This is a genomic window from Duganella levis, assembly GCF_009857605.1.
Taxonomy (GTDB): domain Bacteria; phylum Pseudomonadota; class Gammaproteobacteria; order Burkholderiales; family Burkholderiaceae_D; genus Rugamonas; species Rugamonas levis.
The window spans coordinates 112,920-162,980 of record NZ_WWCT01000018.1; the positions used below are offsets into that span (position 1 = coordinate 112,920).

Consider the following 50,061-nt stretch of genomic DNA (forward strand, 5'->3'; position numbering starts at 1 on the left):
AGAATGCGATGAAACGCAGATATGGAGACGCAGAATGCAAAATTCACAAGTACGGGAATTGCTGTGCTTTGGCATCGCACCCGACGGCGGCAACGCGGCGCTGGTGGTTCAGCACGACCACTCCAGCGCCGACCAGCGCCAGCAGTTCGCAAAGGAACGCAACAAGCCGGCTTGCGTGTTTATCGATACGGCGACCGATGGCAGCATCGTGCTGGACTTTTTCTATCCGCACATGCGCAGCCCGCTCTGTTCGCACGCCACGCTGGCGGCGGCCCGCGTGCTGCTGTCTGCCGAGTGGCCACGATTGGAGGTGCGCACCGCCATGCATGACCAACCGCTGACGCTGATCCTGCATGACGGCGAAGTGTTCCTGCAACTGTCGCCTCAATCAGCACCGCAAGTGGACCTGCCCGACGGGCTGGCGGAACAACTGCTGGCCGCGCCCGGCATCTGTCTGGCCTCGCCGCCGGCAATCGCTTCGGTTGGCAGCCCCAAATTGCTGCTGGAAGTGGCGGACAGTGTCACGCTGCAAGCGCTGACGCCCGATCTGCAAGGCATCGCCGACTGGGGCAAGCAGCAAGGCGTCAGCGGCGCCTACGTCTGGTGCCGCCGCCCGGACGGCGCGCTGGAAGGCCGCAGCTTCAACCATCTGAACCCGGCGGCGGAAGACTGTGCCACCGGCGTGGCGGCGGGCGCTCTCTGTGTGTTGCTCAAAAGCAGTGTCACACTCTACCAGGGCGCCAATCTCGGCACGCCCTGCCAACTGCGCGCAGAGTTCCTCGATGAAAGTATTTTAATTGGTGGAAAAACCGAATTTGCGTAGTGCTACGTAGAGCGCACACCCTAGTGGCGCGTGCATACAACACAAAATAATGTTTGCGCGTCAAAGTGATACAAAATCGTCTATCTATATGAAATATTTGCATAGAATCAAATTTTTCATGGGAGATGACAACGTGTTCAAAACAAAAACCCTACGCAAAGCCGTCTTGGTCGCACTGTACGGCGCCAGCGCGGTCGCAGTCACCCCGCTTACTTTTGCGCAAACTGATACCTCGATGCAGTCGGTCAGCGTGATCGGTTCGCGCCGCGCCACCAGCTCGGCCACCGATACCGTCGTGCCGGTCGATGTCATTCCGCTGAGCAAGATCAGCGAATCGGGCGGCCAATTCGACCTGGCGCAGACGCTGACCTATATTTCCCCGTCATTCAACTCGACCCGCCAAACCGGCTCCGACGGCGCCGACCTGGTCGACTCCGCCGCGCTGCGCGGCCTGGGCTCGGACCAGACCCTGGTGCTGGTCAACGGCAAGCGCCGCCACACCACGGCGCTGGTCAACCTGTTCGGCGCGCGCAACCGCGGCAACACCGGCACCGATATGAACGCCATCCCGATGCTGGCCATCAAGGACGTGCAAGTGCTGCGTGACGGCGCCGCCGCCCAGTACGGTTCGGACGCGATCGCCGGCGTGCTGGACATCGGCCTGAAGAAATCCAAGGGCTGCGAAGCGGTCGCCGGCTTCAGCGAATACTCGCGCCGCGACGGCAAGAATTACCTGGCCTCGGCCTACTGCGGCGTCGACATCGGCAACGGCGGCGTGCTCGGCATCACCGGCGAATACCTCGACCGTGGCCGCTCCAACCGCGCGGAAGACGGCAACCCGCGCACCATCGGCGACAGCAAGACCAAGAACCAGACCCTGTACCTGAACGGCGAACTGCCGACCGTCGGCACCGGCCGCCTGTACCTGACCGCCGGCGCGCAAACCCGCGACGCTTCGTCCGGCGCCTGGGCGCGCGGCGGCATCGACAGCGACGACATCCCGTCGCGCAACTCGGCCGCCATGTACCCGAACGGTTTCGTGCCATTCATCAACGCCACCATCGACGACCGCTACGCCACCATCGGCCACCGCAACCAGGTGGGCGAATGGAATATGGACCTGTCGCAGACCTACGGCTACAACAAGATGATCTACGACATCAGCAACACGCTGAATGCGTCGATCGCCAACAAGGATCTGCTGGCCGGCGGCAAGGGCATCAGCCCGACCAGCTTCAACGCCGGCGGTTTCTCGTTCGAACAGCTGACCACCAACCTCGATTTCAACCGCTACTTTGACGGCGTGATGGGCCGCGGCCTGAACGTCGCCTTCGGCGCCGAGTACCGTCACGAGAACTACAAGATCTACGCCGGCGAACCGGGCTCGTACATCGACGCCGACGGCGTGGGCATCGGCGGCGCGGCCGGCAGCCAGGGTTTCCCCGGCTTCCAGCCAGCCGACCAGGTCGACGCCAACCGTCACAACGTCGCCGCCTACCTCGATCTGGAAGCGGACCTGACCGACACCGTCAAGGCGCAAGGCGCAGTGCGCTATGAAAAGTACAGCGACTTCGGCTCGACCACCACCGGCAAGCTGGCCGGTAGCTGGCGCGTGGCGCCGACCGTGCTGTTGCGCGGTTCGGCCTCGACCGGCTTCCGCGCACCGTCGCTGCAGCAGATGTATTTCTCGTCGACCTTCACCGACTTCATCGGCGGCGTGCCGACCGACGTGGTGCTGGCGCCGAACAACAGCGCCGTCACCAACCTGGCCGGCATTCCCAAGCTGAAGGAAGAGAAGTCCACCAGCTTCACGCTGGGCTCGACCTGGACGCCGACGCAAGCCGTGTCCGTCACCGCCGACCTGTACCAGATCAAGATCAAGGATCGCATCGTGCTGTCGGGCCGCTTTGACGACAGCAACTACCCGGACCTGGCGACCAAGCTGGCGACGCTGGGCGTGGGCCAGGCGCAGTTCTTCGTCAACTCGGTCGATACCAAGACCAAGGGCCTGGACCTGACCGCGTCGCACAAGACCACCTTTGGCGCCGACAAGCTGACCACCTTCCTGGCGCTCAACGTCAGCAAGACTGAAGTGACCGGCATCCACGCGCCGGCCTCGCTGAAGGGTTATGAGGATGTGCTGCTGTCGGAGAAGGAACGCCTGTACATCGAGCAAGGCGCGCCGCGTTCCAAGGCCACGCTGGGCTTCGACTACGTCCACAGCGCCTGGGAAACCGATCTCAAGCTGATCTACTTCGGCCCGCAGACGCTGGGCACCTACAGCGGCACCGCCGCCGGCGTGGCCAACCAGCACTACGACGCCAAGGCTTCGGCCGACCTGAGCTTCACGTACACCATCAACAAGAACATGAAGTTCACGTTTGGCGGCAACAACATCTTCAACGTGCATCCGACCACGCAGAATCCGGATGAGACCGACAATGGCTTCAAGTACGAGTCGGTACAATTCGGTCTGAACGGCGCCTCCTACTTCGGCAGGCTCTACGTGAAGTTCTGAGCTAGCTCAATGTTGCGCGTTTGACGGTGGCAGTGACGGGGAATACGATCCTGGTATGGAAACCAGGATCGCAAAACTCGAAGAATTAATGGCCGACGCCCGCGCACGGCTGGATCAGTGCGCGACCAAAGCCGACCTTGAGGCGTTACGGGCCGAGATGCACAAGGGCTTTGCCGACATCATCAAGTGGATCGTCGGCACGGCGATTGTCATGAGTGGCACTGGCATCGTCGTCATGACCTTCGTGCTCAACAACGCGGTGCCCAAAACGCCGCCGCCGGCGCCTCTGCCGCCGGTGGTGATCTACACTCAGCCGGCGCCGGTTGCTCCTGCGGCTGCCGCGCCGCGCATGTAACGTTTTATTACATATCGCTAACCTAACTGAACGCGCGACCATTCTAGACTACCATTGTCTTTATTTTCGGCAATGGAGCGACGATGCGCCGCGCACTCACCCTGATGTTATTCCTGTCCATGCTACAAGGCGCACTCGCCTGGGCAGCACTGGGCAGCTCCCCGTCCGACTTCGGCACCACCACCACCACGCAAACCCGCATGGCGGCGCGCAGCCTGGCGGCCAGCAGCACCAGCAACGCCACCACTACGGCGGTCTACACCATCAGCCAAAGCACGCTCGACAGCGGCACCATCGTGCGCGAATACACCGATGCCAGCGGCGTGGTGTTCGCCGTCAGCTGGACCGGCCCGACCCTGCCGGACCTGCGCATGCTGCTCGGCGATAAATTCACCGTCATGACCAGCAACGCCGCCAAGCGTCCCAAGGCCGGTCATTCGCAACTGGCGGTCGACCAGTCCGACGTGGTCATCGTCTCCAGCGGCCACATGCGCGCGTATGCCGGCCAGGCCTGGATTCCCAGCGCCCTGCCGGCCGGGTTCGACACCACCACCATAGAATAAGGGAGTCTGCATGAAATTTTCTCATCTGGCAGGCGCCTTGCTGTGCCTGGCGCTAGCCGCCTGTGGCGGTGGCGGCAGTTCGTCGTCCACCGCGACCACCACCAGCACCCCCGAATCGATGGCCGTGGCCACGCCGGTCGTCAGCATCAGCGCCTCGCCGACCGCCACCACCACCGGCCAGGTCGTCACGCTGACCTGGAGCGTCGCCAACCCGACCGGCAGCAGCTGTACCGCCTCCGGCGCCTGGAGCGGCACGCTGGCCACCAGCGGCAGCCAGACCGTCACCGCCGGCGCGGCCGGCACCGCCAATTACACGCTGACCTGCGGCAGCGTCAGCAACACCGCCGTGGTTACCGTGGCCACGCCGCCGCCCTCGCCCACCGTCAGCCTGACGCTGGCGCCGGCCAACATCACCACTGCGCAAACCACCACGCTCAGCTGGTCGTCGGCCAACGCCACCAGTTGCATCGCCAGCGGCGCCTGGAGCGGCAGCAAAGCCACCTCCGGTTCGATCAGCATCACCCCTAGCGCGGTCGGCAACTTCACCTACAGTATGAGCTGCAGCGGCGACGGCGGCAGTGCCGACGCCAGCACCGCGCTCAGCGTCACGGCAGCGCTCAGCAACAGCACCGCCATCCTGGTCGATAGCGGCCCGAGCGGCGTCAGCGGCGTGATCAATGTGCCGTATGTCAGCGTCACCGTCTGCCGTCCCGGCACCAGCACCTGCCAGACCATCGACCACATACTGCTGGACACCGGCTCCTACGGCCTGCGCCTGCTGGCCGGCCAGCTCAGTTCGACGCTGGCGCTGCCGACCGTGACCACCGCCAGCGGCGCCGATGCCGGTGAATGCGGCAAGTTCATCAGCGGCTACACCTGGGGAGCGGTGCGCCAGGCCGACGTCAAGATGGCCGATGAAGTGGCATCCGCCATCTCCATCCAGGTGATCGGCGACACCGGCAGCAGCTACACCAGCACGCCATCGAGTTGCAGCAGCGCCGGCAGCAATATGGGCACGCTGGCGGCGCTCGGCGCCAACGGCATCCTCGGTGTCGGCATGTTCAAGCAGGATTGCGGCAGTTCGTGCGCCAACGCCGCCATCAGCGGCGCCTATTACGCCTGCGCCAACGGCAGTTGCACGGCCAGCGCCATGCCGCTGGTCAGGCAGGTCAGCAATCCGGTGTCCTCATTCGCCATCAACAACAACGGCTTGCTGATCACCATGCCAGCCGTCGGCACCGCCGGCCTGACCTCGGTCAGCGGCACGCTGGCATTCGGCGTCAACACCCAGAGCAACAACACCATCGCCAGCGAAACCATTTTCAAGGCCAACAGCAGCGGCGACTTCACCACCACCTACAACGGCAAGGCCTACAGCGCCAGCTTCATCGACAGCGGCTCGAACGGCTACTTCTTCCCTGACAGCAGCATCCGCCAATGCTCGGGCGGCGACTTCTACTGTCCGGCTGCGGCGTTGTCACTGAGCGCCACCAACACCGCCTCCGACGGCAGCGCCACCGGCGCCGTCAACTTCAACGTGGTCAACCTGGTCAACCTGGCCTCGACCATCACCGCGGCGCAGGTCGGCGGTACGGTCGGCAGCAGCAGCGCGTCCAGCAACTATTTCGACTGGGGCATGCCGTTCTTCTACGGTCGCCGCGTGTTCGTGGTCATGGAGAACAACACCGTGGCCGGCAAGACCGGACCGTACTGGGCGTATTGATTTGCGCAATGTCATATTGTTGTCACGATAAATAGCTAAAGTCGCAACCTTGAATTTTTCCTTTCGAGGTAGTGATGAAATTAAATCTGGTGATGCTGGCTGCCATGACGGCGGCCGGCCTGGTAGCATGCGGCGGCGATAACAATCCTGTTGCAGTGACCCCACCCGCCGCTCCGGCGATCCCGGAAGGCACCACCGTCACCGTGGCACTGTTGGAAACCACCGACATCCACGCCAACGTGATGAGCTATAACTACTACTCGCTGGCCGAGGACACCAGCCTGGGCCTGGAACGCACGTCGTCGCTGGTCAAGGCCGCGCGCACCGAGAACCCGAACAACGTCTTGCTGGACGACGGCGACACCATCCAGGGCACGCTGCTGGGCGACCTGCAAGCCGTCACCAAGCCGATCGCCTGCACCGACACGCTGGCCGTGCACAAAGTCATGAACGCCATGAAATTCGACGGCGGCGGCTTCGGCAACCACGAATTCAACTACGGCCTGCCATTCCTGAGCCAGGTCACCAATACCGACTTCGGCATTCCGGGCGTGACCAAGCCGACCGGCACCTGCGGCGCGCCGACCTTCCCGTTGGTGCTGACCAACGTCACCGGCGTCGCCAGCGGCAAGCCGATCGTGCAGCCGTACACCCTGCTGCCGCGCACCTTCTCGGCCACCAAGCCGGACGGCAGCAAGCTGGATGTAAAAATGAACATCGGCATCATGAGCTTCGTGCCGCCGCAGATCCTCGAATGGGACCAGAAAAACCTGGCCGGCAAAGTCGCCATCACCGGCGTGCAGGAAGCCGCCAAGCAGTACGTGCCGGAAATGCGCAGCAAAGGCGCCGACCTGGTGGTGGCGCTGTCGCACGGCGGCCTCGACCCAAGCACCTACAGCCCGAAAATGGAAAACGGTTCCTACCACCTGACCAGCACCGGCATCGACGCGCTGCTGATCGGCCACTCGCACCTGATCTTCCCGAAAGGTAAAGAGACTGGCGCAGCGGCACTGGATCCAGCATTCGCCTCGTTCCCGGCCAGCGCCAACATCGACGCCGTCAACGGCTTCGTCAACGGCGTGCCGACCGTCATGGCGCAAAGCTGGGGCCGCCGTCTGGGCATCATCAAGCTGACCCTGGCCTACACCGCTGGCAAATGGGTCGTGCAGCCAACCAAGACCTCGGTGGAATCGCGCGGCTTCAAGTACACGGACGGCACCACCAACATCGCCGCCGACAGCAGCGTCGCGCCGCTGGTGGCCACCGAACACGCCGCCACCATCGCCTACGCCAAGCAGCCGCTGGGCGTGACCACCGACTTCGAGATGTCCTCGTACTTCTCGCTGGCCGGCGATGTCAGCGCGATCCAGCTGGTCAACCAGGCACAGCTGGCGTATGTGAAAAACTTCATCGCCACCAGCACCGACGCCACCCTGGCCAGCTACAAAAACATTCCGGTGATTTCGTGCAGCGCGCCGTTCAAGGCCGGCCGCAACGGTGCTTCGGACTTTACCGATGTGGCGCCAGGGGCCTCGCCGACTGCGCCGATCGGCCTGCAAGTGCGTAATCCGGGCGACCTGTACCTGTACTCGAACAACAACCTGCAAGCGGTCAAGATCAAGGGCTCCGACCTGAAGGCCTGGCTGGAAACCGCCGCCAAGCAGTTCGGCCAGATCGATCCGACCAAGGCTACCGAGCAGGATCTGGTGCCGAGCTACAGCACCATCTACAACTACGACGTGTTCTACGCCGAGAACAACGCGCTGACCTACCAGATTGATGTGACCAAGCCAGCCGGCAGCCGCATCGTCAACCTGACCTACCTGGGCAAGGCCGTGGCGGATGGCGATGACTTCATCGTCGCCACCAACGACTACCGTGCAGGCGGCGGTGGCGCGGTGCCTGGCATCGACGGCAGCAAGACCATTATCAAGTCGCCGGACGCCAACCAGACCGTGGTCAGCAACTACCTGACGGCGCAAGGCGCAGCGACCGGCAAGGTCACGCTGGCCGGCAACGGCAGCGCGCGCAGCTGGAGCTTCGTCAAGGTGGCGACCGCCGGTCCGGTGATCCTGCGCTCGGCGCCGGGCCACCTGGCGGTAGCCAAGGGCAGCGGCCTGACGGCGGTGACGGCTGAAGGCGCCCTGGACGCCAGCGGCTTCGCCAAGTACACCATCGACTTGAGCAAGTAAGCTGAGGAGATGCGATGCGTACCCTGACCGCAGCGTTGCTGAGTTCGGTTTTGCTGTTCGGCTGCCAGATGCAGCAAGAAAAACCGACCTCGGCGCAAATCGAAGTCATCGGCATGAAGGCCAAGCAGGAAGCGGATGCGCACGCCGAGCGTAAGCTGATCGCCTGGTCGGAGCAGAATATGCCGGTGGCGCAGCGTGAGCTGGCAATACTCTACCAGTCGCGCCCCGAGCAACGCGCCGACGCGCTCAAGCTATTTGAGCAGGCGGCGCGCGGTGGCGATGTCGAAGCCGCCTTCCAGCTGGGCGAAATGCTGCGGATCGGCGTGCTGGGCGTGCCGGCCGCACCGACGGCGGCAGCGCCGTGGTACGCACTGGCGGCCCAGCACCAGCACGCCAAGGCGGCGCTGGCGCTGGGGCTGATGGTCAAGAACGGCAACGGCGTGCCGTGCGATGCGGCACGGGCGGCCAGCCTGATGTCGCAGGCGGCCGGGCTGGGCAATGCGCATGCGATGTTCCTGCTCTCCAACATCTACCGTGCAGGTGAAGGCGTGGCGCAAGATACGGCCAAGGCCCGCACCTGGCTGGAAGAGGCGGCCGAGCACGAATATCCGCCGGCGCTGCAGGAACTGGCGATGACCGTCCAGCTGGGTGACGCCCTGTCGGCCAGGGACGAACGCCGCGCCGGCGAGCTGATGAAGGAAGCCAGCGAACACCGCCGCAACAATTGGAACCGGTTCTGAGCAATAACGGCCTCAGAGCCGTTATTCTCAGGAGGTTCCATGAAAGCACTATTCATCGCCCCGGCCCACGAATCGCCGCCACTGGACGAATTGCGCGTGGTGGTCGGCAACCCGGTCGCCATGGCCGCCATCGAGAAAAACCAACTCCCCTTCTCTGACGGCACCATCCTGGTCAAGCTGGCGTGGAAACACGTGCAATCGGCCGCCTGCTGGGGCTGCTGCCAGGCGCTGGTCAAGAACCACGACTTCGTCTTCACCCGCCTGGCGCCGTAAGCACATATAGGTTAGCGCAAAGAGGCTTCTCTTCACAGTGCTAGAATCGGTTCTTCATTGCGGGAGAACGCCATGCCTCAGATCACAATCACCCTCTCAGATCAGCTTTACCAACAAGTCGCCGCAGCGGTCGAAGGCCAAACACTGAGTGCCGAAGATTTTGTTCTGTTGGCGATAGCTCAAAGGATTAGCTCATGCCCCCAAACTGATCCCCGTGACGATGCCAGTTATTCCCAATACTTGCGCACCGGTTTAGCTGTGCCGGCGACTGAGATTCTGGATTACTATAAAAATCGCCTCGAAGGGAAAGTCCCGCCAAAGCCGTCATTCAGGAAAATGGAAGGCTAATCATGCCAGCCGTTGGGCTGTCAGAGAGCGCAGAGAATGATCTTGAGAAAATCTTTGATCATTTAGCTTTGTTCGACGCCAAGAATGCAAGCAGCAGAGTTGGCGAAATCGAGCAGGCATTGTCGATGCTTGCGGCTAACCCGATGATAGGCCGGCCCGTCTCACCGAGCCGCCGGGAGCTACTAATCGGCAAACGCAAAAACGGCTACATTGCCACGTACCAATATGTCACGGGAGACAAGTTGGTTCTCGTCACCGCCATCCGCAGCCAGCACCAAGCTGCTTAGCGTGGTGCGGCGCACAGACCGGTGCGGGGGCGGCTTCTAGACTGGCTTGGCAGTCCCCTCACATTCATTCGCCACGCAAGGAGCCGACATGAGAACTACTTCCCACTCGACGGGCAAGATCCCCAAGCCTATTCCCACTTCCACCGAACCGCAAGACGCGATCACGCTGCTCACCGAAGACCATGAGCACGTCAAATCAATGTTCGAACAGTATGAAGAGCTGGGCGACCGTGCGCACGTCAGCAAGCACAAGCTGGCGTTGCAAATCTGCGAAGAGCTGACCAAGCACGCGACGGCGGAAGAAGAGATTTTCTACCCGGCCGTGCGCAAGGCTACCAAGGACGAGGACATGGTGGATGAAGCCGTGGTCGAACACGCCTCAGCCAAAGACTTGATCGCGCAGATCATCAGCATGGAGCCGACCGACGACCTGTACGACGCCAAGGTCAAGGTGCTGGGCGAGCTGATCGACCACCACGTCAAGGAAGAAGAAGAGGAAATGTTCCCCAAGGCGCGCAAGGCCAAGCTGGACCTGATGGCGCTGGGCGAAGCCATCGCCATCCGCAAGGAACAGATCGAACTGCCGTAAATTCGGGGTTACAGCCGCGCCATCTCGCGCTGCATATTGTCGATGGCGCGCTCGTTGTATTGTTCGGCGAAGTAATCGTTGCCGAACAGCTGGCCGGCTTGCGCCTTGCGGCACAGGTGCGCCAGCGCCGCGCCGCGCTGTTCGCAATAGACGTCGTCCGCCATGTGGCTGTACTCCTGGCGGATGGCGCGCGCGTAATTCTGGTAGACCTCGTCATCCTGGCCGAGAATCGCCAGATCCACGCTCAACAGCACGTCTTTCAGCCGGTGCGTGATCGCCGCTTCCTGGAAATGATCGGTGGCGCGTATCAGTTCAGCCGCATCGTCCATTTCCTGGCCCAGGTGGCTACCCAGCCACATCTGCGCGCTGGCTTCCTCATTGGTGGCCGCCGCCGGATCACCATTGTGGCCGTACTCGGCGTCGTGGAACCAGAACGCCTGCTTGATGATGTCGACATCGGCCGGCTCCGGCCGCATATTGCCGGCCCACACGCGGATCTCGCACAGGCCGTGCACCAGGTGGTCGAGGTTGTGATAGTGGCGCGCCGTGCCGCCGTAGCAATCAGGACCGGTCAGCCGCGCGAACCAGTCGTCCGCATGGGCGATGGCGGTGGCGTCGCGGTGCTCGTAGTCCCAGAGCGTTTCCCATTCCTTGCGCAGCCAGCTCAGCACCCAGGCGTGATACGCCGGACCCGGCACGAATTTCTTCATGATCCAGTTCCAGCCGATCGGCCCTTCCAGCGCCTTGACGAACGACGAACTGACCGACCCCAGGTCGCGCGGCGGCATCACGAACACCGTCTTCGCGCCTTGCAGCACGTCCACATTGGTTTGCTGGATCAGGTTCTCGTAATCGAAGTCGGCGGTGGTGCGGATGCCGCGGATCAGGCACTCGACGCCCTGCTTCTTGGCTGCGCGCGCCGTGTAGTCGCCGCGCACGATCACCACCGAGACGTTGTTCCAGCCCTGTTGCTGGCAGCTGAGCGAAATGATGCTCTTGCGCTCCTCGGCCGAAAACTTGGGCTTCTTGGCCGGATTTTCAGACAGGAAGACCACTACCTCGTCCGCCAGCGAGCGGGCTTCGTTGATCACCCACATATGGCCGTTGGTGATCGGGTCCAGGGTTCCCGAAAATCCGATTTTCTTCATGCACCACTCCAACACCGTGTCAAAACGGCATTTTAGACCGGAGTGGGCTTGCTAGTCTCAGGAAAATCGACATTCACCTTCAGACCGCCCAAACGTTCGGACTGGGCGAGCGACAAGACCGCGCCATGGCGCTCGGCAATCGAGTGCACAATCGCCATGCCCAGGCCACTGCCGCCGGCCGGACTGCCGGGCACGCGGTAGAAGCGGCTGAACACCCGTTCGCGCTCCTCGGCCGGGATGCCGGGGCCGGAATCCTCGACACTGAGCACGATGCGCGGCTTGGCATTTTTTGTGGCGGCCACGCTACGCTGCAGGTCGATATCGACGGTGCCGCCGGCCGGCGTGTACTTGATGGCGTTGTCGACCAGGTTGCGCAGCAGGATCAGCAGCGCATCCGGGTGGCCGGCCACCACCACATCCTCGTTATGGTGCAGGCCGAGGTCGATCTGGCGCGCCTGCGCCAGCCCGTTCATATCACCCAGCACACGCTTGACCACGTCGCCCAGGTTGACCGGCTCCGACTTGATCTCCTCGCTGCCGCCCTCCTGCCGCGCCAGCACCAGCAATTGCTCCACCAGCCGCGTGGCGCGCTCGATGCCGGCCGTGACGCGCGACACCGCCAGCTTGCGGGCCGCCTCGTCCTGCGCCCGTTCCAGGCTCAGCACCTGCAACTTGAGCGCCGCCAGCGGCGTGCGCAGCTCGTGCGCGGCGTCGGCCACGAAGTGCTGCTGGGCGTCGAACGCCGTGCGTACCCGCACAAACAGCAGATTCAGCTCCTGCACCAGCGGCAGCACTTCATCGGGCAAATCGTTTTCCGACACCGGCGACAAATCCTCGGCCTGGCGCGCGGCCACCTGCCGCTTGACGCGCGACACCGGCGCCAGCGAACCGGACACCACCCACCACACCACCAGCATCAGCACCGGCGCCATGACGGCGATCGGTCCCACCGTGCGCAAGGCCAGCGTGCCGGCCATGCGCTGGCGCACCGCCATGTCCTGGGCGATCTGCACCGTCTGGTTGGAAGTCTGCACCGAGAACACCCGATAGGTGGTTTTATTCACGCGGACGTTGGAGAAGCCCAGCACCGCCCGCTGCGGCAGCGCCGCGCGCGACAGCGAGCGGAACACCTGCGCACCGTCCGGGGTCCACACCTGCACCACCAGATCGTCGTTTTCCGGATCGGCCGCCGTATCGGCAGCCTTGTTGGTCAGCGTGGCGCTGGAGCGCAGCGACATCGCCATCTGCTGCATGTGATAGTCGAAGATCTGGTCGGCGTCGCTCAGCGCGCTGCGGTAGGCGATCATCGCTTGCGCAAAGGCCGCCATGGTGATGGCGGCCAGCAGGAACCACAGCAAACGGCCGCGCAGCGAGTGGGTGACCACCGGCACGCGCGGCAGCGGCGGCATCCTTACCTTCATAGTTTCGGCACCATGTATCCCAGGCCACGCACGTTCTGGATCAGTTCCGCGCCGAGTTTCTTGCGCAGGCCGTGGATGTAGACTTCCACCGCGTTGCTGTTGACTTCATCCTTCCAGCTGTACAGCTTTTCTTCCAGCTGATGGCGCGACAGCACGATGCCGGGCCGCGCGATCAGCGCTTCCAGCACCGCCCATTCGCGCGCCGACAGGCTGACCGGCTTGCCGTCGGCGATCACTTCGCGGGTTTGCGGATTGACGGTGACGTTGCCGTGCTCGAACACCGGCTCGGCGCGGCCGGCCGAACGGCGCAGCAGCGCGCGGATGCGGGCCAGCAGCTCGTCCAGGTCGTATGGCTTGAGCACGTAATCGTCGGCGCCGGCGTCCAGGCCGGCGATACGCTGTTCCTTGGCGTCGCGCGCGGTGGCGATCAGCACCGGGGTCAGTTCCTTGCGCAGACGCATCGAACGCAGCACCTCAAGACCGTCCTTGCGCGGCAGGCCCAGATCCAGCAGCACCAGATCGTAGGTCTGGGTTTGCAGCGCGGTGTCGGCCATGGCGCCGTCCTTGACCCAGTCGACCGCGTAGTGCTCGGCCCGTAACAGGTCCAGCACTACCTCGCCGATCATCGTGTCGTCTTCTACCAGCAGAAGTCGCATGTTATTTCCTTTCTATTTTTGTTAAGCGTTCTGCCGATGAGAAGCATCTTATCCCAGGCGCACCGGAATAAAGATTTTATCGTCACCGCGCTGGATCAGCAATGCCACCGACTTGGACGATTTGCCCACCACCTCGCGCACCTGGTCGATACTGTTGACCGGACGGCCATTGACCGACAGCAGCACATCGCCCGGCTGGACGCCGGCATCGGCCGCCGCACCGCCCGCATCCTGGATCAGCAGGCCGCCGGCGATGCCGGAATCACGCCGCTCGGCCGGTTCCAGCGGACGCAGCGACAGGCCCAGGCGGGTCTTGGCGCTGGCCGGGTCGCCGGACGGCGCGTCGGCCTTGGCCGTCTTGTCGGCGGCATTGCCCAGCGTCGCCGTCACTTGCAGCGGCTTGCCCTGGCGCCAGATGTCCAGCGCAATCTTCTCGCCCGGCGTCGACAGGCCCACCACCGATGGCAAGTCGGCCGAACTGACGATCTTCTGGCCATTCAGCGCGCGGATCACGTCGCCCGCCTTCAGGCCGGCCTTGTCAGCCGGACTGCCGCCCTCGACATTCGAGATCAGCGCGCCTTCCGGCGTGGCCAGGTTGAAGGAATCGGCAAAGCCCTGATTCACTTCCTGCACCGTCACGCCCAGCTTGGCGTGCACCACCTTGCCGGTGGAAACGATCTGGTTCTTGATCTTGTTGGCCACATCAATCGGGATGGCGAACGACAAGCCCTGATAACCGCCGGTCTGGCTGTAGATCTGCGAGTTGATGCCGACCACTTCGCCACGCGTGTTGAACAGCGGGCCGCCGGAGTTACCCGGATTGACCGCGACGTCGGTCTGGATGAACGGCACGTTACCGTCCGGCAGCGAGCGGCCCTTGGCGCTGACCACGCCGGCGGTCACGGTGTTATCCAGGCCATATGGCGAACCGATGGCCAGCACCCATTCACCCACTTTCAGGTCGTTGCCCTTGGCCAAGGGCACGACCGGCAGGTTCTTGGCGTCGATTTTCAGCACGGCGACATCGCTTTGCGGATCGGAACCCAGCACCTTGGCGCGGAATTCGCGGCGGTCGGTCAGCTTGACCACCACCTCGCTGGCGTCACGCACCACGTGGGCGTTGGTCAGAATAATGCCGTCCGGGCTGATGATGAAGCCGGAACCGAGGCCGTGGGTCGGCGCCTGGCGCTGCTGGCCGCGCTGCTGGCCCTGGAAGCGGCGGAAGAATTCGTAGAACGGATCGTCCGCATATGGATCGTTACGGCCCTGCTGGGCGTCCGGATCGAAGGCGGTCTTGGTGCTGCCGGTAACGTTGATGTTGACCACCGCCGGGCCGTTCTGGGCGACGATGCTGCTGAAATCAGGCAGGGAGATGGCTGGCGCGCCGACCGGCGCCGGGGCGGCGGCCGAGGCGACGGCAGCGACAGGCACGGTAGCGGCGGCAACGGCGGCGCTCTGTTTGACAGCGACCGCACCGCCGACGCCGATCACGCCCAGCACGGCGACAGCCACGGCAGCGCGTTTGAGAGTAGTAGTGGACATAACGGTTCTCCTAATGAGTGAAGACTTTAGATGTATCCAATATGACGCTAAAAACTTAGGCCCTACTTAACCAAAATGGGGCTTAAAACGCAAAACTGGCCGGATATACCGGCCAGTTGCAACTACTATATTAAAGCGGAATTAAGCTGCTTGGCGCTGCTCCAGCGAGGTGACGTTTTCGCCGCCATCGATGATGATTTTACGTGGTTTCAGCGCTTCCGGAATCTCACGCACCAGTTCAATAGTGAGCATGCCGTTGTCGAAGCTGGCGCCGGTCACTTTGACGTGGTTGGCCAGCTGGAAGCGCTGCTCGAAGTCACGGGCGGCGATGCCGCGATGCAGATAAGTGCGCTCGGTGGCGTCCTTCTGTTTGCGGCCGACCACGGTCAGCGCATCGCGTTCGAAGGTGATGTCGATTTCCGAGCGGTCGAAGCCGGCCAGGGCCATGACGATGCGGTACTGGTCATCCGATACCAGCTCGATGTTGTATGGGGGATAGCTAGGAGTCTCGCTGCGTTGGGCGTCGTTCAGCAGTTGTGCCAGACGATCGAAGCCAATGGCGGAACGGTACAGCGGGGCGAGGTCAAAAGTACGCATGGTAGATATCCTTGTCAAAATAAGCGATATGGTTAAACGGGGAGCATCCCCTTCTCACGGTCCCCATCTGGGCAACCGCTAATTCCCATATGCGTCGTGCTCCAAGGCTTTCAAGGCGGTAGCGCAAAATTTTTTCGCTGCGCTGCCGCATCGGTTTTGCGAGATTTGCAAGTTACCTGCGTGCTACACTCGTTCCCTTGTTCAACCGTTTCGCGTGACAACTATGACCTTGACCCGTGCCGTACTTGCCGCCGTGCTGGCTACCGCCTTCAGCGCCCAGGCCGCCTCCGACCAGCCTTATCCAGGCACCATCGTCCTCAAAGTGGACGCCACCAACACCGCCCAGCAGATCTTCCGCGTGCGCGAAAGCATCCCGGCCAAGGCCGGCAAGCTGACGCTGCTGTATCCGCAATGGATTCCTGGCAATCACGGCCCGAGCGGCGCGCTGAACCAGTTCGCCGGCCTCAAGGTCAGCGCCAACGGCCAGCCGGTGGAATGGACGCGCGACCCGGTCAACGTCTACGCCTTCCACGTCACCGTGCCGAAAGGCGCCAATAGCGTCGATGTCGAATTCGAATACCTGTCGCCGGTGGAAGCCAACCAGGGCCGCACCACCATGACCAACGACATCCTTGGCGTGCAATGGCAATCGGTGGCGCTGTATCCGGCCGGCTACGCCAGCAACAAGATCACCGTGCAGCCCAACCTGACCGTGCCGGCCGGCTGGCAATTCGGCAGCGCGCTGGAGCAGCAAACGCGCACTGGCGACGAGGTCGCCTTCAAGCCGACCGACCTGGAAACCCTGGTCGATTCGCCGCTGTTCGCCGGCCGCTACTTCCGCCGCATCGACCTCGATCCAGGCGCGAAAATTCCGGTGCACCTGAACGTCGTGGCCGACTCGGCCGAGCAACTGGACGCCACGCCGGAACAGATCGCACCGCACCGCGAACTGATCCAGCAAGCCTACAAGCTGTTCAACTCGCAGCACTACAAGCACTACGATTTCCTGTTCGCCATCAGCGACGAATTCGGCGGCATCGGCCGTGAGCACCACCAGTCGAGCGAGAACGGCGTCAAGCTGGGCTACTTCGCCGAATGGAAGAAATACGAAGCGCGCCGCGAACTGCTGCCGCATGAATTCACGCACTCGTGGAACGGCAAATTCCGCCGGCCGGCCGGCCAGGCCGTGGCCGACTTCAACACCCCGCTGCAGAATGAACTGCTGTGGGTGTACGAAGGCCAGACCCAGTACTGGGGCGCCGTATTGGCCGCGCGCTCGGGCCTGATCAAGCCGGAACACACGCGCGACCTGATCGCCGCTACCGCCGCCCGCTACGACAACGTCAAAGGCCGCGACTGGCGCGCGGTGCAGGATACCGTCAACGACCCGATCATCAACGCCCGCCGTCCGCAAGGCTGGAACAACTGGCAGCGCGCCGAGGATTACTACTCGGAAGGCGAACTGATCTGGCTGGATGCCGACACCAAGATCCGCGAACTGTCGGGCGACAAGAAATCGCTGAACGATTTCGCGAAGACCTTCTTCGGCGTGGATGACGGCGTCAACGTCGCCAAGCCGTACACCTTCGAGGACGTGGTCAAAGCGCTCAACGCGGTGCAGCCATACGAGTGGGCCAAATTCCTGCGGACCCGCCTGGACGGCCACGGCCCAGGCGCGCCGCTGGACGGCCTGACCCGCGCCGGCTGGAAACTGGCCTACAGCGACAAGCCGACCGAGTTCCTCAAGGCGCAGGAAGACCTGAGCAAATCGGCCAACTTCCAATACTCGCTGGGCTTCTCGGTGGGTGCGGACGGTAAGCTGGAAGCGTTCCAGTGGGACGGCGTCGGCTTCAAGGCCGGCCTGTCGGGTGGCACCACGCTGCTGGCCGTCAACGGCCGCGCCTACAAGGCGGAACTGCTGCGCGCGGCAGTGACGGCGGCCAAGGACGGCAAAGAGCCGATCAGCCTGCTGTTCAAAAAAGGCAATCTGTACCAGACCGTCGCGCTCGACTACCACGGCGGCCTGAAGTACCCGCGCCTGGAGCGCATCGAAGGCACGCCAGACCGCCTGGAAGCCATCCTGCAACCGTTGAAGTAACTGCCAACCCGGGGTCAGGTCCGGCACCTGGACACGAGCTCATGTCCAAGTGCCGGACCTGACCCCGGATCTATGACCCCGGATCTACGGCTGTACGGGGCGCGGCGTTATGGCGGGATGGATTATCGTTACGGAAAATCCATCCCGAGGACCACCATGCTGACCCTGCACACCTGGACCACGCCCAACGGCCGCAAAGTTCCCATCATGCTGGAAGAACTGGGCCTGCAATACACCATCAAGACCGTCAACATCGGCAAGGGCGAACAGTTCACGCCTGAGTTCCTGGCCATCTCCCCCAATAATAAAATCCCCGCCATCGTCGATACCGATGTGGATGGCGGCACCGTCAGCATCTTTGAAAGCGGCGCCATCCTCACCTACCTGGCCGAGAAGACCGGCAAGCTGCTGCCCGCCGCCAGTCCGGAGCGCTACAAGGTGCTGGAATGGCTGCACTGGCAGATCGGCGGCCTGGGCCCGATGCTGGGCCAGGTCGGCTTTTTTGCCATCCGTTCGGAGGAAAAGTCAGAACTGGCGATCAAGCATTTCGTCGAGGAAGCGGAACGGCTGCTGGGCGTGATGGACAAGCAACTGGCCAACAACGTCTACATTGCCGGTACGCATTACAGCATTGCCGACATCGCCTGCTATCCGTGGACCGTCGGCGTGCTGGACAAGCTGAAACCGGTGCTGGGCGACAAACTGGACAACAAGCCCGACCTGCGGCGCTGGCTCGATATGATCGGCGCCCGGCCGGCCGTGCAGCGCGGCATGGCGCTCCCTAAAGTGGACTAAGCCGATTCCGGCGTGTATGCTCCTCATATGACCCAAGATACCGACATCCAACTCAGCGGCCCATTCAAGGCCTCCGACGGCTCCGGCCGTGCCCACGACGCAAGCGCGATTCGTATTTTTGATGAGGGCTATGGCGCCATCGACGTCTACGTCGACTTCAAAGCGCCGATCAGCGGCCTGCACAAGGACAAGGCGCTGATTGGCGCCGTGGTGGCGCAGCTGCGCACGGTCGGCTACAAAGGCCCGGACCTGACCGCCGGCGATCCCGTGCTGCAGGAAGGCCGTTTGCTGGTACTGGAAGCACCGGACGAGTTCACCGCCTTTGCCGTCAGCAAAGGCTGGAAAGACCTGTCGGAAGACTTCTAAAACAGATAGCGGTCGGCCCAGACCGCGATCACATTGGCCACATACACGGCGTCCTCACGCCGTGTCAGCAGATGGTCGGCGCTGTCCAGCGAGATAAAACTTTTCGGATGCTTGGCGGCGGTAAAAATATCCATCGCATTGCTGAGGCCGACCGTGTCGTCGCCCGGCGCATGCATCACCAGCAAGGCCCGCCTCAGGGCTGCAATCTTCAATTTCAAATTGTGCCCACCCGCATCTTCCACGAACTGCTGCTTGATGCGGAACGGCCGTCCGGCTAGCTGCACCAGCGCCTCGCCGTCGCGCGCGATCTCGTCCAGATGCTGGCTGAACATGCCGGTGACGGACACCGGATCGCTCGGCGCGGCAATCGTCACCACCGCTTTCACCTCCGGCATTTGATCCGCTGACGCCAGCACCGCCGCGCCGCCCAGGCTGTGGCCGATCAACAGCTGCGGCGCCTGGTAGGTTTCACGCATGAAATCGGCCGCCGCCACCAGATCGGCCAGGTTGGACGAGAAGTTGGTGTTGGCGAACTCCCCTTCGCTGGCGCCCAGGCCGGTAAAGTCGAAGCGCAGCACCGCGATGCCGTGTTCCGTCAGCGCCTGCGCCACGCGGCTGGCGGCAAACACATCTTTCCCGCAGGTAAAGCAGTGCGCAAACAGCGCGTAGGCTTTGACCTCTCCGTCCGGCCCATCCAGCCGCGCCGCCAGCTTGTGGCCGTGCGCGCCGATAAATTCCTGTCGCTGTGATTGCATCGCGTGTCCTGAAAAGAATGTCTGCGACTATTTAACCAAACTTCCGCCGCCTTGGGTGCCAGTCTCGTCCAAACGATGGAGCAGCGCAGCTTCCGACAACGGTCCCATGTGCTGATACACCAGCTTGCCGGAGGCATCGAAGAACAAGGTGGTCGGATAGCCCATCACCGAAAACCCGCGCGCGGTCGCTTGCGCCGGGTCCAGCAGCACATTGTTCAACGCCAGCCGTCCAGCCGCCAGAAATTGCTGGATCACTTGTGGCGATTCGCCTTGGTTGACGAACACAAAGTTTACATCCGGCCGCTGTGCCTGGACTTGCGCCATGGCTGGCATTTCCTTTTGACACGGCGGACACCAGGTCGCCCAGAAGTTGATGACGGTGGGTTTGCCGTGAAAATCCGACAGCGCGACCTGCTGGCCGCTCAGGTTGCGCAAGGCGTTGACCGGCATGCTGCCCTGCGCCGATGTGTTGGCGATCAGCAGCACCGTGCCTGCCAGCCACAGCACGCTGGCCGCGCCAACCGTCACCGTCACGGCCTTGCGGATGGTGCGATCGCGCTGCCATATCACCAATGCGACCACCCATGCGGCGATGACGCCGCTTTGCGCATCCCAGCCGCCATCGCGGATGTCGAGCATGGTCAACGGGTGGCTCAGGTACAAGGACTGGTAGCGCAGGACAAATGCCAGCCGCGCCACCAGCACCGCCACAATAAACATGATGGTGATCGACGTCTCGATCTTGCGCTCGTTGCGGCGGTCGAAATAGCGGGCGATTGCAAAGCTGACCGTTACCACGATCAACAGCAACAGCGCGGTGTACGGCAATAACAGCGGGCCTATCTTCATGGCGTCGATTACGTGAAAGCAAAAAGCGCATGATACGTGTTATCCAAACAATCCATGCAGATACCAGCGCGTTTCGGGCTCCTTCGCGCCACTGTCGCGCTCCTTGAACAGCCAGTAGTGTGCGTTGTCCTCCCCCTGCGCCATGAAGTAATCGCGCGTCTGCATCGCGCCCCACCAGCCCGACTCGATGCGCTCGCCGGTGGAGCGGATGCGCAGCGGCGAGCCGTAGTACGGACGGTGATCGCGCATCATCAGCGCAATCGGCTTGGGCAGCAGCCAGGTCGGACGCGGCAGGCTACCGATGTCCGGCGGTAGTTGCGCGCGTGCTTCAGCCGGGCGGATTTTGGTCTGGATGCTGACCCAGCTGTTGGCATGCTCCGGCCGGTAGTCGGCGTTGGGTGCGGCCTGTAGCACGTTATCCGCGCCCAGCCGCGCGGCCAGCAGTTCCAGCAGGCGCTGCCAGTCTTCCTTGCTGCCGCCCGGTTCGGGGAATAGCGACTCGCTGGGTGGCGCCATCGGCTGCACCTGCGGCGCTTCCAGGCACAGACCGATGACCGGCGCCGGCAATTCCAGCTTGGCCAGCCGCTCCTTCAGCAGACGCACCAGATGCGTGTCTTTCCAGGTCGGCTCGGCCAACATGATTTCCACCACCGTCGGCGGGCCGGCGATACGACCGCGCTCGTGCTCCAGCAGCAGTTGGATGCGCGCCACCGCCAGCTGATGCGCGCTCAGCCAGCCGGTCAGTTGCAGCACCAGCCGGTGCGCGCCGAACAGCAGCGCTTCGGCATTTTCCACGCGGTCGAACAGTTCCAGCTTGGCGTGAAAACTGGCGGGCGCCGCCAGCCATTGGTGCATCTCAGGACGGGCGCCATGGGCGTCGTCCAGCATGTCCAGCAAGGCGCGGCCGCAACGGCGCTGCAAGCCGGGACGCGGCAGGCGGCGCAGCTGGCCGATGGTCAGGCAGCCGATGCCTTCCAGCCAGTCCAGATAGGCGCGCGCCGGCGGCAGCAGACCGGGCGGCAAGCCTTCCAGTCGGCGTTCCAGCGACGCCATCGTCAAGGCTCGGCCGGCGTTGCTACGCGCCAGCATCCAGGCGCCGCGCGCGGTCGGCGCGCAGCTGAGCGTACCGGTAAAACCCAGCGCCCGCACGCTCTGCGCCACCCGATGGCACAGCGCGCGAATGCCGCCAAACAGCCGCAGGCTGGCGCCGACGTCCAATAGCAGCGTGGCCTCTTCCGCCTCGGCCAGTTGCGGCGTAAATTGCAGCAGCGCCAGCGCGGTGGCCTGCAATGCTTCCGCCTCCAGCGGCAACGAGCGCTGCTGGAACTGTGTTTGCGGCGCCAGCATGATGGCGCCGCCGCGCCGCAAGCCCCGGCGCACGCCGGCTTCATACGCCGCCGCCGACAGGGCGATTACTCGCTCCTGCTCCAGCACCACCGTGCCCTGGTCAGTTGACCAGCGCGGGCAGAATACTTCGAGCGGGAGCTGTGGCAGGTGTATCGCGATCCAGAGGCGCATGGCGTTGAAGCAAAGCAGGTGTTAAGGGTAAAAACAAGGGTGTATCGCGTTGCGGTCCGCGCCGTTTGACAAAGCCGATGTCGACCCCGCCCGCTGCCGGTTTCAACGACAGCCGCAACGGCGCCGGCGACGCGTCCTGAGCCGCCGCCAGCGGCCGCAGCATGCAGAACAGCGTCTCGCCACTTTGCGCCGCCAGGTGCAGCCGTCGCAGCGTTTCACCACGCGCCTGCTTTTGCCAGAACAGTAGCGCGCCGCAACAACCGCTGCGCAGGATTTGTTCGGCCGCCCACAGCGCATCGCTAGCCTTGGCGCCGCTGCGCACCCATAGTAGTTGCGACGGCTCCAGGCCCAGCGCGGCTAGCGCCAGCGCTTGCGGCAAGTGCGGCGGTTGCAGCAGCACGATGGGACGCTTGTCCAGCGCGGCCAAGGCCGGCTGCAACAAACGCAGTTCGCCAATGCCATGCTGCTGCACCAGCAGATCGATCAGCGTGCCCAGCGGCCAGCCGCCTCCCGGCAACTGCGCGGACAAGGCGGCAAAGCCTGTGTCCGCGCAGCGCGTGGCGCTATGCGCCAATTGGTCCGCGCGCCAGAGCGACGGATGCAGGGTTTCCGGGTGTGTCATGGCATTGTACCGCAAAATACTGTATAAATACACAGTACTCTTCGCACCGTAGTTTGACAAGGATTTTTTGCCTTTGCTGTACCATGCCCTCAGGAGAAATGATCAAAGGAAGCACTTTGCAAACGATACAACTGGTAGGCGCAATCCTGTTCGGCCTGGCGCTGATTCACACCTTCGCCGCCAAGTCTTTCGAGAAGCTGGCACATCGCCATCCCCGTCATGCCGGCCTGTTCCATCTGCTGGGCGAAGTCGAGGTGGTGTTCGGCTTCTGGGCGTTTATTTTAATGATTGCGCTGGCCTTGCTGAATGGCGGCCAGGCGGCCATCGCTTACGCCGAATCGCGCCAGTACACCGAGCCGCTCTTTGTGTTTGTGGTGATGGTGGTGGCGGCCTCGCGTCCGGTGATGGAGTTCGTCCAGCGGGTCTTGTCCGCGCTGGCGCAGCGCATGCCGGTGCAAGCCGAACTGGCGCTGGTGTGGTTCGGCCTGGCGCTGGTGCCACTGACCGGTTCGCTGATCACCGAGCCGGCCGCGATGACGCTGGCGGCGCTGATGCTGGCGCCGCTGATCTTCCGCAACGGCATGCCGGAATGGCTGAAGTATGCGGCGCTGGGCGTGTTGTTCGTAAATATTTCTATCGGCGGCCTGCTGACCTCCTACGCCGCCCCGCCGGTATTGATGGTGGCCGCCACCTGGAATTGGGACACGGCCTACATGGCGGCGCAATTCGGCTGGAAAGCCGTCATCGCGGTGCTGATCAACGCCACCGCGATCAGCTTCATGCTACGCAAGCATCTGCGAGCACCGGCGCCAGCCGCCATGGCGGATAACCCGCCGGCAGTGCCGTGGGCGGTGACGCTGATCCATCTCGGCTTCCTGGCAGCAGTAGTGGTGCTGGGCCATCATCCCGAGCTGTTCCTCGGCATATTCATGCTCTTCCTCGGCTTTACCACCGCCTACCAGCGCTACCAGAGTCCGCTGATCATCAAGGAAGGCTTGCTGGTCGGCTTCTTCCTGGCCGGGCTGGTGGTGCTGGGCGGAATGCAGCAATGGTGGCTGCAACCGATCGTCGAAAGCCTGTCGCCGCTGGCGCTGTTCTTCGGCGCGATGAGCCTGACGGCCATCACCGACAACGCCGCCCTCACCTATCTCGGCTCGCTGATCGACGGCATCTCGCCGCACGCGCAATACATGCTGATGGCCGGCGCCGTCACCGGCGGCGGCCTGACGGTGATCGCCAACGCGCCGAATCCAGCCGGCGTTTCGCTACTGCGACGCGGCTTCCGCGACGAATCCATCGGCGCCCTCGGCCTGCTGGCCGGCGCACTCGCGCCTACTGCAGTTTCGGCGCTGGCCTTCCTGCTGCTGTAAGTCACCTTTAGCGCTGATGGCGCGAGAAGAATTCCAGCAGCATTTTGCTGGCGTCGGGGCCGGCTTTGGCGTTGAAGGCGAGTGCGGGATCGCCACCGCTCCAGGCGTGTTCCAGTTGTTCGATGTGGGCAATGCGCAGCATCAGTTTGCGGCCGACGTACAAGTCGTGCAGTTGGTGCGCGTTGTGACGCCCCTTCGGTTTGAGCGTGACCTTGGCCGGGCCGGTGAGGCGGTTCAGCAGCATGCTTTGACGCGCCAGCTGGATCTGGTTGATGGGGCGAACCACATTGTCGCCAGCGCCTTGCAGCAGGATGGCGGGCATGCCGGGAAATTGCGGCTGGCGTTGCAGCAGATCGTGGACGGCGGTGTCGGTCCGCAGTCCGGCGCCGTGTTTCATCACGCCCAGCGCGCCGAGCGTGTTGTGCCCCGCGCCAAACACGGGACCGGAGTGCAGGCCGACAGCGGCGAATAATCGCGGGTGGTTCAGCGCCAGGATGTTGGCCATGCCGGCGCCGGCCGATATGCCAGCCACGTAGATGCGCGAGCGGTCGATGGCGTACTGCGTCAGCACCTGGTGGATCATGGTGAGGATGGTCGGGACATCGCCGCCACCTTCCTGCGTGGCGCGGTCGTACCATTTCCAGCAGCGTTGCGGCTGGATGGTGGCGAGTTGCTGCGGATAGAGGACGGCATAGCCCTTCTTCTCCGCCCACAGGTTCATGCGCGTGCCTTGCGCGAACTGGGTGGCGGTCTGGTGACAGCCGTGCAGCATGACGACCAGCGGCATGCCTTTGCTTTCGGCGCGTTCTGGAAGATGGTTGGGCAGGTAAAGCCAGTAGCTCATACGCTGTCCGGCAGCGGTCAGCACGTGCGCGGAGAGCCATTTGCCCGGAGCGACGGCGGACGGGCGCGACGCCGGCGTCGCGGTAGTGCGCGGTGTGCGGGCTTTGGCGGCGAGACGTGGTGCGGACGCCTTGGTGAGGGATGCGGCGGGTGATTTGGCGGCGAGCGGTTTCACGCGCGGTTGCCGGGGCTTGGGCTTCGGTTTGGCCGGCGGCGTCGCCATAGCGGCGAACAGCTTGGCCGTGCGCGTGCCGGCGCGGATCAGACTACGCAGCAGCTTTCCGGATTTGGCCATCGCAACGTCTCCCTGTTGCCACAGTCTACCTGAAAGCCGCCGCGTCAAGCGTGCGGCAAGCCGCTTAGCGTTGCATGGACTCCCACACTTTAAGCAAGCGCTTGGCCGATACCGGCATCGGCGTGCGCAGCTCCTGCGCAAACAGCGATACGCGCAATTCCTCCAGCATCCAGCGGAATTCCACCATCTTCGGATCGGTGTTCTTGCCGGCCGATTTGTCGCGGCTTGCGCGCAGGTAGGCCGCTGCGGCTTGCTGCCACTCCGCCATCAGCTTCGTATCGCGCGCAGGATCACCGCGCAGCTTTTCGATCCGCACATTCATCGCCTTCAGATAGCGCGGGAAGTGAGCCAGCTGGCTGTAGTCGTTTTCCTGCAAAAAGCGCTTGTGCACCAGGCCTTGCAGCTGCTGCTGCATATCCTGCGCCGCCTGCTGCGACAAGCCTTGCAGGCGCTTCGGCAAGCCGTGGAATTCGGTCAGCACTTGCGACAGCAGGCGCGCGATCTCGTTCACCAGCAGCACCAGGCGCGATTTGCCTTCGTCCTTGCGCTTGGCGAAACTGGCGGCGTCGATCGGCAGCGGGTCTTGCAAGCACGCGATGTCCAGCGCCTTGTTGATGATCTGCTCGCGCAGCTCTTCCTGCGTGCCCATGCTCATGAACTGCATGCCCATTTGCTGCAAATTGGGGATGCTCTTTTCGATGAACTTGATCTGGTCCTTCATCTGCAAGGCAAACAGACGGCGCAGGCCAATGCGGTGCGTGCGCGCCGCCACCGTCGGGTCGTCGAAGACTTCCAGGTCGCAGTGCGTGATCTTGTCGACCAGCGCCGGGAAGCCGATCAGCGTCAGCTTGCCCTGGGCGATTTCCAGCAGCTCCGGCAGTTCGCCGAAGGTCCACGAGGTCAGGTTGGTCAGCGTGATGTTGCTGGCTGTCGTACCGGCGGGGGCAGGAACGGCGGCGGGAGCGCGACCGCTGTTCGGTGCGGTGACAGGCGTTCCGCCCTTTGCCGGCACCACCGCGCGCGCGGCGACAGTCGACTGCGGACCCGAAGCCTCGGCCATCTTCTGGAAGCTCTCGCGCGCCTGCGTGCCGTATTCCGCCTGCAAAGTGGCGAGGTTGCGGCCCATGTCCAGCTGGCGGCCATGCTCGTCGATCACCTTGAAGTTCATGAAGTGGTGCGCTGGCAGCGTCTCCGGCTTGAAGTCGGTGGTCAGCGGCGTTACCGTGATCTCCTTGCGGATATCAGCGATGATCGCGTCAATCAACTCGCCACGGCCGAAGGCGTGCTTCTCCTCCACGCGCTCACAGAACTTGGCCGCGTAGTCCGGCAGCGGCACGCAATGACGGCGCAGTTTCTGCGGCAGGGATTTCAGCAACAGGTGCACCTTCTCCTTCAACATGCCCGGTACCAGCCATTCGCAGCGCTCGCGCGACAACTGGTTCAATGCGTACAGCGGCACCGCCAGCGTCACGCCATCGCGCACGCTGCCAGGTTCGAAGTGATAGGTCAGCACCAGCTCCAGACCGGAGACGCTCATCTTCTTCGGGAACAGGTCGGTGGTGACGCCGGCCGCTTCGTGGCGCATCAGCTCATCGCGGTTCAGGAACAGCAGCTTGGGCTCCTGCGCCGTCACGTCCTTGTGCCACTTCTCGAAGCCAGCGCCGTTGACCACATCGGCCGGCAGCAGCTTGTCGTAGAAGGCGGCGATCAGTTCATCATCCACCAGCACGTCCTGACGGCGCGACTTGTGTTCGAGGTTCTCGATCTCTTTAATCAGCTTGTGGTTATGCGCGAAGAACGGCGCGCGCGTCTCGTAATCGCCGCCGACCAGCGCATCGCGAATGAATATCTCGCGCGCTTCGGCAGGATTGAACAAGCCGTAGTTGATGCGGCGCTGGCTGTACACCACCAGGCCGTACAAGGTGGCGCGCTCGGAGGCGGTGACCTGCGCCGACCGTTTTTCCCAGCGCGGCTCGCCCCATGACTTCTTCAGCAGGTGGCCGCCGATCTTTTCCAGCCACTCCGGCTGGATCTGCGCGATGCAGCGCGCATACAGGCGCGTGGTGTCCACCAGCTCGGCCGCCATGATCCACTTGCCAGGCTTTTTGCTCAGCGAGGAACCTGGCCAGATATTGAACTTGATGCCGCGCGCGCCGAGGAAGCCCGGATCGTCTTCCATCTTGAAGCCGACGTTGCCCAGCAAGCCAGTCAGCAGCGCCATGTGCAGGTTCTCGTAGGTGGCCGGCGCTTCGTTCAGGCGCCAGCCCTGCTCCTTGACGATGGTGAGCAGTTGCGAGTGGACGTCGCGCCATTCGCGCAGGCGAAGTTGCGACAGGAAGTTGGTGCGGCAGTTGTCCTGCAACTGGCGGTTGGTCTTCTTGTGTTCAATCGCGTTTTCAAACCAGCGCCAGATCTTGATATAGCTGAGGAATTCGGACTTCTCGTCGGCGAACTTCTTGTGCGCTTCGTCGGCGGCCTGCTGGTGTTCCATCGGCCGGTCGCGCGGATCCTGCACCGACAGCGCCGACGCGATGATCAGCACTTCGGTCAGGCAGACGTTGTCCAGCGCCGCCAGAATCATGCGGCCGACGCGCGGGTCCAGCGGCAGCTTGGCCAGCTTGGTGCCGAGTGGCGTGATCTGGTTGTATTCATCGACCGCGCCCAGCTCCTGCAGCAGCTGGTAGCCGTCGGCGATGGCGCGCGCCAGCGGCGGTTCGATGAACGGGAAGGTCTCCACATCGGCCAGATGCAAAGTCTTCATGCGCAGGATGACGGAAGCCAGCGACGAGCGCAGGATCTCCGGCTCGGTAAATTTCGGCCGTTGCAGGAAGTCCTGCTCGTCGTACAAGCGGATGCAGACGCCATCGGCCACGCGGCCGCATCGGCCGGCGCGCTGGTTGGCGGCCGATTGCGCGATCGGCTCGATCTGCAATTGCTCGACCTTGTTGCGGTAACTGTAGCGCTTCACGCGCGCCAGGCCGGCGTCCACCACGTAGCGGATGCCGGGCACGGTCAGCGAGGTCTCGGCCACGTTGGTGGACAGGACGATGCGGCGCGCGTTGGTCAGCTTGAACACGCGCTCCTGCTCTTCGGCCGACAGGCGGGCGAACAGCGGCAGGATTTCCACATGCGGCGGATGGTGCTTGCGCAGCGCTTCGGCGGCGTCGCGGATTTCGCGTTCGCCGGGCAGGAACACCAGAATGTCGCCGGAGCCGATGCGCGCCACTTCGTCGACGCCGTCGATCACGGCGTCCATCAGATCGCGCTTTTCGCGGGCGGCGGCGGTGCGCGCGCCCTTGCCTTCGGCGTTGGCCACGGCCGGATTCACCACATCGCTTTCGATCGGGCGGTAGCGCACTTCCACTTTATACAGGCGGCCCGAGACTTCGATCACCGGCGCCGGCTTCTCCGGCGTGCCGAAGTGGCGCGCGAAGCGGTCGGCGTCGATGGTCGCCGAAGTGATGATGATCTTCAGGTCCGGACGGCGCGGCAGCAGCTGTTTCAGGTAGCCGAGCAGGAAATCGATGTTCAGGCTACGTTCGTGCGCTTCATCGATGATGATGGTGTCGTAGGCCTTGAGCAGCGGATCGCTTTGCGTTTCCGTCAGCAGGATACCGTCGGTCATCAGCTTGACGTAAGCGCCTTTTTGCAGCGTGTCGGCGAAGCGGACCTTGAAGCCCACGTGTTCGCCCAGCGGCGAACCCAGTTCCGCGGCGATGCGCTTGGCGGTCGACGAGGCGGCGATGCGGCGCGGCTGGGTATGGCCGATCATGCCTTTTTGGCCACGACCCAGTTCCAGGCAGATCTTCGGCAGCTGGGTGGTTTTACCGGAACCGGTTTCGCCGGAGACGATGACGACCTGGTTGTTTTGCAGCGCTTCGGCGATTTCCTGGCGACGGCCGGAGACCGGCAGGTCTTCCGGGAAGGTGATCGGCGGCAGCGGATTGCGGAAATTGCGTTCGGCCTCGCGCGCCGCCAGTTGCTCCGGGGTGAGCCGAGGCTTCGGTTCGCGGCGCGGACGGTTTTCGGTGCCCGGCGGCGTGCGTGGTCCGCGCCCGCCACCCCGCACTGCGGCCACAGGGGTCTGACCCCGCACGGGGTCAGACCCCGCCTCGGTTCGGGGTGCAGCGGCGCTCTTCAGGCTGGATGGGTGACTTTTTGGCTTGTTGCTGGCTTCTGACATTGTTTTTTACAAAGGTATTTGGCGCGGACGTCGCGCCCCGAATTATAATGCGGCTAATGGAAAATCCTACCCAATTCGTCCAATGGCTGCGCTCTGTCGCGCCTTACATCCACGCTTTCCGTGGCAAGACCTTCGTGGTCGCCTTCCCAGGTGAACTGGTGGCCGCCGGTGCCTTGCCGGTGCTGGCCCACGACCTCTCGCTGCTGCACGCGCTCGACATCAACGTCACCGTCATCTACGGCTCCCGGCCGCAAGTCGCCGAACAACTGGCGCTGCGTAACGTCGAAGGCCGCTTCCACAACGGCGTGCGCATCACCGACACGGCCGCCATGGAGTGCGCCAAGGAAGCCGCCGGCGAACTGCGGCTCGACATCGAGGCCGCATTCAGCCAGGGCTTGCCGAACACGCCGATGTCCAACGCCGCGATCCGTATCATTTCCGGCAACTTCATCACCGCCAAGCCGCTCGGCGTAATCGACGGCGTCGACCTGGAACTGACCGGCGTCACCCGCAAGGTCGATGCCGAGACAATTCACTCGATTCTCGGCTCCGACGGCCTGGTGCTGCTGTCGCCACTGGGCTTCTCGCCGACCGGCGAGGCGTTCAACCTGACCATGGAAGACGTGGCCTGCTCCACCGCCATCGCGCTGCACGCCGATAAGCTGATCTTCATCACCGAAACGCCGCTGATGACCGACGCCGGCGGCTTCGAAATCCGCGAACTGTCGTCGCACCAGGCGGAAGCCGTGCTGCAGGCGGGCTTCCTGCCCGACGCCACCGCGTTCTACCTGAAGCACTGCGTCAAAGCCTGCGACAACGGCGTCGAGCGCTCGCACATCGTCTCGTTCGACATGGACGGCTCGGCGCTGCTGGAGCTGTTCACCCACGATGGCGTCGGCACCATGATCTCACACGAGAACCTGGAATCGCTGCGCACCGCCACAATTGAGGACGTTGGCGGCATTATCAAGCTGATCGAACCTCTGGAAGCCGACGGCACGCTGGTCAAGCGCGGCCGCGAGCTGATCGAGCGCGAAATCGAGATGTTCTCGGTCATCGAGCACGATGGCGTGATCTTTGGCTGCGCGGCGCTGTATCCGTTCCCGGAACAGAAAATGGCCGAAATGGCATGCCTGACCGTCAACCCCGACGTCCAGGGCCAGGGCGACGGCGACCGCATCCTCAAGCACATGGAAAACCGCGCACGCGCGCTGGGCGTCAACAAGCTGTTCGTGCTGACCACCCGCACCTCGCACTGGTTTATCAAACGCGGCTTCGCGCCGGCCACCGTGGATGCGCTGCCGAAGGACCGTCAGCGCATGTATAACTGGCAGCGCAAATCCCAGGTTCTGATTAAAACCTTATAATCTCGTTTTTACTTAAAGCTTTAGGAGCAACCCATATGGCCCGCACCGTTCAATGCATCAAACTCAACAAGGAAGCCGAGGGCTTGGACTTCCCGCCGTATCCGGGTGAACTGGGTAAGAAGATTTATGAGTCGGTTTCCAAAGAAGCCTGGGCTGCGTGGCTCAAGCACCAGACCATGCTGGTTAATGAAAACCGCCTGAACCTGGCCGATCAGCGCGCCCGCAAGTACCTGGCGACGCAGATGGAAAAACACTTCTTCGGCGACGGCGCCGATGCGGCACAAGGCTATGTGCCGCCTGCGGACTAATTCGCCGCCTACTCCCCGGCCGCGCCGGGGAGTCTCTCCAGCTTAGAACTTCAGCGTCTTCACGCCTTCCGCAGTGCCCAGCAGGCAGACATTGGCGCCACGCGCCGCAAACAAACCCACCGCAATCACTCCGACGATCTGGTTGATCTGCGCTTCCAGCGCCTTCGGATCGGTAATCGACAGTCCCGCCACATCCAGCAGATAGCCGCCGTTATCGGTCACAAACGCTTCGTCCGTGCCCGGCTTCATGCGCAGTTTCGGCGTGCCGCCCAGCTTGACCAGCTCACGCGCCACCGACGCGCGCGCCATCGGGATCACTTCCACCGGCAGCGGGAACTTGCCCATCACGTCCACCAGCTTGGAACCGTCGGCGATGCAGACGAACTGCTTGGCCACCGAGGCGACGATCTTCTCGCGCGTCAGTGCCGCGCCGCCGCCCTTGATCATGGCGCCGCTGTTATCAATTTCATCAGCACCGTCGATGTAGACGGCGATCTCCGCCACATCATTCAGGTCGAACACTTCGATGCCATGGCCGCGCAGGCGGGCCGCAGTGGCTTCCGACGACGCCACGGCGCCCTTGATGTCGCCCTTGATCTTGGCCAGTTCGTCGATGAAGAAGTTGGCGGTGGAGCCGGTGCCGACGCCGATGATCTCGTTTTTTACCACATAGTCAATGGCGGTGCGGGCTACGGCTTGTTTCAGTTCGTCTTGGGTCATGATAAATACATAAGAGAGGGGAAATCGGATGGCGCTATTTTACCACCCCGTTTTTTGCCTAAAAATTGCGCACGGACAACACCGTGCAATAAGCGTATAAACGTAACAACACCTGTGATCAGTCAGGCCACTGAGTATGCGAGAATGGACATAGCGCATGCCTATAAAAAGATCGCCGGGGAAGAGACCATGACCAGCACCAAAACTGTTCTGATAGTCGACGACAGCCGCGTCTCGCGCATGATGGCGCGCCAGTACATCGTCAGCATGCACGCCGACTGGATCGTCGAGGAAGCCGGCACCGGCGAGGAATCGCTGCTCAAGGCGCGCAGCACCCCGCCCGACCTGATCCTGATGGACGTCAACATGCCCGGCATGGGCGGCATCGCCGCCGCCGAGCAGTTGCGCCAGGAATTCCCCGCCATCCCCATCTCGCTGCTGACCGCCAACGTGCAGACGGCCACGCGCGAACGCGCCGCCGCCATGGGCATCGGCTTTGTCGAAAAGCCGATCACCGAGGCGCGCATCGCGCAGCTGGTGGCCACGCTGGAAGCGGCGTAATCATGTTCACGCTGAGTGAACTGGAAAACGATGCGCTGATCGAGATCTTCAATATCGGCGTCGGCCACGCGGCGGCGTCGATGAGCGCGATCGTCAACGAACCGGTGCGCATGTCGGTGCCGTCGATCAGCTTCATTCCGCGCGCCGAGGCGGCGCGGCTGCTGGGCGCGAATGGACAGGACGCGGCGCCGGAGCGCATCTGCGGCGTCAGCCAGCATTACGCCGGCGCCTTCGAGACCGAAGCCATCCTCATGTTCCCCGAAGATAAAAGCCTGGAGATCGTGCGCCTGATGGTGGGCGAAGCGGTGCCGCTGAAGGAGCTGACCGACATGGAGCAGGAAGCCATGTGCGAGATCGGCAACATCATGCTCAACTCCTGCGTCGGCACGCTGGCCAACATCTTCCAGCGCGAGCTGCAAGGATCGCTGCCGCAGTACCACGTTGGCACCAGCGACGAGATCCTCACCGCCACCGCCTCCGGCAGCCAGGCCAACACCGTGGTGCTGATGCTGCACATCGACTTCCTGCTGGAGAAGCACCAGATCCACGGTTACGTCGCCTTCGTGCTGGCCATCTCGGCGCTGCACGACCTGAAAGACCAGATCAACCTGTACATCGCGCGCGTCATGGGGCAGACATGAACTCCTCACGTCTGCCCCTGCTGGAAAGCGTGTTCTGCGCGGTGAACGTGGGCGCCATCGTGCTCGATCACCAGCGTCGCATCGCGCTGTGGAATGCGTGGATGATCAAACATTCCGGACTGGCGCACGAGCAGGTGCTGGGACAGGACTTCTTTGCCGTCTGCCCGGAGCTGCGCGGCGGCCGCGTGGACGCCGCCATCCAGTACGCGCTGTACAACAACTTCCCTTCGCTGCTGTCGCAGACGCTGAACAAGGCGCCGTTCCCGCTGTATGTGCGCGATGAGCGCATCCAGCAGGCGGTGGAAGTTACGCCGCTGGAGGTGGACGGCGCGCCGCGCCACTGCCTGATCCAGGTCACCGATGTCAGCATCGCGGTAACGCGCGAGAAGCTGCTGCGCGAGCAGGCTATGGTGCTGCGCTCGCAGACGTTTGCCGACGGCCTGACCGGCATCGCCAACCGCCGTCACTTCGACGTGGCGATGGAGAAGGAACACCGGCGCGCCAAGCGTGGCGGCACGCCGCTGTCGCTGCTGATGATCGACATCGATCACTTCAAGGCCTACAACGATCACTACGGCCACCAGAAAGGCGACCAGTGCCTGATCCAGGTGGCGGCCGCACTGGCGGATATGCTGAAGCGCCCCTGCGACCTGATGGCGCGCTACGGCGGCGAAGAGTTTGCGATGATACTGCCGGAGACCGACGTCGATCAGGCGCTGCTGATGGCGGAGTCGATCCGCGCGCGGGCGCAGGAGCTGGCGATACCGCACGAGCGCAATACCGATCCGTCGCAGCTGGTCACGGTCAGCATCGGCATCGCCACGCAAAAGAGCGACACGCCGGTGGAAATCGACGCCCTGATCGGCGCCGCCGACCGCGCGCTGTACCAGGCCAAGCGCAATGGCCGCAACCTGATTGCTTCAATGCTTCCCACGTGAGGACCATGATGCGTAACCTGCTGCTCTCCCTGATGCTGGTGTCGGCCGGCGTCCACGCCGCGCCTATCGACCAGCTTTCGTGGCTGGCCGGCTGCTGGAGCGCCGATGGCGGCGAAGCCGGTTCGGTCGAACAATGGACCGCACCGGCCGGCGACTCGATGATGGGGATGAGCCGCACGCTCAAGGGCGGCAAGGTGGCCAACTATGAATTCATGCGCATCACCACCGCCAACGATGGTACGGTCATCTTCCACGCGCAGCCTTCCGGCCAGGACGGCGCCAGCTTCACCGCCACTACGCTGACGGCGACAGAGGCGGTGTTTGAAAACCCCGGCCACGACTTTCCGCAGCGCGTGATCTACCGCTTCGAAGCGCCGTCCCGGCTGCGCGCCAGCATTGAAGGCACGATCAAGGGCGCCGTCAAACGCATCGACTTTCCCATGACGCGCGCGGCCTGCGGCGGTCAGGTCCAGACGCGGTAAATCCAGTAGCTTTCGTCGCTGGAGGCCAGCACGCGCGCCAGTTCCAGCGGCGTGCGGCCGGTGATTTCGCGCGCCTCGCGGCAGAAATGCGCCTGGTCCGAATAGCCGCCGCGCGCGGCGATGTCGGACCACACGGCTTTGCCGGACAGGTAATCCTCACGCGCCTCAAAGAAGGTGTGCTCGGCGCGCTGGCGGCGCAGCAGCTTGCGCATCGGCTGTCCGGCACGGGCCTTGATGCGGCGCTCGATATTGCGCACGCCGCGTCCCAGCGCGGTGTCTGCGACCTCGGTGGCCAGGTGGCGTACCCAGTCGCCGGCGATGGCGCCTGCGCCACCGGGACGCGCGACCTGCCAGCGTGGCTCCAGGAAGTTGTCGACCAGCGCCAGCCGCGTGGCATCGTCCGGCGCCGCCAGTACCGCATCGGCCAGCGCCTGCCACTCGGGGCCCAGCGCCTTGATGTCATCCCAACGGTCCACCCACTCCGCCACGTCGATGCCGCATAGCGCATGCAGCGCGTGCGGATAAAACATCACCATCAACATGCGCACCGGGCCAGGATTGTAGGTGGTGATCGGGCGCGTCTGCGGTCCGCCGAAGACGGCGCGAAAGCGTTCCTGCGGCGCGTTCTCAGGCAACAGCACGTCCGTGTCGCCTTCGATGTAAAACGTCACCCAGCAATGCGGCGTGGCCGGATAGTGATTGAGGCGGTCGCCATCGCTGGCCAGCGGCATCTCCACCGTGCTGCGAACGATGGTCGCCCGCACGCACGATGCCAGCGATTTGCGCGGGAAAATCAGTCGGGTCGTAGGTTCCATGCCAAACAGTTTATACCAGGAGCCGATGTCGGAATCATTCAATACAGCGATTTCAGTCAGGCGCACACTGGGTCATCGTCAACCGAGGAGCAGCCATGTACAACACCATCGCAGCCGAACTTCGCCACATCACCGACCTGCCCGGACCACGGCCATGGCCACTGGCCGGCAACCTGCCGCAGATAACGCCCACGCGATTGCATCAGGATCTGGAGGGCTGGGCCAGGCAATACGGGCCGCTGTTCAAGATCAGCTTTGGCCGCACGCAGATGCTGGTGGTGGCGTCACATGAACTGGTGAACGCGGTGCTGCGCGACCGGCCGGATGGCTTCCGCCGCCCTTCCATCACCGCTACCGTATCCGATGAAATGGGCGGCCGTCCCGGCTTGTTCCTGGCCGAAGGCGCGGCGTGGCGCGACCAGCGGCGCATGGTGATGACGGCGCTGGCGCCGCATGCGGTGAAGGCGTATTTCCCGTCGCTGGTAACGGTGGGCCTGCGGCTGCAACAACACTGGCAGCGGGCCGCGCGCGACGGCCGCGTCATCGATTTGACCGAGGATTTGAAGCGCTTCAGCGTCGACATCATCGCCGGGCTGGCGTTTGGCAGCGACGTCAATACCATCGACGGCGGCGAGGATGTGATCCAGCGTCATATGGACATTGTGCTGCCGGCGGTGGCGCGCCGCTCGATGGCGTTATTCCCTTACTGGCGCTATGTCAGGCTGCCGCAAGACCGCCAACTGGACACCAGCCTGCTGGCGCTGAACCAGTCCATCGATGGCCTGATCGCCACCGCCCGCGCGCGGCTGGCGGCGGAACCGGAGCGGCGCGCGCGGCCGGCCAATTTGCTGGAAGCGATGATCTGCGCGGCCGATGAAGGCGGCAGCGGCGTCGATGACGTGGCGGTGGCCGGCAACGTCGCCACCATGCTGCTGGCCGGTGAGGACACCACCAGCAACACGCTGGCATGGATGCTCTATCTTTTGCATCAAAATCCCGCTGCGATGCAAAAGGCGCGCGAAGAAGTGCTGCGCGTGGCGCCCGAGCCACGCGCATTCACCATTGAGCAGATGGACGGGCTGGATTATCTCGACGCCTGCGCGCAGGAAGCCATGCGCCTCAAGCCGGTGGCGCCGTTCATACCGCTGGAGGCGCTGCGCGACAGCGTGGTCGGCGATGTGCAAGTGCCCAAGGACAGCCTGGTATGGTGCGTGATGCGGAACGACAGCGTATCGAACGACTTCGTCGCCAACGCCGCAGACTTCCATCCCGAGCGCTGGCTGGCCGGCGCAGCGCAGCCGATGAACAAACAGGTATCGATGCCCTTCGGCGCGGGCGTGCGCACCTGTCCGGGACGGTATCTGGCGCTACTGGAAATCAAACTCGCCAGCGCGATGCTGCTATCGAGTTTCGACATCGCGTCAATCGGCACCGCCAGCGGCGCGGAACCACAGGAACTTGACGGCTTTACCATGTCGCCAATCGGCTTGCAGATGCGGCTTTGACCAAGCACAACACACTGGGCTTCGCTTGACTATATAGATAGTCGATGCATAATCAATTCAACGACGTCGAATTCGATCCGAGAAAAGAGCGAGCAAATCTGCGCAAGCACCGGGTCAGTTTTACTCAGGCCGAACAAGCGCTATACGACCAACTCGCCATTACCACCGAAGACACTCGGATCGCTAATGAGCAGCGCTTTTCAACGCTCGGCGCTGACGCCAGTGGAAGAGTTCTGATCGTCATTCATACACCGCGCGGCACACACACTCGACTGATTTCCGCGCGCAAGGCCAGCAAAGGCGAAGCGGAGCAATATTATGCGCAAAGATTATGATTTCAGCAAAGGACAACACGGTCCCGTATTATCCACAGAAGGAAAAACCCACACCTCAATCTGGCTGGATGATGACGTCTACGCCTTCTTCTGCACCAAAGCACAGGCACAGGGACGTGGTTATCAAGGCTTGATTAACGACACTTTAAGAGAAACGATGAAACACAGCGCGATACCTCCCCAGGAATCTGAACACTACTGATTTGCAAGCATATTTCGCGTGCTCGGTAAGCATGCTACGCTGATCCCGTGTATCAACGGAGGAGCGCGATGCGGTTTAAATTTGAAACCAAGCGGCATGGACGATGCTATGCCGAGAGCGAGCATGATGACGACAGCATTCGGGTCGAGATCTGGTACGACGAAAACACCGATCCAAAACGCGTCGAGTACCTGTTGCACATCCGGGACGAACCGCCGCCCAAGCAGATCACCGAAGCCGGCGCACTGCAGGACGCGACCCGCATCGCCATCAACCACTTCCACGCCACCAAAACCAAGGACGGCGACGAGTTCGAGATGCACTGCAGCCGCATCACGCAACGCTGGCCCGGCACGCTGTACAACAAGCTGGGTGGCTAAGTGAAGCAAGGTTACACGACGCTGCCAGACATGCTGGCTCCCGCGCGCTTGCAGGCACTGGATGCGGCGCTTGGCGAAGCGCCCGAGAACTCGCGGCTGATGTTACAGCTGGGCTGGTGCAGAGAGCTGGCCGAGGAAGTACGCATGCAGCTGGTTGCCGCTGGACTGATTTCGGAGGACTATGTCGCCGTCCAGTGCACCTACTTCGAGAAATCGCGCGGCCATAACTGGCTGGTGGCGCTGCATCAGGACTTGAGCATTCCCGTCAAAGCGCGGCCTACATATCGATGCATGCGGGCCGGAAGACGGCGCGCTGAAAGTCATCCCCGGCTCGCACCTGAACGGACGGCTGGACGAGGACGACAAGGCGCTGGCGAAAGCCGGCACGGAAGCGGTGTTATGTCCGGTCGCCCAAGGCGCCGGCATGGCGATGCGCCCGCTGCTGCTGCACGCGTCATCCAAAGCGACCGGCAGCAGCCGCAGGCGCGTGCTGCATTTCCTGTTCGGCCCACCCGCACTGCCCTTCGGCCTGGAGTGGGCCTGACGACAATTAACGCAGGCCGCTGGCGGCTTTTGCCAGGTCGGTGATGCGGCCCCAGTCGCCGGCGGCGATGGCGTCTTTTGGCGTCAGCCACGAACCGCCCACGCAGGCGACGTTCTTCAGCGCCAGGAATTGCGACGCCGTCTCTTGCGAGATGCCGCCGGTTGGGCAGAAGGTGACGTCCGGCAGCGGGCCGTTGATCGCGCTCAGCATGCCAACGCCGCCCGCCGGCACCGCCGGGAACAGCTTCAGTTGACGGAAGCCTTGTTCACGCGCCGCCATCACTTCCGACGGCGTCATCACGCCAGGCAGCAGCGGCAGGCCGCTGCTCTTGGCGGCGGCGATCAGCGCAGCCGTCAAACCAGGCGACACGCCGAACACCGCACCCGCATCGCGCGCGGCGGCAAATTCTTCCGGCTGCGTCAGCGTGCCGACGCCGACGATGGCGCCTTCCACCGCGCTCATCGCCTTGATCGCGCCCAGGCCATGCTTGGTGCGCAGCGTGACTTCCAGCACGCGGATGCCGCCGGCCACCAGCGCTTTCGCCAGCGGCACGGCATGTTCAGGGTCGTCAATCGCGATCACAGGGATCACGGCCGAGGTACGCATAATGTCGAGCAGAGTCATGGTCATGATTAGGTTGCTTTCTTCGTCGAGAAATCTTCGTCGGAACCCGGCACGGTGTTACCGACCGGTTCTTTGTCATGCAGGCCCACCGTGGTGCCAATCGGCGACGGCAGCGGGAACGTGGTCGCGCCCTTCTCGGCTTCGCACACGCTGTTGCGGAACATCGAGAACAGTTCGCGGCCCATGCCGATCTGGTTGATCGACATATCGGCATGCGCCATCGAGCGCGCGTGCCATACAGCCGAATCGACCAGCGCTTCCAGCGTGCCGGTTTCGGCGCACACCTTGATGATATCGCCATCGCGCACCAGGCCCAGTGGACCACCGGCCAGGATCTCCGGCGACACGTGGATCGCCGCCGGCACCTTGCCCGACGCGCCGGACATGCGGCCGTCGGTCACCAGCGCCACTTTGCGGCCGGCGTCTTGCAGGTTGGCCAGCGCCGGGGTCAGCGCGTGCAGTTCCGGCATGCCGTTGGCGCGCGGGCCCTGGAAGCGCAGCACGGCCACGAAGTCGCGGTCCAGCTGACCGGTCTTGTACGCGTCCATGAAGTCTTCCTGCGAATTGAACACCAGCGCCGGCGCTTCCACCGTGCGGTGATGCGGCTTGACGGCCGATACCTTCATCACGGCGCGGCCCAGGTTACCCTGCACCAGCACCATGCCGCCGTCCGGCGAGAATGGATTGTCGTGCTTGCGCAGCACTTTTTCGTCGCCCGATTCCGCCGGCGATGGCTTGAACACCACGCCTTTGTCGCCCTCACCCAGGAACGGCTCGGCGCAATGCTTGCTCAGGCCCTTGCCCAGGATGGTGGTGACGTCGTCGTGCAGCAGGCCGGCGGCCAGCAGTTCGCGGATCACGAAACCGGTGCTGCCGGCAGCGTGGAAGTGGTTCACGTCCGCTTCGCCGTTCGGGTAGATGCGGCACAGCAGCGGCACCACTTTCGACAGCTCGTCGAAGTCGTTCCAGTCGATCACGATGCCAGCCGCCTTGGCGATGGCCGGCAGATGCAGCGTGTGGTTGGTCGAACCGCCGGTGGCCAGCAGCGCGACGATCGCATTAACGATGGCCTTCTCGTCGACCACATGGCCGACCGGGATGTATTCGTTGCCCTGATCCGAAATGACGGCGGCGCGTTGTGCGGCGGCCTTGGTCAGTTCATCGCGCAGCGGCGTGTTCGGGGTGATGAAAGCGGCGCCCGGCAGGTGCAGGCCCATGACTTCCATCAGCATCTGATTGCTGTTGGCGGTGCCGTAGAAGGTACAGGTGCCGGCACCGTGGTAGGACTGCGACTCGCCTTCCAGCAGTTCGGCGCGGCCAACCTTGCCCTGCGCGTACAGCTGGCGGATCTTGGCTTTCTCGGAATTGGACAGGCCGGTGGTCATCGGGCCGGCCGGCACGAACACCGCCGGCAGGTGGCCGAAGTGCAGCGCGCCGATCAGCAGGCCCGGCACGATCTTGTCGCACACGCCCAGGTAAACCGCCGAGTCGAACATATTGTGCGACAGCGCGATGGCGGCCGACATGGCAATCGCGTCACGCGAGAACAACGACAATTCCATGCCCGGCTGTCCCTGCGTGACGCCGTCACACATGGCAGGCGTACCGCCGGCAAACTGCGCTACCGCACCGACTTCGCGCACGGCTTGTTTGATAATCTCAGGGTAGCGCTCGAACGGCTGGTGCGCCGACAGCATGTCGTTGTAGGCCGAAATAATCGCCACCGATGGCTTCTTGATCTCTTTCAGCACCAATTTATCGTTGGCGGGGAAAGCGGCAAAGCCGTGTGCCAGATTGGTACAGGCCAGCGTGCCGCGCTGCGGGCCGCCTTTGACGCGGGCCGCTTCGAGATGCGCCAGATACGCGCCGCGCGAAGGTTTGCTACGCTGAATAATGCGATTGGTGACAGTTTCCAGGACTGGATGCAACGCCATGATCGTTCCTTATGAATGGATTCCGTGAAATTTTACTACAAAATCGTGAAACCCGCCGCCCTTTCTATATAGTTGGCAGGCTTCGGCTGGCTTGCGCTGGCGATTAACAACACGGCATAACCATCCGTTTTACAGGCGTAAATATTCGGGCACCGCATGCAAACCGTAGTGAATTTACCTGTTTTTCCTGTATCATTAGATCATCCTTCCCCATCTGCCAACATTATGCGCCAGCCTGCACTCACTTCCACTGCCAGCTTCCAAGCCCTCGAATCCCACGCTGTTGATGCCAAACACTGGCAACTGCGCCAGTTGTTCGCCAGCGACGCACAACGTTTCCCGAAACTGACGGTCGACGCCGCCGGCCTGTTCCTGGACTACTCCAAGAACCGCCTGGACGCCACCACCGTCGGCCTGCTGCTGGACCTGGCCCGCGAGCGCGGCGTGGAAGCCCAGCGCGACGCCATGCTGCGGGGCGAGAAGATCAATCTTACCGAACAACGGGCTGTACTGCACACTGCATTGCGCATGCCGCGCGGCAAGAAACTGGTGGTGGACGGCCAGGACGTCAACGCCGACGTCCACGCGGTGCTGGACCACGTCAAGGAATTCACCGACCGCGTGCGCAACGGCCAGTGGCTGGGCTACAGCGGCAAGCCGATTACCGACATCGTCAACGTCGGCATCGGCGGCTCGGACCTGGGCCCTAAGATGGCGGTGCTGGCGCTGCGTTCGTACGCGCATCCGCGTCTGAAAATGCACTTCGTCTCCAACGTCGATGGCCATGACATGGATGCGGCGCTGGCGCAGGTCAACCCGGAAACCACGCTGTTCATCATCGCCTCCAAGACCTTCACCACCGCCGAGACCATGCTGAACGCCACCAGCGCGCGCAACTGGTTCCTGCAAAACGGCGGCACGGCGGACAATCTGGCCAAGCACTTCGTGGCTGTCTCCACCAACACCAAGGCGGTGGCGGAATTCGGCATCGACACCGCCAATATGTTCCCGTTCTGGGACTGGGTCGGCGGCCGTTATTCGGTATGGTCGGCGATTGGCTTGTCGGTAGCGCTGGCGGTGGGCTTCGGCTACTTCAGCGACTTCCTGGCCGGCGCGCACGCCATGGACGAACACTTCCGCGAAGCGCCGCTGGAACAGAACATGCCGGTGCTGCTGGCGATGACCGGTTTCTGGAACCGCCAGTTCCTCGACTGCGGTTCGCTGTCGATCGCGCCCTACCATCAGGACCTGAACCGCTTCGCCGCCTACCTGCAACAGCTGGACATGGAATCCAACGGCAAGCGCGTGACCCGCAACGGCGCCGCAGTGGATACGCCCACCTGCCCGGTGGTATGGGGCGAGTGCGGCACCAACGCGCAGCACGCATACTTCCAGCTGCTGCACCAGGGCACCGACATCGTGCCGATCGACTTCATCGCCGCACTGCGCGCCACGCATGACCTGCCGGGCCATCACGATGCGCTGCTGGCCAACTGCTTCGCGCAATCGGAAGCCTTCATGACCGGCAAAACCGCCGACGAAGTGCGCGCCGACCTGGCCGGCCAGAACCTGAGCGACGACCAGATCGAAGCGCTGGTGCCGCACAAGACCTTCCCTGGCAACCGTCCATCCAACACCATCCTGATGGACCAGCTGACGCCGGGCGCGCTGGGCGCCTTGATCGCGCTGTACGAGCACAAGACCTTTGTGCAGGGCGTGATCTGGGACGTCAACAGCTTTGACCAGTGGGGCGTGGAGCTGGGCAAAGTCCTGGCCAAGAACATCCAGTCGGAACTGACCGGCGAAGTCAAACCGGAACGTCACGACAGTTCGACCAATGGCCTGATCTTCATGGCGAAAGCGGCGCAACACATATGATTACGGTAGCCTACGATGAAGTAATGCAGACCGGCGAATGCCCGCTGTGGCATCCGCAGGAACAGGCGCTGTACTGGGTAGATATCCCCGCCTTCACGGTGCACCGTCTCGACCCGGCCACTGGCGCGCACCGCGCGTGGAAGCTGACCAGCGAACCGGCCACGCTGGCCATCAGTGACCAGGGCGGTCTGATTGTCGCCATGCGCAGCGGCTTCGCGCATCTGGACACCAGCAGCGATGAGGTCAAACTAACCGAGATCGTGGCGGCGCCGTACGATCAATCGATCACCCGTTTCAACGACGGCCACGTCGATCCTGCGGGCCGCTTCTGGGTCGGCACCATCTACGAGCCGCGCGACAAGCCGGCAGCCGAGATGTACGTGCTGGAACAGGGCAAGCTGCGCCAGGCCTGGGCCGGCGGCATGACCAACTCGAATGGCCTCGGCTTCAGCCCGGACCAGAAGACCATGTACCACGCCGACACCGCCGCTCACCGCGTCTCGCGCTACGACTTCGACGTCGCCACCGGCACCGTCAGCAATCAGCAAGTGCTGCACCAGTTCTCGGCCGACAAGGAGAACAACTACGGCGGCCGTCCAGACGGCGCGGCGGTCGATAGCGAAGGCAATTACTGGGTCGCGATGTTTGAAGGCGCGCGCATCGCCAAGCTGTCGCCGCAAGGTGAACTGCTGGATGAAATCAAGCTGCCGGTGCGTTGCCCGACCATGCCGGCCTTCGGCGGTCCGAACCTGCGCACGCTGTACGTCACCAGCGCCGGCGCCCGTCCGGCAGCCGAGCTGGAACAGTACCCGTTGAGCGGCAAGCTGCTGGCGATCCAGATGGACGTCGCAGGCCGTATCGAGCCAAGCTACAAGCAGTAAATAATCGTCCGTCAGAGGGCGGAATGCAGCCGGCCGCCCTCTCACCGGCACGATTCACCGTCAACGCGGTAGCGCCCGCGCGCCGCCGACTTCCAGCTTGAAGGCCGACACCAGTTGCGTCAGATGCTGCGCTTCCTGTGCCAGCGCATCTGCCGCCGTGGCATCTTCTTCCACCAGCGCCGCGTTCTGCTGCGTGTTCTCGTCAAATTCCACGATGGCGCTGTTGATGCGCTCGATACCTTCGTTCTGTTCCTGATTGGCGTTGCTCATCTCGCCCATGATGGCCGTCACGCGCTGCACGCTGTCCACCACTTCCAGCATGGTGGCGCCGGCTTCTTCCACCAGCTTGTTGCCGCCCTCCACCGTCTGCACGGTATTGCTGATCAGTTCCTTGATTTCCTTGGCCGCCGCCGCCGAGCGGTGCGCCAGGCTGCGCACTTCCGACGCCACCACCGCAAAGCCCCTGCCCTGCTCGCCGGCGCGCGCCGCTTCCACCGCCGCGTTCAAGGCCAGGATGTTGGTCTGGAAGGCGATACCGTCAATCACCGAGATAATGTCGACAATCTGCCGCGACGAGGCGTTGATCTCGCCCATGGTATCGACCACCTGCCGCACCGCTTCACCACCCTTGGCGGCGATGGTGGACGCGCTCTGCGCCAGCTCATTGGCCTGGCGCGCGCTTTCGTTATTGGCGCGCACGGTGGCCGCCAGCCGCGCCATCGACGCCGCCGTCTGCTCGATACTGCCGGCCTGCCGCTCGGTGCGGCGCGACAACTCGGCGTTGCCCTGGGCGATCTCGCCCGAGGCACCGGCGATGGTATGCGCGCCATCGCGCACGCCGGCGATGGTGTCGCGCATCGTCACCAGCATGTCCAGCAGCGAGCGTGCCAGCCGGCTGCGCGGCTTGGCCTCGGCGGCAGACAGGTCGATGCGGCCCTCAATCGCGGCCAGCGCGGCGACGATGCTTTCCAGTTCGCCGGCCTGGTTGGCGGCGCGACGCAGTATCGTGGCCAGGAAAATCAGCACCGCCGATTCCACCACCACGTAGGCCGCATGGATAAACACGGTCGACAGTTGCGGCCGGGTGAAGCACATCACGCCGTAGTTCCATTCCTGCAGATAGTGAAAACTCAGGTGGTGCACGGCAATCACGACCGCCGCGACAACGATCGGCCGCCAGTCGCGGTAAGCCAGCAAAAAGGCCAGATAGACGAAGATACCGAAGTGCAGCTCGGTCAGCCCGGCGCCCTGATGAATATTCAGCGCCGCAAACACCATCACTGCCACCGCCACCGCGCAGCGCGTCAGCAGCGAACCGGGCGCCGTGTAGTGCAGCGCACTCGGCACACCGGCCGCCGGCAGGCCGATCAGCAGCGCCAGGTGCCAGGTGTCGTGCAGTCCCGCCAGTGCCAATGAAAACAGCTGCAATGCCCATAGAACGCAGAGCATCATCTTGTCAGCTTGCACGGCAATTGCCTGCAAAGGGTCGTGTCGCTTGGTCATGAATCACTCCACGCCGGACCAGTCTGCACAACGCGACTGCACGCGATGACGGGCCAGCTTATAATTTGTGTGATGGCATACAGGATGCAACCCATTATAGAGCTTAGTTTGCCCCGTGGAAATTCAGCGCAGCAGCAGGCGCGGAGCGCGCAACACTAGCATCATGGGAGCCGGGACGAGCCGGTGCTGCCATAGGAATATGTAGTAAAATTTCTTGCAAACCGCTCTTATAAGTAGTAAATTTACATTGGCGGCCGCAGCCAGCTCGCGGCCATTCCTTCGGCACTTTTTTTGCGACGATTTTCATACTATGGCTCTTTCCGATTTTGATCTGGTTCTGTTTGGCGGCAGCGGCGATCTGGCGATGCGCAAACTACTGCCCGCGATGTACGCTCGCGATGTGGCCAAAGACCTGCCTGCGACCGCCCGCATCATCTGCGTCGGCCGCGCGGACGCCAGCCAGGAAGAATTCCTGCAAACCGTCGAGACCACCTCCAAGCCCCTGATCAAATCGCCGGCCGTAACGCCGACCGACTGGGACCGCTTTACCAAACGCATCGTCTACGTCTCGCTCAACGCCACCGACGCCGCCAGCTACAAGCCGCTGGTGGAAGCGCTGCGCAAGGACGAGGCCATCACCAAGGTCTACTACCTGGCCACGCCACCGGCGATCTTCTCGCAGATTTGCGAAGCGCTGAAGGAAAACGGCCTGGTCACGCCGAACTCGCGCGTGGTGCTGGAAAAACCGCTGGGCCGCGACCTGGCCTCGGCCAAGCAGATCAACGCCGAAGTCGGCAAGGTGTTCGAGGAATCGCAGATCTACCGCATCGACCACTACCTGGGCAAGGAAACCGTGCAGAATCTGCTGGCCCTGCGCTTCGGCAACATCCTGTTCGAGCCGCTGTGGCGCCGCGAGTGGATCTCCGACGTGCAGATCACCATCGCCGAGAAACTGGGCGTGGGCAACCGCCTGGGCTACTACGACACCTCCGGCGCGCTGCGCGACATGCTGCAGAATCACCTGCTGCAACTGCTGTGTATCGTCGCCATGGAACCGCCGACCTCGATTTCGCCAGACGCGGTGCGCGACTCCAAGCTGCAAGTGCTGCGCTCGCTGAAAAAATTCACGCCGACCACGCTGGCGCAAAACATCGTGCGCGGCCAGTACCGCGCCGGTCACGTCGACGGCAAGGCCGTGCCGAGCTACCGCGACGAACCGGATGCGCCGGAACATTCGCGCACCGAAACCTTTGTCGCCATGAAGGCGGAAATCGACACCTGGCGCTGGGCCGGCGTGCCGTTCTACCTGCGTACCGGCAAGCGCATGGCCGACGGCCTGGCGGAAATCGTGGTGCGCTTCAAGCAGATTCCGCACTCGATCTTTGCCCAGCCGACCAACAGCTTCCAGCCGAATTCGCTGGTGATCCGCCTGCAACCGGACGAAGGCCTGCGCATGAACCTGATGGCGAAAACGCCGGGCGACGGCATGCGTCTGAAACAGGCCGAGCTGGAACTGGACTTCCGCGAGCAATTCAAATCGCCACGCATGGAAGCCTACGAGCGCCTGCTGCTCGACGTGCTGCGCGGCCAGCTGACGCTGTTCATGCGCGGCGACGAACTGGAAGCGGCGTGGGAATGGGTCGAGCCTATCCTCAACAACTGGGAAGCGGACGACAGCTACCCGCTGCCGTACGCCTCCGGCACCTGGGGTCCGGCTGCGGCCTCCGCGCTGATCGGCCGTGACGGCCTGCAATGGCGCGAAGAAGTGCTGCCTGAGGACTGAGCCTAGATGCTGTTAGATTCCATCCGCACCCAACTCGACTCGCTCTCCAAATCGGAGCGCAAGGTGGCGTTGGCCGTGCTCGAACATCCGACGCAGACGGTCAACCAGAACATCACTGCGCTGGCCAAGAACGCCCAGGTGTCCGAACCGACCGTGGTGCGTTTTTGCCGCACGCTGGGCTATGACGGCTGGCATGAGTTCAAACTCAAGCTGGCCCAGGGCCTGGCGCTGGCCTTGCCGGGCCTGAACGAACAGCCGACCCAGGACGACCTCGCGGCCGACCTGGTCAACAAGATTTGCAGCCGTTCGATCAATACCCTGCTGGACCTGCGCAACAACCTCAACCCGGAGCAGATCCAGAAGGCGCTGGACATCCTGTCCAAGGCCAACAAGATCGAGTTCTACGGCCAGGGCACGTCCGGCATTGTTGCCGCCGACGCCCAGCACAAGTTCTTCCGCTCCGGCGTGCCGACCGTGGCCTATGCCGACCCCCATATCCACAGCATCGCCGCAGCGCTGCTGCGCACCGGCGACGCGCTGGTGGCGATTTCGCAGCGCGGCAACAGCCCGTCGCTGGTGCGTTCAGTCAAGCTGGCCAAGCGCGGCGGCGCCGAAGTGATCGTGCTGGCGCCGTCCGGCACGCCGTTGGCCGACCTGGCCACGGTGCTGATCCCGATCGACCTGATCTTCAACATCGACCCGTACACGCCGATTTCGGCGCGCCTGGCCTACTTGGTGGTGATCGACGTGCTGGCGGTCGGCCTGGCGCTGCAACGCGGCCCGGAATTCCGCAAGAAAATGCAAAACGCCCAGAAAGCCTTGCAGGAGTTCGACCTGCAGTTCGATTCCTTTATCGGCTAGGCGGCTTCACGGCGGGTGTGCTACAGTGCGGAGATTATTTGCCGCATCTACAACTTTGCGCCATGCACAACCGCCCTTCCCAGCGCATCCCCCTGCTCAGCACCCACGTTCCCGGCTTCGATGACATCCTGGGCGGCGGCTTTCCCGCGCACAGTCTGTACCTGATCCAGGGCCTGGCCGGCAGCGGCAAAACCACGCTGGCGTGCCAGATCGGTTTCCAGCATGCGCAACAGGGCAAGAAAGTCCTGATCCTGACGCTGATCGCCGAAACCCACGGCAAGATGCTCAACCACCTGAGCAACTTCTCTTTCTTCGACGAAGAACTGGTGGGCGAACGCATCGTCTTTATCGGCGCCTACAGCGACCTGCTCAAGGGCGGCCTGCGCGCGCTGCTGAAATCCATCGCCGCCACGCTGGCCGAGCAAAAGCCGGACATCATGATCATCGACGGCTTCCGCACCGTGCGCGAGGCCAAGCCGTCGGATGTGGCGCTGTCCGAATTCATGCTGTCGCTCAATTCGCTGGTGTCGACCATGGAATGCACCACCTTCCTGCTGTCGCCGACCGAAGGCAACCAGGCCGATTCCGAAAATACGCTGGTCGACGGCTTGATCGAACTGAGCCAGTACGAGCGCGGCCTGCAACTGATCCGCGAGATCAAGGTCTTCAAGCTGCGTGGCAGCAAGCACCTGCTGGGCCGCCACGTGTTCGAGGTGGGCGAGGACGGCGTCGCCATCTATCCGCGGCTGGAAGCGGTCAGCAGCCTGTCGCCGGCGATGCCGACGGCCGCCGCCGGCCGGGTCAGCTTCGGCATTCCCGGCTGGGACGGCATGACCAACGGCGGCGTGGCGCAAGGCTCCACCACCGCCCTGCTCGGCAATCCCGGGGTCGGCAAGACACTGATGGGGCTGCACTTCATCCACGAAGGCTTGCAGCGCGGCGAGAAAGCGCTGATCGTCGGCTTCTACGAATCGCCGCAGCGGCTGCTGGAAAAAGCCCGCAGCATCGGCATTGACCTGGCCACCTACTTCAGCAACGGCGCGCTGCAAATCATCTGGCACCCGCCGCTGGAAGTGCTGGTCGACAGCCTGGCCAACGGCCTGCTGCGCAACATCGAACAGCGCGGCGTGACGCGGCTGCTGATCGACGGCATCGACGGCCTGCGCGAGATCGTCATGCACGAAGGCCGTTCGCGCTCGCTGATGGCGGCGCTGGTCAACGAACTGCGGGTGCGCAACGTCACCACCTTCTTCACGCAGGAACTGCCTTACTTCGGCAACGGCCAGGTGGAGGGCGACGTCGCCGCCTCGGTGCTGTTTGAAAACATCATCCTGCTGCGCTATGTGGACGTGGCCGGCATCAACCTGCGCCAGATCGGCGTGCTCAAGCTGCGTGAAAACGGCTACGACGCCGCCAACCATGTGCTGCTGATTTCCGATCAGGGCATGAGCATCGACGGACCCGTGCCACCTACCGCGCCGACCGTGCTGAACCGATAGCGTGCGGCCATGAGCGATGATTCCGCACTCATGGACAGCAACCCGGATGGCAAGCTCATTCTGGTAGTCGACGACGAGTTCGACGTCCTGTCGGCCTACACCATGCTGTTTGAATTTCGCGGCTTCCGCGTGCGCAGCGCCGCCAATGGCGCCGAGGCGCTGACAGTGGCGCGGCGCGAGCGGCCGGACATCGTGGTATCCGACTACATGATGCCGGTCATGAACGGCGCCGACCTGTGCGTCGCATGGCGCGCCGATCCGGCGCTGGCCAGCATCCCGTTCATCCTCACCAGCGCCGGCATCCTGCCGCGCGACCTGCTGCCGCCGTACGACCTGTTCTACCGCAAGCCGGTGTCGTTCGACACGCTGCTGGCCGCCATCAACCAGTTGATCGCGCGACCGGAGTAAGCGTTGGCCGGCGAGATCGTCACCGTCGTCCTGCTCGCCGCGCTGCTGCACGCCAGCTGGAATGCGCTGGTCAAGGCCGGTCCCGACAAATACCTGAGCACCCTGCTGGTGGCCTGCGGCGCCGGCCTGGTGTCGCTGCCGCTGCTGCCGTTCGCCGCCCTGCCGCACGCCGACAGCTGGCCGTGGCTGGTGGCGTCGGCCTGCTGCCAGGTGATCTACTACCGGCTGCTGGCGGCCGCCTACCGCCACGGCGACATGAGCCAGGCCTATCCGCTGATGCGCGGCGCCGCGCCGCTGCTGGTGGCGCTGGCCAGCGTGCCGCTGCTGGGCGAACGGCTGCATCTGCGCCAGGACATCGCCGTCATGCTGATCTGCGGCGGCGTGCTGACGCTGACCATCCTGCGCGGCGCCCGCGCCGGCGCC

The 50,061-nt window shown here is 63.4% G+C and carries 49 protein-coding genes and 1 pseudogene; 33 read left to right on the forward strand and 17 right to left on the reverse strand.

Features of this window, described 5'->3' with window-relative positions; translation table 11 throughout:
• Positions 1 to 34: 34 nt before the first annotated feature.
• The 11 genes and pseudogenes from GTP69_RS20725 (at position 35) to GTP69_RS20775 (ending at position 10,411) form a co-directional block, all read left to right on the forward strand.
• A complete protein-coding gene (locus GTP69_RS20725; RefSeq protein ID WP_161056622.1) occupies positions 35 to 823 on the forward strand; it encodes a PhzF family phenazine biosynthesis protein in 789 nt (262 codons plus the stop codon).
• 118 nt (positions 824 to 941) lie between these two features.
• Positions 942 to 3,341, forward strand: a complete 2,400-nt coding sequence (locus GTP69_RS20730) for a TonB-dependent receptor plug domain-containing protein (protein ID WP_161056623.1) — start codon at positions 942 to 944, stop codon at positions 3,339 to 3,341.
• Positions 3,342 to 3,396: 55 nt separating this feature from the next.
• Positions 3,397 to 3,696: a hypothetical protein gene (locus GTP69_RS20735; RefSeq protein ID WP_161056624.1), complete on the forward strand. Its 300-nt coding sequence runs from the start codon at positions 3,397 to 3,399 to the stop codon at positions 3,694 to 3,696.
• 83 nt (positions 3,697 to 3,779) lie between these two features.
• On the forward strand, positions 3,780 to 4,259 hold the full coding sequence (locus GTP69_RS20740; protein WP_161056625.1) for a DUF2844 domain-containing protein: 480 nt from the start codon (positions 3,780 to 3,782) through the stop codon (positions 4,257 to 4,259).
• 10 nt (positions 4,260 to 4,269) lie between these two features.
• A complete protein-coding gene (locus tag GTP69_RS20745; RefSeq protein ID WP_161056626.1) occupies positions 4,270 to 5,982 on the forward strand; it encodes a DUF3443 family protein in 1,713 nt (570 codons plus the stop codon).
• 74 nt (positions 5,983 to 6,056) lie between these two features.
• Positions 6,057 to 8,174 (forward strand): bifunctional 2',3'-cyclic-nucleotide 2'-phosphodiesterase/3'-nucleotidase, encoded by a 2,118-nt coding sequence (locus GTP69_RS20750; RefSeq protein ID WP_161056627.1) that lies wholly within the window; start codon positions 6,057 to 6,059, stop codon positions 8,172 to 8,174.
• 14 nt (positions 8,175 to 8,188) lie between these two features.
• Positions 8,189 to 8,914 carry a tetratricopeptide repeat protein gene (locus tag GTP69_RS20755; RefSeq protein WP_161056628.1) on the forward strand — a complete coding sequence of 242 codons (726 nt, stop codon included), beginning with the start codon at positions 8,189 to 8,191 and terminating at the stop codon, positions 8,912 to 8,914.
• 33 nt (positions 8,915 to 8,947) lie between these two features.
• Positions 8,948 to 9,187, forward strand: a pseudogene (locus GTP69_RS20760) (cytochrome P460 family protein); the annotation flags it as partial.
• A gap of 72 nt (positions 9,188 to 9,259) precedes the next feature.
• Positions 9,260 to 9,535, forward strand: coding sequence for a hypothetical protein (locus GTP69_RS20765; protein ID WP_161056630.1), 276 nt, complete (start codon positions 9,260 to 9,262; stop codon positions 9,533 to 9,535).
• 2 nt (positions 9,536 to 9,537) lie between these two features.
• The gene (locus tag GTP69_RS20770; protein WP_161056631.1) at positions 9,538 to 9,822 is read left to right on the forward strand and encodes a type II toxin-antitoxin system RelE/ParE family toxin; all 285 of its coding nucleotides are present in this window, start codon (positions 9,538 to 9,540) and stop codon (positions 9,820 to 9,822) included.
• A gap of 88 nt (positions 9,823 to 9,910) precedes the next feature.
• On the forward strand, positions 9,911 to 10,411 hold the full coding sequence (locus GTP69_RS20775; protein WP_161056632.1) for a hemerythrin domain-containing protein: 501 nt from the start codon (positions 9,911 to 9,913) through the stop codon (positions 10,409 to 10,411).
• An 8-nt stretch (positions 10,412 to 10,419) separates the two neighbouring features.
• Here the strand turns inward: GTP69_RS20775 and coaD are convergent, their stop codons facing one another.
• From coaD to GTP69_RS20800, 5 genes are all read right to left on the reverse strand, one after another.
• Entirely contained in the window at positions 10,420 to 11,559 is a 1,140-nt protein-coding gene (gene coaD, locus GTP69_RS20780) for a pantetheine-phosphate adenylyltransferase (protein ID WP_161056633.1), read from the reverse strand.
• A gap of 32 nt (positions 11,560 to 11,591) precedes the next feature.
• Entirely contained in the window at positions 11,592 to 12,980 is a 1,389-nt protein-coding gene (locus GTP69_RS20785; RefSeq protein ID WP_161056634.1) for an ATP-binding protein, read from the reverse strand.
• The gene (locus GTP69_RS20790; RefSeq protein WP_110844651.1) at positions 12,977 to 13,636 is read right to left on the reverse strand and encodes a response regulator; all 660 of its coding nucleotides are present in this window, start codon (positions 13,634 to 13,636) and stop codon (positions 12,977 to 12,979) included. Before GTP69_RS20790 ends, GTP69_RS20785 begins: the two co-directional genes overlap by 4 nt.
• A gap of 48 nt (positions 13,637 to 13,684) precedes the next feature.
• Positions 13,685 to 15,178 carry a Do family serine endopeptidase gene (locus GTP69_RS20795; protein ID WP_161056635.1) on the reverse strand — a complete coding sequence of 498 codons (1,494 nt, stop codon included), beginning with the start codon at positions 15,176 to 15,178 and terminating at the stop codon, positions 13,685 to 13,687.
• A 141-nt stretch (positions 15,179 to 15,319) separates the two neighbouring features.
• Positions 15,320 to 15,775, reverse strand: coding sequence for an Hsp20 family protein (locus GTP69_RS20800; RefSeq protein ID WP_161056636.1), 456 nt, complete (start codon positions 15,773 to 15,775; stop codon positions 15,320 to 15,322).
• A 223-nt stretch (positions 15,776 to 15,998) separates the two neighbouring features.
• Here GTP69_RS20800 and GTP69_RS20805 point away from each other — a divergent pair, with 223 nt between their 5' ends.
• From GTP69_RS20805 to GTP69_RS20815, 3 genes are all read left to right on the forward strand, one after another.
• Complete coding sequence (locus GTP69_RS20805) at positions 15,999 to 17,873, forward strand: M61 family metallopeptidase (RefSeq protein WP_161056637.1); 1,875 nt, start codon at positions 15,999 to 16,001, stop codon at positions 17,871 to 17,873.
• A 156-nt stretch (positions 17,874 to 18,029) separates the two neighbouring features.
• Positions 18,030 to 18,668, forward strand: a complete 639-nt coding sequence (locus tag GTP69_RS20810) for a glutathione S-transferase family protein (protein WP_161056638.1) — start codon at positions 18,030 to 18,032, stop codon at positions 18,666 to 18,668.
• Positions 18,669 to 18,695: 27 nt separating this feature from the next.
• Positions 18,696 to 19,034, forward strand: coding sequence for a hypothetical protein (locus GTP69_RS20815; protein WP_161056639.1), 339 nt, complete (start codon positions 18,696 to 18,698; stop codon positions 19,032 to 19,034).
• Here GTP69_RS20815 and GTP69_RS20820 read toward each other — a convergent pair.
• Genes GTP69_RS20820 through imuA form a run of 4 tightly spaced genes read right to left on the reverse strand, consistent with a single transcriptional unit; the run spans position 19,031 to position 22,778 of the window.
• Positions 19,031 to 19,789: an alpha/beta hydrolase family protein gene (locus GTP69_RS20820; protein ID WP_161056640.1), complete on the reverse strand. Its 759-nt coding sequence runs from the start codon at positions 19,787 to 19,789 to the stop codon at positions 19,031 to 19,033. The genes GTP69_RS20815 and GTP69_RS20820 overlap by 4 nt on opposite strands.
• A gap of 27 nt (positions 19,790 to 19,816) precedes the next feature.
• Positions 19,817 to 20,638, reverse strand: coding sequence for a TlpA disulfide reductase family protein (locus GTP69_RS20825; protein WP_161056641.1), 822 nt, complete (start codon positions 20,636 to 20,638; stop codon positions 19,817 to 19,819).
• A 39-nt stretch (positions 20,639 to 20,677) separates the two neighbouring features.
• Positions 20,678 to 22,156: a Y-family DNA polymerase gene (locus GTP69_RS20830; protein WP_161056642.1), complete on the reverse strand. Its 1,479-nt coding sequence runs from the start codon at positions 22,154 to 22,156 to the stop codon at positions 20,678 to 20,680.
• Complete coding sequence (imuA, locus tag GTP69_RS20835) at positions 22,086 to 22,778, reverse strand: translesion DNA synthesis-associated protein ImuA (RefSeq protein ID WP_161056643.1); 693 nt, start codon at positions 22,776 to 22,778, stop codon at positions 22,086 to 22,088. The genes GTP69_RS20830 and imuA overlap by 71 nt, the downstream gene beginning before the upstream one ends.
• 116 nt (positions 22,779 to 22,894) lie before the next feature.
• Between imuA and GTP69_RS20840 the strand changes: the two genes are divergently transcribed.
• Entirely contained in the window at positions 22,895 to 24,148 is a 1,254-nt protein-coding gene (locus GTP69_RS20840) for a putative Na+/H+ antiporter (protein WP_161056644.1), read from the forward strand.
• A 7-nt stretch (positions 24,149 to 24,155) separates the two neighbouring features.
• Here GTP69_RS20840 and GTP69_RS20845 read toward each other — a convergent pair whose 3' ends face one another.
• Together GTP69_RS20845 and hrpA are read right to left on the reverse strand one after the other, a co-directional pair.
• Complete coding sequence (locus GTP69_RS20845; RefSeq protein ID WP_202424511.1) at positions 24,156 to 25,286, reverse strand: extracellular catalytic domain type 1 short-chain-length polyhydroxyalkanoate depolymerase; 1,131 nt, start codon at positions 25,284 to 25,286, stop codon at positions 24,156 to 24,158.
• Between the two features lie 64 nt (positions 25,287 to 25,350).
• A complete protein-coding gene (hrpA, locus tag GTP69_RS20850; RefSeq protein ID WP_161056645.1) occupies positions 25,351 to 29,469 on the reverse strand; it encodes an ATP-dependent RNA helicase HrpA in 4,119 nt (1,372 codons plus the stop codon).
• A 56-nt stretch (positions 29,470 to 29,525) separates the two neighbouring features.
• Between hrpA and argA the strand changes: the two genes are divergently transcribed.
• Together argA and GTP69_RS20860 are read left to right on the forward strand one after the other, a co-directional pair.
• Positions 29,526 to 30,836: an amino-acid N-acetyltransferase gene (gene argA, locus GTP69_RS20855; protein WP_161056646.1), complete on the forward strand. Its 1,311-nt coding sequence runs from the start codon at positions 29,526 to 29,528 to the stop codon at positions 30,834 to 30,836.
• A 35-nt stretch (positions 30,837 to 30,871) separates the two neighbouring features.
• Positions 30,872 to 31,144, forward strand: coding sequence for an oxidative damage protection protein (locus tag GTP69_RS20860; RefSeq protein ID WP_161043868.1), 273 nt, complete (start codon positions 30,872 to 30,874; stop codon positions 31,142 to 31,144).
• A gap of 42 nt (positions 31,145 to 31,186) precedes the next feature.
• On the opposite strand, the gene rpiA is transcribed toward GTP69_RS20860, so the two are convergent.
• Positions 31,187 to 31,864: a ribose-5-phosphate isomerase RpiA gene (rpiA, locus tag GTP69_RS20865; RefSeq protein ID WP_161056647.1), complete on the reverse strand. Its 678-nt coding sequence runs from the start codon at positions 31,862 to 31,864 to the stop codon at positions 31,187 to 31,189.
• A gap of 189 nt (positions 31,865 to 32,053) precedes the next feature.
• Here rpiA and GTP69_RS20870 point away from each other — a divergent pair, with 189 nt between their 5' ends.
• From GTP69_RS20870 to GTP69_RS20885, 4 genes are read left to right on the forward strand one after another with little or no spacing between them, the layout of a single operon-like run.
• On the forward strand, positions 32,054 to 32,425 hold the full coding sequence (locus GTP69_RS20870; RefSeq protein WP_161056648.1) for a response regulator: 372 nt from the start codon (positions 32,054 to 32,056) through the stop codon (positions 32,423 to 32,425).
• A gap of 2 nt (positions 32,426 to 32,427) precedes the next feature.
• Positions 32,428 to 33,066 (forward strand): chemotaxis protein CheC, encoded by a 639-nt coding sequence (locus GTP69_RS20875; protein ID WP_161056649.1) that lies wholly within the window; start codon positions 32,428 to 32,430, stop codon positions 33,064 to 33,066.
• Positions 33,063 to 34,004: a sensor domain-containing diguanylate cyclase gene (locus GTP69_RS20880; RefSeq protein ID WP_161056650.1), complete on the forward strand. Its 942-nt coding sequence runs from the start codon at positions 33,063 to 33,065 to the stop codon at positions 34,002 to 34,004. The genes GTP69_RS20875 and GTP69_RS20880 overlap by 4 nt, the downstream gene beginning before the upstream one ends.
• 5 nt (positions 34,005 to 34,009) lie before the next feature.
• Positions 34,010 to 34,486 carry a DUF6265 family protein gene (locus GTP69_RS20885; RefSeq protein WP_161056651.1) on the forward strand — a complete coding sequence of 159 codons (477 nt, stop codon included), beginning with the start codon at positions 34,010 to 34,012 and terminating at the stop codon, positions 34,484 to 34,486.
• On the opposite strand, the gene GTP69_RS20890 is transcribed toward GTP69_RS20885, so the two are convergent.
• The gene (locus GTP69_RS20890; RefSeq protein ID WP_229261068.1) at positions 34,468 to 35,301 is read right to left on the reverse strand and encodes a helix-turn-helix domain-containing protein; all 834 of its coding nucleotides are present in this window, start codon (positions 35,299 to 35,301) and stop codon (positions 34,468 to 34,470) included. The two genes, GTP69_RS20885 and GTP69_RS20890, sit on opposite strands and share 19 nt — an antisense overlap.
• 95 nt (positions 35,302 to 35,396) lie before the next feature.
• Here GTP69_RS20890 and GTP69_RS20895 point away from each other — a divergent pair, with 95 nt between their 5' ends.
• The 5 genes from GTP69_RS20895 to GTP69_RS20915 all read left to right on the forward strand — a co-directional run bounded on the left by GTP69_RS20895 (position 35,397) and on the right by GTP69_RS20915 (position 38,267).
• Positions 35,397 to 36,806, forward strand: a complete 1,410-nt coding sequence (locus tag GTP69_RS20895) for a cytochrome P450 (protein WP_161056652.1) — start codon at positions 35,397 to 35,399, stop codon at positions 36,804 to 36,806.
• Between the two features lie 44 nt (positions 36,807 to 36,850).
• Positions 36,851 to 37,141 carry a BrnT family toxin gene (locus GTP69_RS20900; protein WP_161056653.1) on the forward strand — a complete coding sequence of 97 codons (291 nt, stop codon included), beginning with the start codon at positions 36,851 to 36,853 and terminating at the stop codon, positions 37,139 to 37,141.
• Positions 37,125 to 37,343: a BrnA antitoxin family protein gene (locus GTP69_RS20905; protein WP_161056654.1), complete on the forward strand. Its 219-nt coding sequence runs from the start codon at positions 37,125 to 37,127 to the stop codon at positions 37,341 to 37,343. Before GTP69_RS20900 ends, GTP69_RS20905 begins: the two co-directional genes overlap by 17 nt.
• A gap of 68 nt (positions 37,344 to 37,411) precedes the next feature.
• The gene (locus GTP69_RS20910; protein ID WP_161056655.1) at positions 37,412 to 37,723 is read left to right on the forward strand and encodes a hypothetical protein; all 312 of its coding nucleotides are present in this window, start codon (positions 37,412 to 37,414) and stop codon (positions 37,721 to 37,723) included.
• Positions 37,724 to 38,060: 337 nt separating this feature from the next.
• Complete coding sequence (locus GTP69_RS20915) at positions 38,061 to 38,267, forward strand: phytanoyl-CoA dioxygenase family protein (protein ID WP_229261076.1); 207 nt, start codon at positions 38,061 to 38,063, stop codon at positions 38,265 to 38,267.
• Between the two features lie 6 nt (positions 38,268 to 38,273).
• Here the strand turns inward: GTP69_RS20915 and eda are convergent, their stop codons facing one another.
• Entirely contained in the window at positions 38,274 to 38,897 is a 624-nt protein-coding gene (gene eda / locus GTP69_RS20920) for a bifunctional 4-hydroxy-2-oxoglutarate aldolase/2-dehydro-3-deoxy-phosphogluconate aldolase (protein WP_110844671.1), read from the reverse strand.
• Positions 38,898 to 38,899: 2 nt separating this feature from the next.
• Positions 38,900 to 40,825, reverse strand: coding sequence for a phosphogluconate dehydratase (gene edd / locus GTP69_RS20925; RefSeq protein ID WP_161056656.1), 1,926 nt, complete (start codon positions 40,823 to 40,825; stop codon positions 38,900 to 38,902).
• Between the two features lie 225 nt (positions 40,826 to 41,050).
• Between edd and pgi the strand changes: the two genes are divergently transcribed.
• A complete protein-coding gene (gene pgi, locus GTP69_RS20930; protein ID WP_161056657.1) occupies positions 41,051 to 42,703 on the forward strand; it encodes a glucose-6-phosphate isomerase in 1,653 nt (550 codons plus the stop codon).
• Positions 42,700 to 43,584 (forward strand): SMP-30/gluconolactonase/LRE family protein, encoded by an 885-nt coding sequence (locus GTP69_RS20935; RefSeq protein WP_229261069.1) that lies wholly within the window; start codon positions 42,700 to 42,702, stop codon positions 43,582 to 43,584. The genes pgi and GTP69_RS20935 overlap by 4 nt, the downstream gene beginning before the upstream one ends.
• 60 nt (positions 43,585 to 43,644) lie before the next feature.
• On the opposite strand, the gene GTP69_RS31740 is transcribed toward GTP69_RS20935, so the two are convergent.
• Positions 43,645 to 45,087: a methyl-accepting chemotaxis protein gene (locus tag GTP69_RS31740; RefSeq protein ID WP_161056658.1), complete on the reverse strand. Its 1,443-nt coding sequence runs from the start codon at positions 45,085 to 45,087 to the stop codon at positions 43,645 to 43,647.
• A 103-nt stretch (positions 45,088 to 45,190) separates the two neighbouring features.
• Positions 45,191 to 45,394, reverse strand: coding sequence for a hypothetical protein (locus tag GTP69_RS20945; RefSeq protein WP_161056659.1), 204 nt, complete (start codon positions 45,392 to 45,394; stop codon positions 45,191 to 45,193).
• Between the two features lie 3 nt (positions 45,395 to 45,397).
• On the opposite strand from GTP69_RS20945, the gene zwf reads away from it, so the two are divergent.
• The 5 genes from zwf to GTP69_RS20970 all read left to right on the forward strand — a co-directional run.
• The gene (gene zwf / locus GTP69_RS20950) at positions 45,398 to 46,870 is read left to right on the forward strand and encodes a glucose-6-phosphate dehydrogenase (RefSeq protein WP_161056660.1); all 1,473 of its coding nucleotides are present in this window, start codon (positions 45,398 to 45,400) and stop codon (positions 46,868 to 46,870) included.
• Between the two features lie 6 nt (positions 46,871 to 46,876).
• Positions 46,877 to 47,731 carry an SIS domain-containing protein gene (locus GTP69_RS20955; RefSeq protein ID WP_110844686.1) on the forward strand — a complete coding sequence of 285 codons (855 nt, stop codon included), beginning with the start codon at positions 46,877 to 46,879 and terminating at the stop codon, positions 47,729 to 47,731.
• Positions 47,732 to 47,769: 38 nt separating this feature from the next.
• Positions 47,770 to 49,230, forward strand: a complete 1,461-nt coding sequence (locus GTP69_RS20960) for an ATPase domain-containing protein (RefSeq protein ID WP_308494446.1) — start codon at positions 47,770 to 47,772, stop codon at positions 49,228 to 49,230.
• Positions 49,231 to 49,239: 9 nt separating this feature from the next.
• Positions 49,240 to 49,638 (forward strand): response regulator, encoded by a 399-nt coding sequence (locus tag GTP69_RS20965; RefSeq protein ID WP_229261070.1) that lies wholly within the window; start codon positions 49,240 to 49,242, stop codon positions 49,636 to 49,638.
• 3 nt (positions 49,639 to 49,641) lie between these two features.
• Positions 49,642 to 50,061 (forward strand): EamA family transporter (locus GTP69_RS20970; RefSeq protein WP_161056661.1); only part of this gene is annotated, 420 nt, incomplete at its 3' end.

Coding starts and splice junctions, on each gene's coding strand:
- GTP69_RS20815 (WP_161056639.1), top strand. CDS start 18,696: ATGACCCAAGATACCGACATCCAACTCAGCGGCCCATTCAAGGCCTCC.
- coaD (WP_161056633.1), bottom strand. CDS start 11,559: ATGAAGAAAATCGGATTTTCGGGAACCCTGGACCCGATCACCAACGGC.
- pgi (WP_161056657.1), top strand. CDS start 41,051: ATGCGCCAGCCTGCACTCACTTCCACTGCCAGCTTCCAAGCCCTCGAA.
- GTP69_RS20725 (WP_161056622.1), top strand. CDS start 35: ATGCAAAATTCACAAGTACGGGAATTGCTGTGCTTTGGCATCGCACCC.
- GTP69_RS20870 (WP_161056648.1), top strand. CDS start 32,054: ATGACCAGCACCAAAACTGTTCTGATAGTCGACGACAGCCGCGTCTCG.
- GTP69_RS20935 (WP_229261069.1), top strand. CDS start 42,700: ATGATTACGGTAGCCTACGATGAAGTAATGCAGACCGGCGAATGCCCG.
- GTP69_RS20765 (WP_161056630.1), top strand. CDS start 9,260: ATGCCTCAGATCACAATCACCCTCTCAGATCAGCTTTACCAACAAGTC.
- eda (WP_110844671.1), bottom strand. CDS start 38,897: ATGACCATGACTCTGCTCGACATTATGCGTACCTCGGCCGTGATCCCT.
- GTP69_RS20860 (WP_161043868.1), top strand. CDS start 30,872: ATGGCCCGCACCGTTCAATGCATCAAACTCAACAAGGAAGCCGAGGGC.
- GTP69_RS20880 (WP_161056650.1), top strand. CDS start 33,063: ATGAACTCCTCACGTCTGCCCCTGCTGGAAAGCGTGTTCTGCGCGGTG.
- GTP69_RS20900 (WP_161056653.1), top strand. CDS start 36,851: ATGCATAATCAATTCAACGACGTCGAATTCGATCCGAGAAAAGAGCGA.
- GTP69_RS20775 (WP_161056632.1), top strand. CDS start 9,911: ATGAGAACTACTTCCCACTCGACGGGCAAGATCCCCAAGCCTATTCCC.
- GTP69_RS20820 (WP_161056640.1), bottom strand. CDS start 19,789: ATGCAATCACAGCGACAGGAATTTATCGGCGCGCACGGCCACAAGCTG.
- hrpA (WP_161056645.1), bottom strand. CDS start 29,469: ATGTCAGAAGCCAGCAACAAGCCAAAAAGTCACCCATCCAGCCTGAAG.
- GTP69_RS20890 (WP_229261068.1), bottom strand. CDS start 35,301: ATGGAACCTACGACCCGACTGATTTTCCCGCGCAAATCGCTGGCATCG.
- GTP69_RS20955 (WP_110844686.1), top strand. CDS start 46,877: ATGCTGTTAGATTCCATCCGCACCCAACTCGACTCGCTCTCCAAATCG.
- GTP69_RS20770 (WP_161056631.1), top strand. CDS start 9,538: ATGCCAGCCGTTGGGCTGTCAGAGAGCGCAGAGAATGATCTTGAGAAA.
- imuA (WP_161056643.1), bottom strand. CDS start 22,778: ATGACACACCCGGAAACCCTGCATCCGTCGCTCTGGCGCGCGGACCAA.
- GTP69_RS20875 (WP_161056649.1), top strand. CDS start 32,428: ATGTTCACGCTGAGTGAACTGGAAAACGATGCGCTGATCGAGATCTTC.
- GTP69_RS20825 (WP_161056641.1), bottom strand. CDS start 20,638: ATGAAGATAGGCCCGCTGTTATTGCCGTACACCGCGCTGTTGCTGTTG.
- edd (WP_161056656.1), bottom strand. CDS start 40,825: ATGGCGTTGCATCCAGTCCTGGAAACTGTCACCAATCGCATTATTCAG.
- GTP69_RS20830 (WP_161056642.1), bottom strand. CDS start 22,156: ATGCGCCTCTGGATCGCGATACACCTGCCACAGCTCCCGCTCGAAGTA.
- GTP69_RS20805 (WP_161056637.1), top strand. CDS start 15,999: ATGACCTTGACCCGTGCCGTACTTGCCGCCGTGCTGGCTACCGCCTTC.
- GTP69_RS20750 (WP_161056627.1), top strand. CDS start 6,057: ATGAAATTAAATCTGGTGATGCTGGCTGCCATGACGGCGGCCGGCCTG.
- GTP69_RS20945 (WP_161056659.1), bottom strand. CDS start 45,394: ATGAAAATCGTCGCAAAAAAAGTGCCGAAGGAATGGCCGCGAGCTGGC.
- GTP69_RS20785 (WP_161056634.1), bottom strand. CDS start 12,980: ATGAAGGTAAGGATGCCGCCGCTGCCGCGCGTGCCGGTGGTCACCCAC.
- GTP69_RS20730 (WP_161056623.1), top strand. CDS start 942: ATGGGAGATGACAACGTGTTCAAAACAAAAACCCTACGCAAAGCCGTC.
- GTP69_RS20795 (WP_161056635.1), bottom strand. CDS start 15,178: ATGTCCACTACTACTCTCAAACGCGCTGCCGTGGCTGTCGCCGTGCTG.
- GTP69_RS20740 (WP_161056625.1), top strand. CDS start 3,780: ATGCGCCGCGCACTCACCCTGATGTTATTCCTGTCCATGCTACAAGGC.
- GTP69_RS31740 (WP_161056658.1), bottom strand. CDS start 45,087: ATGACCAAGCGACACGACCCTTTGCAGGCAATTGCCGTGCAAGCTGAC.
- GTP69_RS20910 (WP_161056655.1), top strand. CDS start 37,412: ATGCGGTTTAAATTTGAAACCAAGCGGCATGGACGATGCTATGCCGAG.
- GTP69_RS20810 (WP_161056638.1), top strand. CDS start 18,030: ATGCTGACCCTGCACACCTGGACCACGCCCAACGGCCGCAAAGTTCCC.
- GTP69_RS20965 (WP_229261070.1), top strand. CDS start 49,240: ATGAGCGATGATTCCGCACTCATGGACAGCAACCCGGATGGCAAGCTC.
- GTP69_RS20895 (WP_161056652.1), top strand. CDS start 35,397: ATGTACAACACCATCGCAGCCGAACTTCGCCACATCACCGACCTGCCC.
- zwf (WP_161056660.1), top strand. CDS start 45,398: ATGGCTCTTTCCGATTTTGATCTGGTTCTGTTTGGCGGCAGCGGCGAT.
- GTP69_RS20905 (WP_161056654.1), top strand. CDS start 37,125: ATGCGCAAAGATTATGATTTCAGCAAAGGACAACACGGTCCCGTATTA.
- GTP69_RS20885 (WP_161056651.1), top strand. CDS start 34,010: ATGATGCGTAACCTGCTGCTCTCCCTGATGCTGGTGTCGGCCGGCGTC.
- GTP69_RS20845 (WP_202424511.1), bottom strand. CDS start 25,286: ATGGCCAAATCCGGAAAGCTGCTGCGTAGTCTGATCCGCGCCGGCACG.
- GTP69_RS20800 (WP_161056636.1), bottom strand. CDS start 15,775: ATGCGTACTTTTGACCTCGCCCCGCTGTACCGTTCCGCCATTGGCTTC.
- GTP69_RS20745 (WP_161056626.1), top strand. CDS start 4,270: ATGAAATTTTCTCATCTGGCAGGCGCCTTGCTGTGCCTGGCGCTAGCC.
- GTP69_RS20735 (WP_161056624.1), top strand. CDS start 3,397: ATGGAAACCAGGATCGCAAAACTCGAAGAATTAATGGCCGACGCCCGC.
- argA (WP_161056646.1), top strand. CDS start 29,526: ATGGAAAATCCTACCCAATTCGTCCAATGGCTGCGCTCTGTCGCGCCT.
- rpiA (WP_161056647.1), bottom strand. CDS start 31,864: ATGACCCAAGACGAACTGAAACAAGCCGTAGCCCGCACCGCCATTGAC.
- GTP69_RS20755 (WP_161056628.1), top strand. CDS start 8,189: ATGCGTACCCTGACCGCAGCGTTGCTGAGTTCGGTTTTGCTGTTCGGC.
- GTP69_RS20790 (WP_110844651.1), bottom strand. CDS start 13,636: ATGCGACTTCTGCTGGTAGAAGACGACACGATGATCGGCGAGGTAGTG.